Source organism: bacterium (Candidatus Blackallbacteria) CG13_big_fil_rev_8_21_14_2_50_49_14, assembly GCA_002783405.1.
In the GTDB taxonomy this organism is placed as follows: domain Bacteria; phylum Cyanobacteriota; class Sericytochromatia; order UBA7694; family UBA7694.
In genome coordinates, this window is sequence record PFGG01000014.1 from 1 (window position 1) to 44,256 (window position 44,256).

At 50.5% G+C, this 44,256-nt stretch carries 37 protein-coding genes; 17 read left to right on the forward strand and 20 right to left on the reverse strand.

What is annotated here, in order from left to right:
• Both COW20_03440 and COW20_03445 read left to right on the forward strand, forming a co-directional pair.
• Positions 1 to 656: hypothetical protein (locus COW20_03440; protein ID PIW50137.1), on the forward strand; the 656-nt coding region annotated here is incomplete at its 5' end.
• A 93-nt stretch (positions 657 to 749) separates the two neighbouring features.
• Entirely contained in the window at positions 750 to 1,994 is a 1,245-nt protein-coding gene (locus tag COW20_03445; GenBank protein PIW50138.1) for a hypothetical protein, read from the forward strand.
• Positions 1,995 to 2,114: 120 nt separating this feature from the next.
• Here the strand turns inward: COW20_03445 and COW20_03450 are convergent, their stop codons facing one another.
• The gene (locus tag COW20_03450; protein ID PIW50139.1) at positions 2,115 to 2,609 is read right to left on the reverse strand and encodes an HIT family hydrolase; all 495 of its coding nucleotides are present in this window, start codon (positions 2,607 to 2,609) and stop codon (positions 2,115 to 2,117) included.
• 262 nt (positions 2,610 to 2,871) lie between these two features.
• On the opposite strand from COW20_03450, the gene COW20_03455 reads away from it, so the two are divergent.
• The 7 genes from COW20_03455 (at position 2,872) to COW20_03485 (ending at position 20,336) form a co-directional block, all read left to right on the forward strand.
• Complete coding sequence (locus tag COW20_03455) at positions 2,872 to 4,059, forward strand: hypothetical protein (GenBank protein ID PIW50140.1); 1,188 nt, start codon at positions 2,872 to 2,874, stop codon at positions 4,057 to 4,059.
• 48 nt (positions 4,060 to 4,107) lie between these two features.
• Entirely contained in the window at positions 4,108 to 12,204 is an 8,097-nt protein-coding gene (locus COW20_03460) for a hypothetical protein (protein ID PIW50141.1), read from the forward strand.
• Positions 12,205 to 12,289: 85 nt separating this feature from the next.
• The gene (locus tag COW20_03465; GenBank protein PIW50142.1) at positions 12,290 to 17,134 is read left to right on the forward strand and encodes a hypothetical protein; all 4,845 of its coding nucleotides are present in this window, start codon (positions 12,290 to 12,292) and stop codon (positions 17,132 to 17,134) included.
• 3 nt (positions 17,135 to 17,137) lie between these two features.
• Positions 17,138 to 17,533 carry a hypothetical protein gene (locus tag COW20_03470; protein ID PIW50143.1) on the forward strand — a complete coding sequence of 132 codons (396 nt, stop codon included), beginning with the start codon at positions 17,138 to 17,140 and terminating at the stop codon, positions 17,531 to 17,533.
• A gap of 106 nt (positions 17,534 to 17,639) precedes the next feature.
• Positions 17,640 to 18,875 carry a hypothetical protein gene (locus tag COW20_03475; GenBank protein PIW50144.1) on the forward strand — a complete coding sequence of 412 codons (1,236 nt, stop codon included), beginning with the start codon at positions 17,640 to 17,642 and terminating at the stop codon, positions 18,873 to 18,875.
• A 5-nt stretch (positions 18,876 to 18,880) separates the two neighbouring features.
• Positions 18,881 to 19,507, forward strand: a complete 627-nt coding sequence (locus COW20_03480; protein PIW50145.1) for a biotin--[acetyl-CoA-carboxylase] ligase — start codon at positions 18,881 to 18,883, stop codon at positions 19,505 to 19,507.
• The gene (locus COW20_03485; GenBank protein PIW50146.1) at positions 19,500 to 20,336 is read left to right on the forward strand and encodes a hypothetical protein; all 837 of its coding nucleotides are present in this window, start codon (positions 19,500 to 19,502) and stop codon (positions 20,334 to 20,336) included. Before COW20_03480 ends, COW20_03485 begins: the two co-directional genes overlap by 8 nt.
• Here the strand turns inward: COW20_03485 and truB are convergent.
• From truB to COW20_03505, 4 genes are all read right to left on the reverse strand, one after another.
• On the reverse strand, positions 20,300 to 21,214 hold the full coding sequence (gene truB, locus COW20_03490) for a tRNA pseudouridine(55) synthase TruB (protein ID PIW50147.1): 915 nt from the start codon (positions 21,212 to 21,214) through the stop codon (positions 20,300 to 20,302). The two genes, COW20_03485 and truB, sit on opposite strands and share 37 nt — an antisense overlap.
• Positions 21,211 to 21,573 carry a ribosome-binding factor A gene (locus COW20_03495; GenBank protein ID PIW50148.1) on the reverse strand — a complete coding sequence of 121 codons (363 nt, stop codon included), beginning with the start codon at positions 21,571 to 21,573 and terminating at the stop codon, positions 21,211 to 21,213. Before COW20_03495 ends, truB begins: the two co-directional genes overlap by 4 nt.
• Positions 21,574 to 21,765: 192 nt before the next feature.
• Entirely contained in the window at positions 21,766 to 22,470 is a 705-nt protein-coding gene (locus COW20_03500) for a dipeptidase PepE (GenBank protein ID PIW50149.1), read from the reverse strand.
• 9 nt (positions 22,471 to 22,479) lie between these two features.
• The gene (locus tag COW20_03505; GenBank protein PIW50150.1) at positions 22,480 to 23,835 is read right to left on the reverse strand and encodes a hypothetical protein; all 1,356 of its coding nucleotides are present in this window, start codon (positions 23,833 to 23,835) and stop codon (positions 22,480 to 22,482) included.
• Positions 23,836 to 23,925: 90 nt separating this feature from the next.
• On the opposite strand from COW20_03505, the gene COW20_03510 reads away from it, so the two are divergent.
• From COW20_03510 to COW20_03525, 4 genes are all read left to right on the forward strand, one after another.
• Positions 23,926 to 24,831, forward strand: coding sequence for a short-chain dehydrogenase (locus tag COW20_03510; protein ID PIW50151.1), 906 nt, complete (start codon positions 23,926 to 23,928; stop codon positions 24,829 to 24,831).
• Complete coding sequence (locus tag COW20_03515; protein ID PIW50152.1) at positions 24,828 to 27,248, forward strand: hypothetical protein; 2,421 nt, start codon at positions 24,828 to 24,830, stop codon at positions 27,246 to 27,248. Before COW20_03510 ends, COW20_03515 begins: the two co-directional genes overlap by 4 nt.
• A gap of 377 nt (positions 27,249 to 27,625) precedes the next feature.
• The gene (locus tag COW20_03520) at positions 27,626 to 28,450 is read left to right on the forward strand and encodes an SAM-dependent methyltransferase (protein PIW50153.1); all 825 of its coding nucleotides are present in this window, start codon (positions 27,626 to 27,628) and stop codon (positions 28,448 to 28,450) included.
• Between the two features lie 47 nt (positions 28,451 to 28,497).
• On the forward strand, positions 28,498 to 28,641 hold the full coding sequence (locus tag COW20_03525) for a hypothetical protein (protein PIW50154.1): 144 nt from the start codon (positions 28,498 to 28,500) through the stop codon (positions 28,639 to 28,641).
• On the opposite strand, the gene COW20_03530 is transcribed toward COW20_03525, so the two are convergent.
• The 12 genes from COW20_03530 to COW20_03585 form a co-directional block, all read right to left on the reverse strand.
• Positions 28,638 to 29,132, reverse strand: a complete 495-nt coding sequence (locus COW20_03530) for a hypothetical protein (protein ID PIW50173.1) — start codon at positions 29,130 to 29,132, stop codon at positions 28,638 to 28,640. The genes COW20_03525 and COW20_03530 overlap by 4 nt on opposite strands.
• Before the next feature lie 87 nt (positions 29,133 to 29,219).
• Complete coding sequence (locus COW20_03535) at positions 29,220 to 29,549, reverse strand: RNA methyltransferase (GenBank protein ID PIW50155.1); 330 nt, start codon at positions 29,547 to 29,549, stop codon at positions 29,220 to 29,222.
• 49 nt (positions 29,550 to 29,598) lie between these two features.
• Positions 29,599 to 30,150: a hypothetical protein gene (locus COW20_03540; GenBank protein ID PIW50156.1), complete on the reverse strand. Its 552-nt coding sequence runs from the start codon at positions 30,148 to 30,150 to the stop codon at positions 29,599 to 29,601.
• Positions 30,140 to 31,072, reverse strand: coding sequence for a F0F1 ATP synthase subunit gamma (locus COW20_03545; GenBank protein ID PIW50157.1), 933 nt, complete (start codon positions 31,070 to 31,072; stop codon positions 30,140 to 30,142). The genes COW20_03540 and COW20_03545 overlap by 11 nt, the downstream gene beginning before the upstream one ends.
• On the reverse strand, positions 31,069 to 32,607 hold the full coding sequence (locus tag COW20_03550; GenBank protein ID PIW50158.1) for a F0F1 ATP synthase subunit alpha: 1,539 nt from the start codon (positions 32,605 to 32,607) through the stop codon (positions 31,069 to 31,071). Before COW20_03550 ends, COW20_03545 begins: the two co-directional genes overlap by 4 nt.
• Complete coding sequence (locus COW20_03555) at positions 32,604 to 33,395, reverse strand: F0F1 ATP synthase subunit B (GenBank protein PIW50159.1); 792 nt, start codon at positions 33,393 to 33,395, stop codon at positions 32,604 to 32,606. The genes COW20_03550 and COW20_03555 overlap by 4 nt, the downstream gene beginning before the upstream one ends.
• Positions 33,396 to 33,398: 3 nt before the next feature.
• Positions 33,399 to 33,680 carry an ATP synthase F0 subunit C gene (gene atpE / locus COW20_03560; protein PIW50160.1) on the reverse strand — a complete coding sequence of 94 codons (282 nt, stop codon included), beginning with the start codon at positions 33,678 to 33,680 and terminating at the stop codon, positions 33,399 to 33,401.
• An 11-nt stretch (positions 33,681 to 33,691) separates the two neighbouring features.
• Positions 33,692 to 34,408, reverse strand: a complete 717-nt coding sequence (locus COW20_03565) for a F0F1 ATP synthase subunit A (protein ID PIW50161.1) — start codon at positions 34,406 to 34,408, stop codon at positions 33,692 to 33,694.
• Positions 34,392 to 34,703: a hypothetical protein gene (locus tag COW20_03570; GenBank protein ID PIW50162.1), complete on the reverse strand. Its 312-nt coding sequence runs from the start codon at positions 34,701 to 34,703 to the stop codon at positions 34,392 to 34,394. Before COW20_03570 ends, COW20_03565 begins: the two co-directional genes overlap by 17 nt.
• Positions 34,696 to 35,016: a F0F1 ATP synthase subunit gene (locus COW20_03575; GenBank protein PIW50163.1), complete on the reverse strand. Its 321-nt coding sequence runs from the start codon at positions 35,014 to 35,016 to the stop codon at positions 34,696 to 34,698. The genes COW20_03570 and COW20_03575 overlap by 8 nt, the downstream gene beginning before the upstream one ends.
• The gene (locus tag COW20_03580) at positions 35,009 to 35,398 is read right to left on the reverse strand and encodes a F0F1 ATP synthase subunit epsilon (GenBank protein ID PIW50164.1); all 390 of its coding nucleotides are present in this window, start codon (positions 35,396 to 35,398) and stop codon (positions 35,009 to 35,011) included. The genes COW20_03575 and COW20_03580 overlap by 8 nt, the downstream gene beginning before the upstream one ends.
• On the reverse strand, positions 35,395 to 36,795 hold the full coding sequence (locus COW20_03585; GenBank protein PIW50165.1) for a F0F1 ATP synthase subunit beta: 1,401 nt from the start codon (positions 36,793 to 36,795) through the stop codon (positions 35,395 to 35,397). Before COW20_03585 ends, COW20_03580 begins: the two co-directional genes overlap by 4 nt.
• Positions 36,796 to 36,898: 103 nt before the next feature.
• Here COW20_03585 and COW20_03590 point away from each other — a divergent pair, with 103 nt between their 5' ends.
• The 3 genes from COW20_03590 (at position 36,899) to pcm (ending at position 39,372) form a co-directional block, all read left to right on the forward strand.
• The gene (locus COW20_03590) at positions 36,899 to 37,639 is read left to right on the forward strand and encodes a hypothetical protein (GenBank protein ID PIW50166.1); all 741 of its coding nucleotides are present in this window, start codon (positions 36,899 to 36,901) and stop codon (positions 37,637 to 37,639) included.
• Positions 37,640 to 37,793: 154 nt separating this feature from the next.
• Entirely contained in the window at positions 37,794 to 38,684 is an 891-nt protein-coding gene (locus tag COW20_03595) for a hypothetical protein (GenBank protein ID PIW50167.1), read from the forward strand.
• Positions 38,685 to 38,742: 58 nt separating this feature from the next.
• Positions 38,743 to 39,372, forward strand: a complete 630-nt coding sequence (pcm, locus tag COW20_03600) for a protein-L-isoaspartate O-methyltransferase (GenBank protein ID PIW50168.1) — start codon at positions 38,743 to 38,745, stop codon at positions 39,370 to 39,372.
• Between the two features lie 2 nt (positions 39,373 to 39,374).
• Here pcm and COW20_03605 read toward each other — a convergent pair whose 3' ends face one another.
• Positions 39,375 to 41,036, reverse strand: coding sequence for a hypothetical protein (locus tag COW20_03605; protein ID PIW50169.1), 1,662 nt, complete (start codon positions 41,034 to 41,036; stop codon positions 39,375 to 39,377).
• Positions 41,037 to 41,100: 64 nt separating this feature from the next.
• Positions 41,101 to 42,351: a hypothetical protein gene (locus tag COW20_03610; protein PIW50170.1), complete on the reverse strand. Its 1,251-nt coding sequence runs from the start codon at positions 42,349 to 42,351 to the stop codon at positions 41,101 to 41,103.
• A gap of 109 nt (positions 42,352 to 42,460) precedes the next feature.
• On the opposite strand from COW20_03610, the gene COW20_03615 reads away from it, so the two are divergent.
• The gene (locus COW20_03615; GenBank protein ID PIW50171.1) at positions 42,461 to 42,667 is read left to right on the forward strand and encodes a hypothetical protein; all 207 of its coding nucleotides are present in this window, start codon (positions 42,461 to 42,463) and stop codon (positions 42,665 to 42,667) included.
• 49 nt (positions 42,668 to 42,716) lie between these two features.
• Here COW20_03615 and icd read toward each other — a convergent pair whose 3' ends face one another.
• On the reverse strand, positions 42,717 to 44,147 hold the full coding sequence (gene icd / locus COW20_03620) for an isocitrate dehydrogenase (GenBank protein ID PIW50172.1): 1,431 nt from the start codon (positions 44,145 to 44,147) through the stop codon (positions 42,717 to 42,719).
• Positions 44,148 to 44,256 lie beyond the last annotated feature (109 nt).

The window sequence follows — 44,256 nt, forward strand, 5'->3', positions numbered from 1 at the left end:
AAATGGCAAATACCAATTTTCAGGCAGCCTTTGAAACCCTGAATACCACCCTGCGTTCAATTGCCGAACAGACCAAAGATTTGCCCGATGTGCAAAGCGCTTTAAAAGCCACTGATGGTTCGATTTCCCGTGCTTTTTCAAATATTGAGTCGGTTCAGAATTTTTCAGTATCGGCCCAGGATATCGGCAGCAAGCTCAACCGCATTGCCGATAATAAACAGGCCCAGGCCACAGGGCGGGCCATGCCCTATGGCGGCATTGGCAGTGGCATTGGCGCCGTAGCTGGTGCCGCAATTGGTTTCTTTGCCGGAGGTAAAAATATCAAATCCGCAGCCATTGGTGCGGGTGTGGGCATGGCCGCCTCTTTTGGCGTGGGAGCCTTGATTGGCCACAGCATTGATAAAAAATACCTGGGTGAAGCAGAAGGCTTGCGTCAGCTTTCCAATGAGGTCAAGAGCTATAACCCCGAAGCTGAAAAAGGCAAATTGATGAGTGAAACGCAAAAAACCTATGGGGTTTTACTTGAGGCCCGTGAACACCATGACCTGGACAATGCACGGGTCAGTACCAATGAGTTGAATGCTGTTCAGGGCCGGGTCAAACCGGTTGAAGCACAATCGGCTCGCATTCTCAATGCCTATCAGATGAAAGAATAAGATTTGATTGAATTCCAGAAAGCCGGATAAATTCCGGCTTTGCTGGTTTTTTGTGAGCCAGCACTCTGGCCCGTTCGCTAAAACTTTGCTTTAATGAATGCACGGCCTATCTACCCAAACGATGAACGAGGAGAGCCTCTCATGGCGCCAACCCCTAATCTCAAGCCTATTGCAGCACTGACTCTGACCTTGCTGGCAACTGCCTGTACCCCTTTTAAGCCTTCTGGAGATTTCAGCGATATCCGTGGACGGATTGTGTCTCAATACTACAATGCCCCTTTGGCCAATGCGACAGTTTCGATTCCCGGCTTATCGACTTCAGTAAAAACCAATGACAAGGGTGAGTTTTATCTCAATGGTTTGCCCACCACCTGGATGGATGCCGAAATTACCCATCCTTCACATTTGCCTTTGAAGCGTCAGATCCATGTGGAGCCCTATGGTACAAAATATCTTGAGATCTGGATGGATACGGTCGGTTCCAAACCCCAAGAAGTGCTTTTTGAACGTGAGTTTGACATCTGGAAAACCGATCTCTATGGTCAGAATCAAGTCAATCTGACCGGTTCACAAAACCGCAGACTTTACCGTACTTACCCGGTTTGGGCGCCTAAAAAAGATAAAATTGGCTATATCGCCTTTGATTCTTCAACCCGTCTGACGGTTCAGGACGGCGTATGGACCATGCGCGCGGATGGTGCCATGCCCCGTCAAATGACTTCAGTCAATGAATCGGGTCGTGTGTATAATCTGGATTGGACGGCAGACGGCAATCAATTCGCCTTTATGCTCCAGGATCGCATTTATGTTTACAATCAACAGTTGGGAACCCTGCGGGGATTGAATAATTTAATGGCAAGGGCTGCTACGTTTGGCACCTTTAACATGACGCCTTCCTGGACGCCAGATGGCAAACAGTTGGTTTTTTCAAACCATACTTCCAGTATTTCGGCTAATTTTCGTTTTGATCCCAATCAGCGTCAGGTCTTTATTATGGACAGCCAGGGCGGAAATCAGCGTCCTTTAACCCGTGATGGGGACAATTATGGGGCTGTGGTTTCTCACGATGGTCGCAAAATTGCATATATCTCTACCGTGAGTGGTCAACCTGAAATTTGGATCATGGACATCGACGGAACCAATCCCCGTCAGATATCGTATCTGCGTTCGCAACGCCTTGAGGCCTTGCATTGGAGCCAGGATGATCAACGGATTCTTTTCAATTCAGATTATATGCAGCACTATAAATCCCGTCAGCCCCAAGAGCTTTGGGTGATTGAAACGGATGGGCGGAATTTGCATATGATCAGCAATGATGCCTTGCATGGGGACAACTGACCCCAGTCTCTTGCATAAAATATTGTAAAAGCCCCAAACTGAACGTATTGGGGCTTTTACAATAGGCAGTATTTGGAGCAAAGTCTTCCTCCTAAGTCTTTGCTGTTTGCGCAAGAATGCTTAGGGCGTATTTTCAAATGCTTTTTGAAATTTTTCCTGCATCAGATGGGGGTCTTCTACCACGATATGGGTATGGGCCAAGGTGGCCATGAAGCCGTGTTCATTGCGGTAGCGGGGAACAATATGCATATGCAGGTGGGCAATGCTGCCGCCACCAATTTCACCCAGATTATAGCCCAGGTTAAAACCGCCGGCAGGATAAATCTGGCGAATAATTTTCAGACATTTTTTTTGCAGATGATGCAAATGCAAAGCTTCTTGATCGGTCAGCTCATCAGGCCATTCTACATGGCGTAAAGGCACAATCATCAGGTGACCGGGGTTATAGGGGTAGAGATTGAGTGAGATTAAAAAATCTTGGTCACGGTAAACTTCGAGATTTGCAACCTCTGGGTTGCGATCTCTGACCGCACAAAGGATACAAGGCACATCTGGGCGTTTGCCGCGCACATAATCCAGTTTATTCGAGGCGAAAAGATGGTTGCGTTCGATCATGGGCTCATTTTAGCACAGCCTTGTTTTTCAAAAAAGCAGACCCTGAGATTGCATAAAAAGAGATCGCTTTTGGGTATATACAAAACAGTGCGTGTTTTTCTCATGGTTTTTTGACTCAAATTTTTGATTTTGTACTAAAGAACTGTTAAGTGTTTGTTTAGTCTGGTACAAAACAAGCTGTTTGAACCGATATACGACGTGGGAAAAACTATATTGATGCCACTTTCTGATGGAAAGAACTGAACGGAGGATTTTCTAGAAAATGAGTTTTATGTCCTTTGATTATGCAATGCGTGCCTCGGATGCTGCCCTTCAGATGCAGCAAGGAATGTCCCAGAATATCCGTGACTCAAATTCAAAGGTGGCGGATGTAGGCAAACGCAATGCCACCAGTAAAGATCAGCTCGTTCGTCAGAAGATTCAGGCTGAATATGATATGAGCAGTGCCAATATCAAAGCCTGGAAAGCCGGTAAGCTGCACCAACTGGCTGAGGAACGCCAGAAATTTGCCTCAGCGGCAGCCGCTTTGGTGGGCATTGGCCATTTGGCCGGTGGCATGATTGATGGCATCAAAGATTTGAGCGAGCATTTCAAGAATGATGGCGCCAAGGTGCCCCAGGCTCCTGAGTCTGAACAGATGACTGTGGGCGCAGATGCCGTTGCCAATGGGCAGGTGAGCGCCTTTAAAATTGCCTCTGGAGATGGCCCCAGCGAACAGGGAGCTGTGGTTGCTTTCGATGCGAAAAAAGGCAATTTCAGTGCCTTCAGAATGAATACCACCACAGGCGCTGTAGACAAGTTTCAGAATATGAACATGTCTGAAATGGCGACTTTGATTCGCGACCGCACCAAGGATTCTGCAGACCCCAAGGATAAGGCTTTGGCTGGCATGATTCAGGATGGCCCCCCTGTCATGTTTAAACCCGAGTTTCTCGAGAAGAAAGAAGACGGGCACTATGAATTGGGTGGAGAATTGCAGGCTGCTTTGTTTGGTGCAACCGAAAAGACGGGGCATCCAGAATATGGTCAGGGCTTCTTTGCCAAAGACAATGGCGAAGCTGCGATTGGGGGAGTCTTAGAGCGGGGAGCCGCTATTTCACCTGGTTATCAGGCTACTTCCCGTTCTGTTATGGAAGTTTTGGGCACGGAAAAAGTTCAAGGTGCTTTGGGCATTAATTCTGAAACCGTTGGAAAAACCCAGGCAGGCATGGAAAAGTCTGGCTTGTTGACCGGTGGTTTTATGAGTGGTGCCGGAGCCGTGTTTTCAAAAGCGATTTTCAAACCACTCAGCACCTCTTTGGGGCCCTTCATGGCCATGGCCAAGGTCGCCAAAGAGTATGAAGAAGAAGCCAAGGCCAAAAAAGTAGAATATGAATCGGCCAAACAACAGGCCGCCGCAGCGATGAAGCGTCTCAAGCAGATCGAAGCAGAACTTGCTGCCGGCTATTAAGTTTTTAGAGTCATTGGATTACCAATCAGAGGGAAGGATTGAGACCTTATGAATATCCGTATGTATACCGCTGCCCGGGAGGCTACGACCAAAGCCCGGAACGTGGCCAGCGCAATTCAGCAGGCCCAGCGTCAGGTCAATGACGACAACAAAGATATTTCTGCCAAGATTGATAAAAATCAGCAGTCTCGTGATAAGAAAAAAGCTGAGCAGGAATTGAAGTCTGCTGCCATTCAAAAATCTTTGGCTCAAAAACAGCTGAACCTGACACAATTACAAGCCGCTGTTTCTACAATCGTGGCTGTGGCCAATATTGTAGGCGCGGCCGTGAATATGGTGCAAAAAATCAACGGAACCCAAAAGCCAGAACCTAAAGATGGCGAAGGCGGCAAGCCTGAAAAGGGTGGCAAACCTGAAAAGGGTGGCAAACCTGAAAAGGGTGGCAAACCTGAAAAGGGTGGCAAACCTGAAAAGGGTGGCAAGCCTGAAAAGGGTGGCAAGCCTGAAAAGGGCGGCAAGCCTGAAAAGGGCGGCAAGCCTGAAAAAACGGGTACCAACGCGGGCAATGATAAAAATGTTGGTAATTCCGATAATACCAACAAAGGCAATACAAAGGTTGAAGACCCCAAAACGGATCCCAAAACGGACCCCAAAACTACGACAAATGTGGGCAATGTAGGCTCTACGACTCCTGGAACAGAAGGCAAGCCTGCTGACCTGAAAGATCTAAAAGGCCTTGAAAAAGGGGCTGGTTTCAAGAATGAGTTTGGCGGTGGCCAAGAAGGAAAATCAGCAAACGTTGAAAAATTACAAGGCACCCTGAATCAAGTTGGCGCCAAAGATGGCGATGGCAAAGCTTTGGCTGTCGATGGCAAATTCGGAGATAAAACTGAAGCGGCTGTTAAAGATTTCCAACAAAAAAATGGTTTGATTGATGACAAAGGCAAAGCCTTGGTTGAAGGTGTTCAAGCTGGGAAACTCGATGATGTAACTCTGGGTAAGCTGGAAGAAGCTGCCGGAACCAAGAGTACCAAAGGTAGCGAAGAAACCGGTAAAAAGGGTGGTACCGAAGAAACCGGTAAAAAGGGCAGTACCGAAGAAACGGGTAAAAAAGACGGTACTGAAGAAACCGGTAAAAAGGGCGGTACCGAAGAAACGGGTAAAAAAGACGGTACTGAAGAAACCGGTAAAAAGGGTGGTACCGAAGAAACAGGCAAAAAAGAGGGCAATCCTGAAGTTGCTAAGCCTGAGGGTGAGAAAAAAGGTGGCATTCTTGGCAAGCTGAAAGAATATTTTGGTGTGGGCTTGAATGACGATCAAAAATCCGCTCGTGCAGATAAAAAGGCGCAGATGGCCGAATTGCGCAAAATGATAGAAGCACTGATGGAAGCTTTGGGCTTCCAAAAAGCGACAGGTGGCATGTTGGCCAAGATTGGTGGACAGCTCAAATCTTTGGGCGAGCTGGTGACCACAGGTGAATACAATATGCGCGATGAAAATGGCAAAGTCATGAAAGACGAGAATGGCAAAGTCATGCGCGGAGAAGCCAATGGGATTGGTAAAGCCATTCAGAAGAGTGTTGGTGAACCCTTGGCTAAGGCCGGTAAATTAGCCACCCAGGCTGTTGCTGGGGCGGTTGGAACGGTGGTAACAGGGGCTGCCCTTGTGGCAACTAGCGCGGTGGCTGCTGCTGGCACTGCTATTGGTGGTGGGATTTTGGCTGCTTCAGAAAAAGGAGCTAATGCCTTGGGGGCTGATGGTAAAGAGACCGCCGGAGACGCTACAAGCTCTTCCTTTAATCAAATTGGGAGTGCTTTTAAAGGTTTTGTCGGGGGAGGAGATAAGACCTCTGGGGATTCTTCTCAAGGAACTCCATCAGGCGGAAACCCTGAGGCTTTGAACAAAGCCGTGGCAGATTTGCCCCAAGGAGGGAATTTTACTGAGGCCGATGCTCAAAAATTCCAGCAGGCAGCTCAGAAATCGTTTGAAGGCGCGACGATTACCGGCCAAAATGGAGAAACACGTCAACTGAGTAGTCAAGAGATTGGACAGCGAGCCAATTCGATTTTAGCGGGTTCAGCTCTTAAAAGCCTTGATGGAGCACAGGTCTCGGCGAATGAAGATGGCTCTTTGAAAGTTACAGTTGGCGATAAGTCTTTGAATCTCAGCCAGGATTTGGTCAATGAACTGGCAAAAGGTGGAGCCGCCACGCAAAATGCCTTGGCTACGGTTCAAAATGCTTTGGGCAATGTTGCCTCCACTACAGGTACAACACCTGCTCCTACCGCCAGTTTGGGCTTAGAGGGCGGGCAAGCTGTTTTGAGCCAGGGAGACAAGAAGCAGAATGTTTCTTTGGGCAGTGGCGGATTGATTCCTGTTTCTGATCCGAAAACTGTGACAGGTGGTCAAGCAGTTGAATCCGGAAATGATACGGGCAAACAGATTGCTGCTCTTAAAGCGGCTGGCCTGGATGTCAAACAAGAAGGTGGAAAAATTACCCTCGGTGGCAAGGAGATTTCTTCTGCCCAGGTGGGTGCTCTTGCCGGCTTGGCGGCTCAAGGGGTTGACCTGAGCAAAGCAAACCTGTCGGTAGGTGACAATGGCTCACTTTCAGCTGATCTGAAAGCTTTGACGCTGAATGTGGGCGCTGATGGCGGATTGACGGCGAAAATAGGCGACAAATCAGGAGCTGTTACAGCCAATCAAATTGGTGCGCTTGCCAAGCTTCAAGGGGAAGGGGCCAGCCTGAATGGTCTTTCTATTGGTGAAAATGGCGCACTGAATTTGAATCTGGGCCAAGGCAAAACGGCTTCATTGGATAAAGATGGCAATGCGACCATTGGCGGTGAGAAAGTTAATGGCGCGCAGATTGGCGCAGTTCAAAAACTTGCGGCTTCAGGTGTTGATATCTCCAGCGTGAAGGGCGCCACATTGAGTGTGGGGGGAATAAGCGCTTCGATTGATGAAAAGGGCAAGGTTTCTGTTGGCGGCGCTGAGGCTCAGAGTGTTGAAAAAGCTGCAGGTCAATTGAGTGCTTTGGGTTCTGTCAAATCGACAGACGGTGCGAAAGCAAATGATGCCCAACTGAAGGTCTTGGGCGCCTTGGGCGATGCCGGTAAAGAGGCGACCATTGGCAAAGATGGTTCGATTACCCTCAAAAATGGTGCCAAATTAGGCGCTGAGGCTGTCAATGCTTTGGCGGGTGGTATTGATGCCAATGGCAAGGGCTTGGGAACTGCCAAGGCTGTCTTGGGACTGGTGGCCAATCAAGGCGTCAGTATCGACAAGCTTGACCTGGGTACGCTTAAAAATGCAGGTGAATCTGGCAGCAATATCAGCCTGGTCACCAATAACCCGGATGGAACCAGCAATTCAATCAATCTGGACGCTGCATCTGTTAAGGCCTTGGGTGAAGGCGGCGCGCGTGGTGGGTCTGTTGCTGAGGCTGTTAAAGCAGCTTCTGTTCTTTCCTCTGCTTTCAAAGGCGCAACAGGAACCGATACCGGCAACCGTTCAGCCAATATTTCCTTTGATGCTTCTCAGGCTTCTGCAGGCAATAATGGTATCAACCTCTCCTTTGCCGGGCAAAATGTTGATAACGCAGCCGTCAAAGGGCTGGCCAATGGCGGCCAGGGAGCTTTTGCCGCTGTGGCAGGTTTGGCCAGTGCGCTCAGTTCTGGCGAAAACCCCGTACTCAAGGGAGATCAGGCGAAAAACTTTACTGCACTTGCGCTGGTAACGGCAGCGGGTCTTGAAAATGCCAAGGTGAACAGCGATGGGGGTATTTCAGGAACCGTTGGCGGACAAGATGTAACGCTTGATGCTGATGCGGTCAAGAATCTTACCAATACGGCTGCCCTGGGCTTTCTCAAAGGCGTTGGCGCGGCTGGACAAGTGGGTGCCAGTACGCTGGGTACGCTGGGCAATATTGCCGCAAATATTTTGACTTTGGGGCAGGCCGATCTCACGTCAGGGGGCGCTCAAGGTTCTGTTGATGACCGTTCTGTTTTCAATACGGTCAGAGACAATGCCAATACCCCTGCCAATCAGATTTTGGCAAATCTTAGCAATGTTAAAGGTCAACAGGAATCAGGCCGGAATGTTGCGGGTACCCATGTCGGCGTGAATGGCATCAGCAATCAAGGGGGCAATGGTACGCCTGCGCCCACGGTTGCAAACAGTCTTGCCAGTTTGGGCACCGGTGGTGTGAATTTTGCTGCGACCTCAGATAATGGCAAACCCAAGAGTGTTTTGGGTGGATTGTTCGGGGGAGTTAGCGGTACGGCCAAAGATCTGGCTGGTAGCGTCTCCGGTGGTGTCAACCCCTTGGTTGGGCTCTTTACTGGGGATAACCGCAATGCTTCAGATGCCAAAAATGTCCCCAATTCTTTGGCTGAACGTGCGACGGACGCGATCGTCAAAGATATTAAGGGCAATAAAGGCTTGCAAGAAGCCTTGGCCAGTGGTGATAAAACCAAAGCGGTTTCTGCTTTGGTGGGATTAGGGATCAGCACTGAAGACGCGAATAAAATCGTAACTTCCTCACAAAGTGGAGATGGCGATACGCCTACTTTGTCTCTGAATAGCCGTGCTTTAAACAAAGCGGTTTCTGCTCAGGTTTCAGTGACTTCCAGCGTCGGGCCTCAAGGCACGACATTTGCTGCACAGCGGACCGATGCCAAAGGCGTTACCAGTAGCAATCTGTCTAATGGAAATGCCATAGGCAATGTAACCGTGGGGGGTAACAATGGCTCTGGCAATCTGCAAGCTTCGGGTGCTGGTCAAGGCATTGCCAGTGGCGGTGATAATAATCGCCGCGAAGCCGTGGCTGATGCTCTGAACAGTGTCTTACGTAACTCCGAAACCAGTCGTGGTTCCTCGAAAATTGGACCCCGTGTCAGCTCTGGCGATATTCAGTTAGATGGCAGTGGCAATATTGCCAGTATTAAGGTCGGGGGAAAATCGTTGACCCTGGATCAATTCGCACAGCAATATGGTCAGGGTCGTAGTTTATCGCAGGCTCAGGTCACCGATCTTGCCAAGAGTTTGAAAGGTGCAGGTAACCAGGCGATTCAGCAGGCCAACGCCGAGTTTGCTGGTGGTGGTAAAGACAATAAAATTGGCAAAGCTGCCCAGCAGGCGCTTGCAAGTTTTGCTGCTGCTGGAGTAGATACCAAGAACGCCCAGGTCTCTTATGGGGCTGATGGCAATGCGACGATTACTTTGGCTGACGGCAAGTCCATTGGCGTGAACCAAAACGGTGAGCTCTTTGGGGTCAATACCGGCTCAAATGGTCAAGCCACGGGCATCAATCCCAATCAACAACTGACCAATACCTCCGGAGGAAAATCAGGAATTGTCACTGGAAAACAGAGTGATTTACTGTCCTTCTTTGGCGGTGATCAGGCCAAATTGGATAAATTCTCTGCCAATCAGGACAAAGCCAATGAATTGAAAGGTCAGTTAGACAGTGCCTTTAACCAGAGCCTTTTCAGTGGCAGAAAAGGTGGCGATGCCTTTGGTGCCGCACTGTTTGGAATTCTCACGCTGGGCTTGGGCGAAGCGGCTTTGCGTTTAGGAGCCAATCAAAAAGCTTCGAATGTCAGTTTCAGTTACGATGAGCAGGGCAATATCAGTGGCGCTCAGGTTGATTTTGATAAAGGCAGCAAGCTGAGTTTGGGCTATAACGCCCAAACGGGTCAATACAATGTACAGAGTTACCAGGCTGGCGGTGCAGATAACAGTCGCGGCTTGGTTAATTTCCTGAACAACCAGCGCGATGCGAAAATTCAATCTACCTTGGGCAATCTGCCGGGTGTCACCATTCGCAGTATTGAAAACAAGGACAATCCCAATTTGCCCCTGTCGGATCCCCGCCAGGGCAGTCCCCGACCTGATAAAAATGCCTATAACGATGGCTTTGCTCAAGAGTCGAATGTCAATCTGACGGTGGATGGCCAAGACTTCAGAATTCAGGTGGATTACGATCGCAATGGCGGTACGTTTGTCAATCTGGATGGTTTGAATGATAGCCAGAAGGCAGCATTAACAGGCGCGGTTCTTAAGGGCGCTTCTCAAACCTTGAATGGAGATGCTGAATTCAACGCCGCTCTGGCCAAGGGCGATACCAATGCAGCAGCAGCACGGATAAACCAGGTGCTTCAGGCTCAAGGTTTACAGAGTGCTGATGGCAAAGGAGTGGCGGTCAAGCCTGAAGATTTTGCCGATCAAGGGGGTCAACTCAAGGTTGCCTTGGAATTAGCGGATCCCAGAATTGCCAGTGTAACCAAAGCGCTGACTTCAGACAATGACCTGCAAGCCATGGTCAAAAATGGAGATGCCAAAGGAGCCCAGGCAAAGGTCAATCAAATTTTGCAGGCCCAGGGTTTGCAGAATGACAAAGGTGAGGGTTTCCAACTGGATGCCAATAAACTGATTGCGGGGGCAGATACTGCCGCCAATAGCCCTTTGAGTGATACACAAGTCTCTGCTCTGTTGAAGACTGAGCGTCAAACAGCTATAAACGAAGCTGTTTATGCGAACGTTGACACAGAAACTGCACTCAACACGGTGCGTGAGAGTCTGGGTGGCAAGCAGGCACAGATCACTGAAGGCCAGCAGCTTCAGGCCGAACAGGACGTGATTAACTCTTTCAAAGACAGTGGTTATGAAAATGTTCGTTTTGCCACGGATAAGATTCAGAAACTGGCTGACAGCGATCAATTTAAGGCGCTCAACGAGGGAACCCTTAAAGTAGACGATGCCGTTAAACTCCGCCAAGAGCTGAATCTGGGCAGTGACGCGTCGCAAAAAGATATTGCCAGAGCACTCTTGCGCCGGGCGGAGCAGCAAAGTGGTTTGAATCAAGGGGTGTTCCGACTGGAAGATGTGGCTGGAAAAACAGGAGATCAGCTGAAAGAACAGTTTGGCTCTGTTTCGGTCACTGCAGGCTATGATGGCCGTTCAGCCCGAATTGAAGCCAATAATATTACAGCCCTGGGTACTAACGGCAACTTCCAAGAAAACCGTGTCAAAGAAGATAAAATTGCACAAAACTTGGATACGCTGCTTGCAGATCAGGATTTCCAGACCTTGGCAAATGCCAAGGAAGGGGACTCCATTGACCAGGCTGTGATGGAGCGTGCCAAGAAAAAGCTGAGTGATGCAGGTGTCACTGTCGCGCCCAATGCTTCTGCGGGAACGATTGCACAGGCCTTGCTTGATCATTCGATTAAGTCTGCTGGTGGCAGCCCGATCAACAGTGAAGGCAAGTCGGTACTTGATGTTGCTTCACTGTTGAATACAGCTTCTGGTCAACAGGGGCTGAAAGGCTCTGCGGGTGTCAAGGCGCTGGTTGAGAGATCAGGTTTGATTGGTGGCAATGGCACGACTGTCAAAAATATCACCATCAGCCAAGACTCCAATGGCCGCCGTTCGATCAGTACCGATGCAAGTGGCAATTTGCGTAAAAATATTGACAAGCGTTTCCCTGCAAACGAAGGGCCTTCTACGCTGAAAAATATCTTGAGTGGTGCGACCAAAGGTTTGGGTGAATCTTTGCCTGAACTGATGAAAGCACTTCAGGCGCTGAAAAAAGCCATGGAAGATCTTCAGGAAGCACAGTTGAAACTGGCGGCAGCCAAAAAGCAGCTCGCAGCTGCGATGAAATATGCCGCTGAAATGGGCGTTACAGCCAATACTGGCAGTGCCGGCGGTGCTGGAGACGGTGGTGAGGGTGCTGGTGGCGCGGGTGGTGTGGGCCAAATGGGAATGGCAGAAGGGGTGAAAGCCGCTGCTCCTCAGCAAAATGCCCAGAATCAGGCCGACGCCAAAGAGAAATCTTCTGGCAAAGATGCCAATGGCAATCCCACAACCCCCGGAAAAGTTGCTTCAGAGCTTCTTTCTCAGGTTGCGAGCGATGCCAATTTCGCCAATATCTCTGTTTTACTGGGCTTGCAGCCAGGTTTGCTGATAGCCCAGGCCCAACAGGCGGATATGATCGATAAATTGGGAGACGTCATTACACAGCTGCAAAGCCCCTTTGGCGACCCCATTCAGCAAATGCAGCAATTTCTGGATGAACTCAAACAGCGTTCAGGAATTGAAGCCACGCCTCCCAGCGATATGATTCCCTTGGGTGGTTAGAAACCTGTTTCAGGTGGGTATATAGATCAAAGTAGAGAAATATTGAGAAGCGAGGATAACCCCTATGGGTAACATAGGCTCAACAATGCAACCCAGCATGCTGGATCGTTACAATTCTGTAGCCGGTTTGAATACCACGCAGGGCGCGCAATATCGCGTTACGCCTGAAAATTATCGTCAGGTATTGGGTGATAATGCCGATGTGGTACTCAGTCCCAAAGACATGAAGGACATGTATGAGAAGGGGTATCTGGATGTTCAGCGGCAGTTTACGCAGCAGGAATCAAATGAAGGGATCTTGACGATTGCAACCAAGGCTGTAGCGGCTTTGATTGGCCCCTCCAAGAGTATTGGTGCGATTCAGATTGATCCCAAGTTTCTCGATATGATCAAAGATCCCAATGCCGATGTCGGTTTTGGGTATACCCGCCTGAAACAGGAAAGCCTCAAGGCTTTGCCCTATCCCAATGACCCGCCGAAGCCTGAGCGGCCGGCACGTCCCACTGAACCTTCTTTGCAGCAAACACATTTTGAGGTAAAAACCCCCACCCAGGTCACTGAACAGCACCGTGATCAGTTGGTCAAGTTCCGCAAGGAGCAGGAACAACGTCTTCAAACACCTGACAGTCGCTATATGGTGGAAATTAATTCCAGTCAAAATAATAAGAATGTAAAATGGGATCCCAGTTCGGTGCGTAGCACCGAAGAGTATTCACATACGATCAAAAAGTATGAAAATGAGGGGGCGCCTTCTCTTTGGAACGGTGAGTATGTCGCCGATGCGACCTGGCACGTTGCCTATTCAGAAGCTTTGCTTCAGGATCGTGATATGGCGGTTCGGCATCAGTTTGCCGAACGTGGTTCGATTGATATGAACACAGCCATCAAAGATTTAAAAGATGGCAAAACCGGTACGACAGCGGTTCAGCGTACCCAACAGATGTTGGATTTTATTAATAAGAAAAATGGCTCACACTTGACCCTGGAGGATGTAAAAAAACATCCTGCTCAAGTCAAAGATGGCATTGCAAAAGCCTTCGGCTTTGAAAATTTTGCATCAGTTCAAGCCATTACCAAGCATTCAGTTGATTTCCGTGCAATTGGCTATATCAGCACCGAAAATCCCAAGGTTGCCACAGAGTCTGTGGGGCAGATTCCAAAAGATCGCGCCAATAAAATTCTCAATACTCAACTCTTAGGGCACAGCACCAAAACGGATGGTACAGAAAATTACTACGACACTACCCAATTGCTGGAGTCACGTAGCATAGATCCAACGACAAATAAAAATGGCAAGGTTGATCCTGGCTACCCTGAGCTCAAAGCTGCATACCCTGAAGCGAAAACGCTCGCCGATGTCTACCGTGTTCAGACTGAGACTTTGCCCATCCCTGAAAATGCGATGAATGAATACGCAGCGATCTACAGCCGTGTAAGTGGCACACCCATGACGGAAGATCAAATGAAAGCGTTGAATCCTGCACCAACACTGAAAGATATGTATGCTCTTCGTGCGGCTGAGTATTATGGCAAAGGCCAAATCCCGGTTAAAACAGAAGGGGGTCGGGTGACCGTTCCCAATAATAAGGCGGTTACTGACAAAATTCTGAATGTGCGATTGGTACTTGAGGCCAATAATCCCGCGGGCAATCAGGTGCATTGGTTTGACCAGAATGCAATTAATGCCGTGAATGGTCGCGCTGAGCATAATTTTAAAGGCGTCTCCCTGACCTTGCATGACAATGCCGGGCAGGTTGTGTCCAGTGACAATTCCAGCACGATTGAGCGGGTCAAAATCAATTCCCATGATGACGTTGAATCGAAAGATACGGTGATGTGGGAATTGAAACAGCGTGGCAACGTCAAAGACGCCAGTGGGGCTGTGTTGGCAACCTTGTCTAAAGATGGGAAAACGATCTCCGATGGAGGTGGGAAGGTCATCGCTACTTTATCACCCGAGACGGGCAAGTTTGAAGGTGTGAATGGCGGTAATTTTGATAGCTTTATTGAAGGTATTGCGGGTAAATTTAAGCCTGGTTTGCTTGAAGGTGGCGTAGGATATGGTTTTGTTCCCACAGGAGGAACGACCTCAACCTCTGTTGCTCCTGTTCTTACCCAAGAAGCAGAAGTTTCTGGAACTGAGATGATTGCTTTGGCTCAAGGTAAAGCAGAGCCTGGTACCGTCAATGAAATCAAAACGGCCTTGGCGATTTCCGATAATGAGATTAAAACCGCTTTGGGGGATTCTCCTTCGCCAGAAGCGCTGCAAGGTTATCTCTTCCAACGTGTGATGACCGATGTCATGGGGCAGTCCTCTGAACAGGCGACTACTGCTTTGACGGCTACGAAAACGAATAAGACCTTTACCTTTCCTGAAGCACTTGGCACCCCCGGTCAAGGGGTGAAAATCACCGAACCTGTGAAGACCGTTGATGTGGGAGAACCTCAACAGGTTCTTGATTTAAACTCTGTTTCAGCCTCATTGCAGGGCAATTTGGCGACGATGGGTGATTTGGTGAATAATCCCGTGGTGGTTCTCAATGATCAGGACAAAGCGGGTCTTGAAACCTTGAAGAATCAAATTCGCTCAGACATTGCAGCCTTAAAGGCCAATGGTGTTGAAACCGTGATGATCGGTCAGACCAAAGTTAAAATCTCTGATTTGGAAGCACAATTGCCTGAAAAATTTGCAGCCATTGATGCCAATGTGGCCAAAGGTGATGAAACCGTGCGAGCCAAAATGTTGGCGCAAGGCTTGTCAAATCGTGAAGAATTTGTCGGTGGTTTAAACAGCGTCAGTTCGACAGATGCCCGTTTTGCAGACATGCCACCGATTCCGCCCGTTCCAGCCCCTGGTTCTGAAGCTGCCACCAAATACCCTGAAGCCATTCATGACTCCGCTTCTAAGTTTGTTGACAAATTACAGGAAGCGCTGGGAGATGGCAAAATAACCAAGGAAGAACATGCCAATATGAAGGCTTGGGTCGATACCAGCCGTCAAAACCTGGCAAATTCTTTGGGGATTGATGTCAACACGCTTTCTGGTGTGGGTTTGTCTACCAAATTGAAAGACAAAGGCTACAGTGACGCGCAAATCTCTGATATTACGCGTACGGTCAATGTTTTGAATGAGGCTCAGGCCAATATCAATGTGGTGCCAGAAGCGGTAGCCTTTGATGATGCCCGGAAAATGGTTTCCGATCTGCGTACCAAAATTCAAGAGTTTGATACTGTGGGCGTGGTGAGAAATGCCTTTGTCGGTGAGATGAAGGATTTGGCAGTGAAAACGCCTGAGAAGTTTGATGCCACGATTCGGGGTGCTTATCAACTGCCTCCCAAAGGAGAGTCTTCTGAAGCCGATAAACTGGTGGCGGATCTGACCACCATGGCCAAAGAGGGCAAAACCCCAGTGCCTCCCAATATCTCTTTTGTGGATCCCAATGTCATCAAGGGGGCAAATGCGGCATTTATTCGCAATGGCGAAAACAATGAACCCACGATTTTGCTCTCCCGTGATCTCTTGAGCAAACCTGCAGATTTGCGCAATGCACTGGCTGAAGAAATGTTTCACCATATCGAAGGTCAAACGCAGGAGTACCGGGCTCAGGAAGCCTTTAACAAGCTGCCAGAGGATTTTCAGGCCAAGTTAAAGTCTGATCCCCCTCTTTCTACAGAGGCGCTTGGGACTGAAGTTGCAAAGCTCAACCCCCAGCAGCAACAGGCTTACAGTGATTATAACAGTGCCAAAGCAGGAACCTTTGATGTCAAAGGGGATGAGGGCCGTGCCGGTCTGCGGGCTTTACGGGCTGCCCAACAGGGTCAGAGTGTCTCCATGATCCAAAATGTGGCAGACAAAGCCCGCATGGAAACCTCTGATGGGGTTGCCAATCTGAATGCCGATGCCAAGGTCGATGGAAAATGGGTGGGAGGATATGATCACGGTACTGTCACCATCAATGGGAAGAGCTATCAAGCTGAGTTTCAGACCGCCGCGGTTGAATCGGGGAGTGAGCCTGCCCGCAGCACCTATGCGGATACAGGCTTGAATGTCACCCCAAACAATCCCCATGCGACGGATCGGACCTATACTGAGCCGGTTTCAGACGATAATCCTTGGGGCAATAATACGGCTTCAAGTCCTGCAGAAGCTTCTCGGCGCAGTTATCTCAGCAATCTGGATAATCAGATTCAGAACTTTGATTTAATGCCCCAGGTGGATGATAAGGGCAAGGCCTTGAGTCCCGAGGCGCGTGCGCAAAAGAAACAGGGCTTGGTCAATGAACGCAACGCCGTACAAAATATGACAGCTCAGGACTTTGCTGCTACCAATGCCAGAAATAATAAGATAGGTCAATTGCGTACCGCGCTGGCCAATCTTGAAAAGTCTCCTCCGATTGGGTCTGAAGGCAAACCCATTTCACCAGCCCAGGCTGCGCAAGAAAAGATCAAGTTGGAAAATGAACTGAGCACGGTTCAAAACCAGTCTGCTCAGGAATTTGCTCAACAAAATGGCATGCTCAGCCAGCATCAAATGGAAGCCAAAGATGACAGTTTCTGGGGCAAAGCCCGTGAAATGGGCGGGCAGGCCGTCAGTGCCATGCTGCAGATGTTGGGTTCTGGGGCTGTGGGTGAGGTCTTTGACCGGATTGCCCAGGGCATTGAAAATGCCTGGAAAGGTTTCTATGCAAGAAATACAGGCAATTCTTCTGCTGCAGATCGTACCCAGGCTGAAGACGTGGTCCAACATGGCTTTGATGTGGGCCGTGATGGCAATTACGATGCCAGCCGTACAAATCTGATCAATCCAGGTGGTAAAAATGCAGTTGGACAGGCGACTCAGCAGTACCAACAACAAAACCCTGGGCTGACAGGAGATCGCAAGGGCTTTATGCAGCAGTGGTGGGAAAGCCGTGAAAAAGGGAGCGTTTAAACCTTGTTTAACTCGACCCGCCTAAAATATGCGATTGAAACCCTGCGGGATTTAAACCAGGAGCGCGGGCAGCTCAGCAAACAACTGGCTGCCCTGCGGGCTCGCTGCCAAATTCGTGAAAATATCGTGGACAATCTCTATGATTACTATGATATTGTTTCTGGGGATTATTACGCTGTGCTCGATGGGTTGGTGCGCTACCCAGAATCTTTAGAAGTTCTGCGTGATTATATGCAGGAGCACTATGAAGTGCTTGAAGAGCAGCTTCAAAAAACCCGTGAGTATTTGGATCAGCCGGTAAAACCCGTGCAGGCCCTGGAAAAGCTGGAAAAAATTACCAGCTATGTTTTCTATATGAAAAATCCGCCACGGGCTCCCTCAGATCCAGTCAACCGCTGATCGTTTTCCTCACAATGGGCACAGCTCTGGAGATTTCGGTTCTGACTTGAATCTCCAGACTGAGTTGATTAAACTGATAAAAAGAGAATTCTGAAAGGCCCCTCAGATGAGTCCTGAAAACCCTGTCTCAGGTAGTGCGAAGCCCGCGCCGCGCAAGTCCCCAGCCTCTTCTGCTCCGGTGCCTGCTAAAAAACAGGCCGAAGCGCCTGTTGAACTCACCGATCAAGAACTGCTGGATTATAAAACACAAAATCTGCTCAACGACGATGACTATGCGCTCGAATTGCGCCTACAGGTCGGTTATTATGGTGAGCAACTCTTAAACCGGGTCAAATATGAAGTGGATGTCATGGAGCGTGAATTGGTTGCGCTGGCCAGTGTTTTTAATGAGTTTTTGACTGAAGTCAAAGGCATGGATGCCAAGATCAATGAATTGACCACTACCATCAATGCTGGCAAGCTCCAAGCCGCGAAAGAACTGGATGAAACCATCAAGCAGGAAGTTCAGGTCGTGGTGGATCAGCTGCGCATGGTGCCCAATTCTGATCTCGACAGTGTTGAAGTGCTCTACCAGAATTTAGACGCCCTGCAAGACAATTACGATATTCTGCAGAAACAGATTCAAACCCTTGAAGAAATCGGTGTGAAAACCGATGGACTTCAGAAGAACCTGCCTGCCCTTGAAAAGGGCATCAGCCGTTTTGGCAAATCGATTGAAGAGCGCCAATTATCACTGCTGGTGGGTGAAGAGGCCCAAAACGAAGAAAAAATAGATTACGATGCGATTCGGGCCGAGCTGAAAGACATGCTTCAGGGGCAGAATCGGGCCATGATTAACCATTTGCGCCAAACCCAGGTCATGGCCAATCCCCGTGAAGTAGAAATGCTGCGCCGCAACCAGGCAGGCTTTGAGGCCTCGCTTGATGAAATTAAAAACCAGATGCAATTGCTGGAGCAGGCTGGAATCGCAATAGCCGATTTACAGGATTTGGTGCGTCCGGTGGAATCGGGGCTGAAACAGTTTGAACGGGCCCTGTCTTCTAACCAGTTTCTTAAAATTACCGAGCGGATTTTTGCCGAAGTGGAAGTCGTGATTCAGCAGATTCGTGAGGCGCAGCATCTTTCCAATGCGGAAGACCTTGAAATTCTCAGTGAAAATGTAGAGGTTCTCTATGAAAACTGCGATGTCTTTGCCGATGAATTGGATGATTTGGCCGAGCAGGGCTTGGACATCGCACCTGTTTTGGAACACTATGATGTTTTACGTGTAAATCTTGAGCAATTTGAGCGTACCTTGCAGGATGCAGCCAATCGTATTGGTTTAACCTCTGGTCAGATTTAAACGTCTTGCGCTGGCAGATTCAATCCTTTGAAGTTCTGGATTCCACTCAAAATCACTTGCGTGCCCATGCGCTGACTTTGCCTGAAGGTTTTGTGGTTTGTGCGGCTCAGCAGACGCAGGGGCATGGCCGTGAAGGGCGGGCCTGGTTTTCCCAGCCTGGGGGCTTGTATTTTTCCTGTCTGTTAAAACCTGCTCAGATTCTGCCGCTCTTGCCCTGGGTTTTGTTGCTGGCTGTCTGCCAAAGCCTGGAAGAACTCAGCGGGCTGACGCTGACCCTGAAATGGCCCAATGATCTCTTACTGGGGGGGCAAAAATTGGCTGGCATGCTGATTGATGCACAAATCCAAGGAAATCTGCCCCGCTATTATGTCTGTGGCGTGGGGGTCAATCTTAACCAGACAGCCTTTCCAGCGGATTTGGCTGCGACTTCCCTGCATGTACAGACAGGCTTGTTCTTTTCTCCAGAAGTGATTTGTGAGAAGATCCTGGATCGCTTGGCTTGGGAGTATGAACTGCTTTGCCTGGGCCCTGAAAAATGGCTGGAAACAAAGCAATCAGAACAAAATCGCGCGATTCAAATCGGGTATAATACCCAAGAGATTAAAACACTGGGAGATTTCTTAAATGACTGAAAATCCTCCGCTCAACTGGATGGAAATACTGACCAACCCCAATTTGTCGGAAGCCGAAATGGAACACTACCGGACTGTTTTTGACAATGACGAGGTTTTTCAGGCCTTTGTCAAATCAATGCATTTGCAGGGAGCGCTTGACGCTTTCAGAAAAGTATATCTTGCCTTTTTTCAGCAGGGCTTTGAAGCTGAAGTGGGAATGATTGCCAGTGCCTATCTTTGGTTGCAGACCACCTCCCGCCTCTATCCCGCTTTTGATCAGGAAGTGATTTCCAATTGGATGGAGAAATCTGTACTTTTGGGGCAGGTGCTTTTTCAGTTTGGGGTCGAAGCTTTTCAGGCTGCCCTGGAAGAAGAACCTGCTTTGGCGGAAAGAGGCTATCCTGTGGAGTGGGAAGAAATGTACGCACTTTGGCGGGAGCATCTTTATTCGCTGACCCGCCACCAGGAGAGTGTGAACGGTGAGGACCTGCTGCAAAAATCTGAGCTGATGATTCAAACCCTGATGCAGTTGCAGGAAGAACTTGAAACAGAGTCTGGCCTGAAGCTGGATTTGCGTGATTACCACCAAATCCTGAGCCATGTCTTTTTACAGACCTTTATCTTTGCCTATCTCGACAATCCGTCTTTTTACTATGAAATGGCGGCTTGTTTTGATGAAGTCTATCTCTCGCTGGGTTTTGATGTGCCTGAAATTCTAATCTTTTTAAAGGGCAAAGAGCATCTGCTGCAGCCAGAAAATCAAGAACAGCTGCTCATGGCTTTGGCTGAGCAAACCCTGCAGATTCAGTCTCAGGTCAGTTCACTTGAAAGCTCGAGCAATAACTGAGGCTCTTGAAAAACACACAGGGATTTTAATTCCTGGGCCTGAATCTGACCCATGCCCAGGAAGTGGTTCTGGGCATAAATTCGCAGGGGCTGATCTGGGCTGGCCGGCGTTTCTGGGCTGAAGCGTTGACCGCGTAAAAAACGCAGCCCTTCCGCTTGGCTTAAATACAAGGCCTCAAGATGCGCCAAAGGGGCGTCCATTGCCAGTTTGACGGCTTTTTCCGGGCTGGTTTTCAGCTCTGCCAGCGGCAGACATTGCTGAAGCGAGACCCCATTGGCCTCGATCCGTGTCAGTTCATGCAAATGTGCGCCACAGCCCAGCTTTTGACCTAAATCATGGGCCAGGGTGCGGATATACGTGCCCGCTGAACAGGCCACTTCAATTTCAAGCAGGGGTGAGAGCCACGACAAGAGTTCCAAACGGTGAATTTCAATGCTGCGGGCTGGGCGATCGGCAATTTCAATGCCTTTGCGCGCCAGTTGATACAGCCGTTTGCCCTGATAAGAGACGGCTGAAACCATGGGCGGAATTTGGGCCTGTTTCCCAAGAAAAGCACTGAGCGCAGAGCGAAGTTCTGCTTCACTGAGGTTGGGTACAGGCTGTTCACTCAGAATTTTTCCTGAGGCGTCCTGGCTGTCGGTGGTGATCCCCAATTTGAATTTTCCCCGGTAGACCTTGCCACCCGGCAAATACTGAATCAGGCGCGTGGCTTTACCCACCGCCAGAACCAATACACCGGTCACATCGGGGTCCAGGGTGCCACTGTGTCCGATGCGGCGGATCTGCAAGGTCTTGCGGGCAATCGCCACCACATCATGCGAGGTATGCCCTGTGGGTTTGTCGATGGCCAGCCAATAGCCTTCAGAGATTTCGCTCAAAGTTGACCTTGGGAACGCAGGTTTTCAATCAGAGAAATGACTTGGGCCCCTTTTTCAAGTGAGAGGTCCAGCTTAAAATGCAAATCAGGGATATGGCGCAGACGCACCCGCCGGCCCAATTCACTGCGAATAAAGCCTCTGGCAGAGGCCAGCCCATCCATAAAGGCTTTTTGACTTTCTTGATCACCAAAAACACTGATATACACGGTGGCATGGCGCAAATCACGGGTTAAATCGACCCGTGTGATCGAGCCAAAATGTTCTGCCACGCGCAGGTCGTGTACTTCCGTGCGCAGAATTTCACTCAAGGCACGCAGAATTTCAGCTGTAATTTTTTCAACACGAAGGGTATTTGCCACGGGAAAATACCTGACTTTCTATACAAAATAGCGGAAGCCACTGGGCTTCGGCTTAGATGGGAGCAAACAGAGACAAAAACCTGTATTTGATCTTTCGCATTTATCGTAACACAGGTTGCGGGGGGGCTTCAGCAGGATAGCGGGAGATCTTGCTGTTTCCGTTTCTTTTGCAAGCGTGAGGGCTTGTTTTAACTATGCCAGCAGGAAACTCAGGTCTGCTCCTGGGGAGAACTCCTGAGAGGCTTGTCCGGCTTGAAAGAGGCGGGCGCCGGCCACGCCCAAAAGTGAAAGTTGTGTCCCTTCTCTGCGCAGCAGGGCTCCTTCACGCAGCCCAAGGACAGGAGATGTGTTCAGTTGATGAAATTCACGTATCCGGTCTTCGCGCGATTCACCCATATGGGTGGAGTCGGGCTGAGGATCGAGATAGTGAGGGTTGATTTGCAAGGGCAGCAGATTCAGGGTCTCAAAGGAGGGCGGCTGAATAATCGGCATATCGTTGGTGGTTTTGAGGGTCGGGCAGGCAATATTTGAACCGGCACTGCTGCCCATATAGGGCATACCGGCCAGAACTTTTTCACGCAGGGGGGCCATCAGTTCGCGGGTTTGCAGGCTATGTACCAAAAGGAAGGTATTGCCGCCGCCCGTAAAGACGCCTTCGGCCGCTAAGAGGGCCTGGTGGGGGTCTGAGACTTCGTTTAAACCCTGAATCTCAAAGCCAAAGGGCTCAAGAAAGGTGCGTACTTTGTCGGTATAGCTTGCATGATCGACCGAGGCGTAGGGGATAAACAGCAGTTTGCGGGTGCTTCCCCAGAAATCCTGTACTTCGTGTTTGCAGTAGGCCATATACGCCTGGCCATGAATCCGGCTGCTGCTGATCAGTAATAAACGGGGTGACATGACTTTCTCCTATTGACCGTGTCCATGTTTTTTGAGCCAGTCGCAGCTTTCCTGGTTTTTTAAGCTGCAAGCGGTTTGTAAAATGGCAATGCCTTCGGCGGCTCTTTCTTGGCCCTGCAAGAGCAAACCCAGACCGTAATAGGCTTTGCCCAATTCTTTCTGAAGGGCATTGTTAAAAATACTCATCTGATCGAAAATGGTCTGTACTTTTTCATAGGCTGCAATGGCCTCCCGAAAGCGTTTTTCAGCTTCGGCTTTTTGGCTTGGGGTTGCTGCCAGTTCGGCGGCCTGAACCCTGGCCAGCAGACCTTGATTATAAAAGAGCTGAACTCTTTGGTTGGGGGCCAATTCCTGCAGTTGTCCTTCCTGTTCCAGTTTCAGGTACCAGCTCTCTGCTTCGGCTGCCTGGGGGCTGAACTTGCCTTGATCCAGGGCCTGGCTGGCTTCAATTAGCAGAATATCTCCCAACATCAGACGGGCCTGAGGATCGCGGGGGCTGAAACTGAGCAATTGCCGCAGGGATTGTTCGGCCTCCGCAAATTGCCCCAATTCTTGCTGAGCCCGTGCTTGCTCAATCCAGGCGGTTTGGTTTTGTGGATCGCTTTGGGTCACGTTTTCAAAGAGTTTGAGGGCGATCGCCAGCCCGAGTTTGTCAATTTTCAATTCATCACGGGTGGCTTGGCGCCCCCAGACACGCCCCAGCATCAGGCGCAGATTATGGGCTTGCGGGGATTTCTCAAGGGCCTGATTGAGCAGGGTTTTGGCCTCTTCATAATCTTTGTTGGGATCCAGCGGAGGGGTGCTGAGCAGATCACTCAAGGTGATCAGCAGATCGGCCTGAGAAGGTTGTTTTGAAAGGGCTTTGCGCAATAAGTCAAGGGCATCAGCCCGCTTGCCTTTGTGGTAATAGGTAAAATCAGCAAGGGCCATGACGACTTTGGGGTTGTCGGGGGCCAAGGTTGCGGCCTGGTTGAGGGTTTTTTCTGATTCCTGGGCTTGCCCCAGAAAGAGATACTGAACTTCAGCCAATTGAAGCAGCACCTCGATTTGATTGGGTTTAAGTTCTTGCACTTTGTTGTAGAGAAAGAGCAATTCTTTGGCCCGACGTGCGAAACTTTCGGTTTGGGCCTGAAAGGAGGCACCGCTCAGACTGGGATCCTGTTTGGCCCAGTCACTGCGCAGATTTTCAAGCAGCAGTTCTGCTAAAAGTTGGTAATTATCCGCTTCTTTGGGGAAACGCACGATTCTCTCACGCAGTTCTGTTTCGTTGAGTGGGGCCGTCAGCGCAGGCAGGGGGGCCAGCAAGAGGCTTCCCAGCAAGAGGCCTTTGACGAAACGCTTGAAAAAATGAAATCGTGAGGACATGCGCGACTCCTTGAAATTCAGGCTGCTTACTATCTTACCATTGGCAGCCTGTTCAGCGGGGAATACCGCCCTCCTCTGCAATACGTTACAATGCAGGGAGTCAAGACAGGCATGCCTGCCGACGTTGTTTTTGCTTATTTCAGGAGGTTGAGGGCATTGAAAGTCGATTATAAAAATCAACGGGTGCTGGTAACCGGCGCCTCTTCCGGGATTGGGCGTGAAATGGCCCTGCAGTTGGCGCAAGCAGGAGTCAAATCGTTGATCCTGGTTGCCCGGCGTGCAGCATTGCTGGAAGAGCTTCAGCGTGAACTGCTGCTGAAACAACCGGCTCTTAAGGTCATGATTTACCCCTGTGATTTGTCTGAACAAACGGCAATCGACTCCCTCCTGTATTTTATTTCACGCGAAGTGGGAGCCGTGGATATTTTGATCAACAATGCGGGTTTTGGCGATTATGCCTTGTTTGAAAATACCTCCTGGGCCAAAACTGAAAAAATGCTGCGTCTGAATATTGAAGGCCTGACGTATTTAAGCCACAAACTGGTGGGGCCCATGATTGCCTTGGGCCGGGGCGCGATTCTGAATGTGAGTTCAGGTTTGGGCTTCTTTTTTATGCCCGGTATGAGTGTCTATGCTGCCACCAAACATTATGTCACGGCGTTCAGCGAAGCCCTGAGAATTGAACTCAAAGGCACGGGCGTTGTGGTTTCTCAACTCTGCCCTGGCCCTGTCGCGACGGAGTTTGCAGAGGTGGCTGGCACATATGAGCTTCAGGCCCAGGCCCCCAGTGGCGTAATCATTGGGGCTGAACAATGTGCCCGTGAGGCGTTGGCGGGTTTTGCACGTGGGCAGGCTTTGATTGTACCGGGCGAAGCCATGCGGGTGCTTACCTTTTTAGGACGGCTTGTACCCCGGCCGCTCTTGCGTCTGGCGCTGTCCAATACCCGTAGACGTCTGGCGCGTATTCACACTGAAAAGGCAGGTGCTCACGCATGATTCAGGAACGGCATCGCATTCCGCTCAATGATCAGATCGTACTTTTGTATAACCGCACGGAACCGGGAGCCGGTCTTGAGGCCTGCTATGCTTTCCCTGTGGGTTATGCCCAGGGAGAACCGGGGGTCTGGCATGCGCTTTTTCGGGTCTTGCAACAGCAATTGCCTGAGGGCTGGTATTCAGGATTGGAATCGACCCCTGATTGGACCTTTTTCAAGCTTCGGGCCATGCCGGAGGCGCGTGATGTGTTTTATAACCTGCTTCAGCTGATCAGCATGGCGGAAGTAAACCCCGAAGACTGGCAGAATGTCCGGCCTCTGCTTTTACAAGAAGCCCGTTTTGAACAGGCCAATGCCGAAAATCATTTTGAAAATATCTTTTTTCAATTGGCCTGGCCGCAAACAGGCTATGCCCGTCCTGAGATTGCTTCCGCTGAGGTCTTTGAGGGGCTGGCTGCTGAAGATTTACAGGCGGCAGCCGAGCAGCTTTTTACCTCAGGCAAAGTCTACCTGCGCTTGAGCGACAGTTTGCCCTTGCCACGTGTTTTGCAAGCCTTGGACGCACTTCTGGAACTGCCTGAATCTGCCGTGGAACCCCTAGAACCCTGGGCGCTTAACAGTACCGAAGCGGTTCAGGAACTCCTTGAGTATGCAGTGCCGGGGGGATGGGTCTGGCAGGGGTTTCGGGTGCCGGGGCTTTTAAGCGAGGGCTGGATGCACGGTTTGGTGCTGAAGCATTGGTTTGAACAGGTCAAATTGCTGGAGGGTCTGCCCGAGGGCGTTGATTTTCTGGAGTGTCGCTGGCAGCCCTGGATGCAGGGCAGTCTGCTCTACCTTGTTTACCATATTCCCCAGGCCGCAGAGCTTGAACAGGCCAAATTTCATGTCATGGAATGGCTTTTACAGGCCCGAGAAGGCTATCTGACCCCCCGCCGTCTGCGCAAGGCCATTCAGGCCTGTCACAGCGACTGGTTGCAATCGCTTCAGAGCGATTTCCAAGGCTCTTTGGCCCTGCGAATTGAAGAATTTCTGCATGGCAGCGCGCGTTTCAAAACCCGTTTACAGGCCGTGAGCCTCGAATCACTTCAGGGTTTCTGGCGCCAGTATTTGCAGGCCGACAATCTGATCACGCTTGAAATTATGCATGAATCAACACGCAAACAGCGCTCGCGCAGTTACCGTGAGCATTTCCCAAGTTTGGGCTATCGCCCTTCCCTGCCCAGCAAGAGTGCCAAACCTCTGGCCAAGCTGGCTACTGCACAAAAGGTCGATTTGGGCCAAGGCTGTTTTGCCCGGTTGGTGCCTTTGCCGCAAACCTCTTCCCTTTGTTTGGGGGCCTGGTTTGACAGGGGCAGTCGCCATGAGCGCATGTCGGGCGCGATTTCACTGCTCTTTTCGCTGCTGGCCCAGCGTTTTGAGCGCCTGCTTCAGCAGCAGGATTCCAGTGGAGCCTATCTTTCCGGTCATACCCTGCACTGGCATGTGGATCGGGATTTTTCAGGTTTTTACTGGTTGGCCCCGGCACATGAATACCGCCAGGCCCTCTTGCTGTTTCGACAGCTTTTAGAGCCTTTTACACCCGAACGGTCTGTTTTTGATCGGGCCAAACATCAGCTTCTGGCGACTACCCTGCACGATCAGTTTTCTTTGGCCCATGCTGCCAAAGAACGCTTTTTTCAGTCGGGCTTTGGCAATCACCCCTATGCCCGCTCGCCGCAGGGCGATTATTATGCGCTGCAGGCCTTGTCGCCTGAAGATATTCAGCAGGCCTGGCAGGATTTATTTGCAAGCTCAAGTTTTCAACCGCTTTTGGCGGGAGCGCTGCCCCAGGAACTGGCCGAAGGGCTTTTGCCTGAGCTTTTCTGTCGCTCGTTGAATCCTGAATTGGCAGAATTGCCTCCTGAGCGTTCGCTGCTTTTGCGTCGGGGTGAGATTCAGATGCAAACGTCAACGCCTTTGCCCCTGCGTTTAGAGGGCCGGATCTTTGCCGAACCCCTGCCCTTGGGAGAACAGGCACCGCTGGTGCTGCTGGCGAGTTGGCTGAATCAGAGCCTTGAGCGGCAGTATCCCGGCTTGGGGCGTTTTCAGATGGAGTGGCTGCAAAAGGCCTGGCTCTTTTATCTGCTCGTTCCCGATACCCCAGAAAGCTATCTCTGGCGGACCCAACTGAGTGAAACCCATTTGGAAGCCTTTGAAATTCTGCGTCAGAGTGCGGTTTTTGAGGTGCGCCGTCGCAAACAGGATCTGCATCAACTCTGGCCAGCTCTGGCCCGTTGGGAAGCTTTGGGCCTGGGGGCCACGAGTTTCTTGGATCTCGACCGTGAGCTTTTGATTCTCAGGCCCCATCAAGTTGAAGACAGTCTGCAACGTTGGTTTGGAGAACGCAATGAGTGGCTCCAAATTCGGGTCAAGGCTTAAGGAGTTGAAGATGCCTTTTTTGAAAATTTATCTTTCGGCCAGTATCAGCAACAGTTTAAACAATGCCCATCTGGCAGGGATTTTTGCGCCCTCTGAGTTTCATTTTCATTTGCCCCAGTTGATTGTGCCCGACCAGCTCAACCATACGGAGTTTCCGCTGCATGTCTACCAGCAATGCCTGGACATGATGGAAGACTCTCAGATTGGCCTGGTTTTACTCGATGCCTTTGGCCGTGATTGTGCTTGGGAAACGGGGTGGTATTCAGCCCGTGCAGATAAATGCCTGATTGGTTTTGTGCAATCGAGCAGTATTTTTCTGCGCGACTGGATGGTCAAAGGGGGCTTGGATGCGTTGGTGACCACCAATCCCCGTTTATATGAAGCGGCGCAAGAGAATCCAATTCTGGCGACCAAGCCGCTCAGGCTTTTGCAGCATGAATCCGAATTGCCCGCTGCGCTGCAAGCGCTTTACACTGACTGGCAACAGAAGCAGGCCTGAAATGTTTGAACACAGTGCAGCCTGGTATGATGCGCTTTATAGTTTTAAGGATTATCGGCGCGAAGCTGAGATCTTGCGTGCTGGGATTCAGCAGCGTCTGCCGCAGGCCCAAACCCTTCTGGACGTGGCCTGCGGTACGGCGGCACACCACCCTGCTCTGCTGGAAAGCTTTCAGGTCGATGGCCTGGATTTAAACCCTGTACTTTTAGAATTGGCAGCGCCCAAGAATCCTGAGGGGCATTTTTTTCAGGCCGACATGACCCGGTTTGAACTCAAGCAACGCTATGATGTGATCACCTGTCTGTTCAGCTCCATCGGCTACTTAGACAGCGTGCATGCTTTGGAGCAGGCTTGTTCGCACTTTGCCCAGCATTTGAAACGGCCTGGCCTGCTCGCGATTGAACCCTGGTTTACCCCTGAAACCTGGAAACCAGGAAAGGTGCATATGCTGACCCATGAGGGGCCAGATCTGAAAATCTGTCGCATGAACCGCTCCGAAACCCTGAACCATCAGTCGGTTTTGCATTTTCATTATCTGGTGGGAACCGAGCTGGAGGGGGTACGTTCTTTTGAGGAGATTCATACCCTCAGCCTTTTCAGCCGCCAAGAGTTCCAAACTGCGCTTGAAAAAGCGGGGTTTCAAGTAGACTATGACCCCGAAGGCCTGACCGGGCGGGGGCTTTACTGGGGTTTTTTGGCGTAAGGGAGTGTTGACCTGAATTTGCCCGTGACAAGGGCTGTGATTTGATTATGATGTCCACCCGTGGGGCGGGGGCCCAGAGTCTGAATGGCAGCATGAACCATTTCGGCAGTACCTGTTCCCATGTGGTGCATCACACCCCAGGAATACCTGTGATGGTGGTGGATTTAAACTCCCGAGCTGCAGTGGATTAAAGCGGGTTGATGTTTGAAGTGCTTTTCAGCCCCCATTCCGTTCTGACGGTGGCGAGTAATTCGTCTAGGCTTTCATAGAGGGGAATCTGAAACTGGGCGCAAACTACTTCAATATTGCCTTTGCGCCAGAAGGGATCGGGGCAGGCCACCCGCAGTTTGCCACTGCGGGCAAACAGGCCAAACTCCAGCAGGGTGATCGGGGCCTGGCTTTGGGGGGCAAAATACATTAAAATCAGATCCGCCTGTTCCAGGCCCTGCAATTCCCATTCGACTTGCCCGCGAAAAAGAGGGTGGCTCAGACGTTGCTCCCAAGAGGCATCCCAATTGTCACGGCGGGGATTGAGCAAAATGATCGGAGCCTGTGCAAAGCTTTTTTCCACTTGGCTTTGCCAGTCTTCAGCCAAGCCCATATCAATGCTTCCTGCCAGAAACAGTGTGGGTGTTTTGCTGGGAGCGGGAAGCGGGTGAGGAGGTTTAATGAGCGTTGCCATGCTCTGATTATACGCAAAATCAATTAAATGTACAATAGACATTTAATTGATTTCATTCAAAGATTTTGAGCGGGTTTAAAAGCTGACTTATTTAGGTGGCAAGGAATGCACAAATTGCAGACAGATTTCCACCCACTCGCTTAAAGTCTGATCCTCAGCAAACCCTTCAGGCAAAATATAAACCATCCCTTTCATTGGTTTGCCCGTAAAATCCATGGGCAGAACATGTGCTTTTTTCAGGCAGGCTTCGTATTGCTCGGGGCCAACCCGTGCCATCAGTTTCTCGCCGACAATTCCACAGCACATATGCTTGGAGACTAAGAAACAGAGGCCCCCAAACATCTTTTTTTCTTGGGTTTCGGGCAAATCTTGAAAAAGCGTGCGCAGTCTTTCTGCCAAGCCGGGATCAAAAGCCATAATTTTCTCCTTTGTGGCTATTGGGTGAAAACAATCAGAATACTGAAACTCATGTTTGGCCGGCTTTTAACCACAGATCGGGCGTTATTTCCAGGCTTTCTTCACCGCGTGTCAGCCAGATCTGCGCGTCTTGAAGCATGCACTGCAATTGCATGCTGCGCTCGGCCCATTTTGCCAGGGCCTGGCTGCTGGTAAAGGGAATATTCAGCACACTCAGATTTTTGAAGCGTTTCAGATCGGGGGCAATTTTTTTCCACCACAGATCGGCATTGCGCCCCCCATAGCTCACAACCTGAACCTGTTGCGCCCTGCCACAGGCTTTGCCCAAGCGTTTGGCATCGGGCAGACCCAAATCAATCCAGAGCTCAATTTCATCGCTTAGACTTTTGCGCCACAGTTCGGGTTCTTCAACCGTACTCAGCCCTCGGGTAAAACTCAGGCCTGGGGCAGCAAACAGCGCAAAGGCCAGCAAACGGACCATCATGCGTTCATCGGTCTCAGAGGGATGTCGGGCCAGGGTGAGGCTGTGGCTTTCGTAATAGTGGCGGTTGAGGTCGCTGATCTGTAGTTCGGCTTTGAAAATCGTTGCTTTAAGTGCCATGTGGGCCTGCTTTCTGAAAAGAAGAGTGTGTTTTTTCGTTTTGTTTAAGGGCCTCAAAGCCAGAGGTCAGATCAAAGAGTTCTTCATCAATACCTCGCTGACGCAAACGGTAAAAGTGGCCATTGAGGTCTTCGAGCAGTTCTTCAATATTTTTATCGGCCCGCTGCATGGCGGCCAGACGGCTGGCATTTTCACTGGCCAATGATTCTGCGCAGGCACGAAAAAGCGAAACAAAGAGATATTCCCGAATCAAGACCTGCAGGGTTGGCCTGTTGTGACCCAGCACTGTGGGTAAGTTTTTTGAGGGCCAGTGAATTTGGCTCAGATGGTGCATCCAGTTTTGATCGAGGGGGAGCAAGGCCTGACTGACGGGCTCATAAATTGAACCCGAGAGGGGGCGGTTATAAAACAGGTGAAATTCGCTGACTTCTCCCTGGCTTTGCCGGGATTCACTTTCGATTAAGATTTGTGTGATCAAGGGGGTGATTGCTTTGACGGAGTTGGGTACGGCAAAGCAGCCCATCAAAGCCTGTTTCGAATCCTGTAAACGGGTTTGGACCCGTTCGCCCACCGCCCAGATTTCTGCTTGGTCAGCATGCCCCCCCAAGGTCTTGAGAGCAAAGTCGACAATGATTTCATTAAAGGGGCCGACCAAACCTTGGTCAGATCCGAAAATCACAGCTCCGATTCGGATGTCTGAACGGGTACTGGGAGTGCTTTTGCCTTGGTAAAAGGCTTTGTCATTGCGAAAGCAAACGCTTAAACCCAGCTCAATATTCCGAACATAGTCGGCGAGAGCTTCCACCGCCTGTTCATATTGGCGGATACTGGAGGCGGCCAAAACCTTCATGGTGCGTACCACCGACTGAAGTTCCTGGGCACTGGCAATTTTATGGCGCAGGCTGACCGTGGTATTGCTCATGGGGTGTTGGGCTTTTCAGGTTGCCGTTGAAAGGCTTGCAGGGTTTGACGGGCGATTTCAAGCAGAAAGTCTTCTTCTGGCTTTCCCATTTTTTCGGGAGGTGGGAGTTGGGAGCAAATTTTGGGGGTGAAAGCCTGGTTGAGTGCTTCAAGGGCAGCAGCGATCTGATCCAGGGGAATGCGATCGAATTCTTTCTGGCTCAAGGCCAGAAGTACGGCAATTTGCACGGGTAGATTGACTGGGGCCAGTTCAGGCTGCTTCAGACAGGCCCGAATTCGACGTCCGTGCGCAATAATTTTTTGCGTTTCTTCGTCGAGACGGGCCCCAAAGCGGGCAAAACTTTCAAGTTCTTCAAACTGGGCATAGGCCAGTTTGAGATCACCCGCTGCAGCCCGATAGATTGGATATTGGGCTTTGCCCCCCACACGGGAGACTGATTTCCCGGCATCAATGGCGGGTAAAATGCCCAATTCAAATAGGGTTGGCGAGAGATAGATCTGGCCATCGGTAATCGAGATCAGATTGGTGGGGATATAGGCTGAAATATCCTGGGCTTCGGTTTCAATGATGGGCAGGGCGGTCAGTGAACCCCCACCCAATTCGGGTCTGAGACGGGTGGCGCGTTCGAGCAGACGGGAATGGAGATAGAAGATATCACCGGGAAAGGCTTCACGGCCAGGCGGACGGCGCATCAGCAGCGAAAGTTCGCGATAGGCGCGGGCATGGTGGGTTAGATCATCGTAGACAATCAGGGTGTCGTGGCCTGCTTCCATGAAGTATTCAGCAATGCTGGTCGCTGCATAGGGGGCGATATAGGCCAGACCTGGCGGGTCATTGCCTTCGGTAACGACTACCACGGTATAGTCTAGAGCGCCCTGCTCCTTTAAAGTGGCGATGACTTTGGCAACTGCTGAGGCCCGCTGACCGATCACGCAATAGATACAAATCACATCTTGATCGCGTTGATTGAGAATGGTATCGATCGCCAATGACGTTTTTCCGGTTTGTCGATCTCCCAGAATCAGCTCCCGCTGACCGCGTCCGATCGGGATCATGGCATCGATGACCTTGATACCTGTTTGCAGTGGTACCGTTACTGGAGCGCGATCCATGATATGTGGAGCGGGCCGTTCGATTGGCAGACGATGCTGAGGTCTGACAGGGCCTTTTTGATCGAGGGCTTGACCCAGGGGATTGATCACACGTCCCAGCAGTGCTTCGCCTACGCCAATATCCATGACCCGGCCCGTGCGTCTGACCTCGTCGCCAGCTTGGAGTTTCCAATATTCGCCCAGCAGCACCACCCCAACTTCCTCGGCGTCGATATTGAAAGCAATACCCAGCACATTGTCTGGAAAAACAACCAATTCATCGAAGCCCACACCCGGCAGGCCAGATACCTTTACAAAACCTGTGGCTACGCTGGTAATCGTGCCGGTTTCACGCAGGCTGAGTGAAGGGGTGAAGTTTTCCCTTGCTGCGCTGAGTTCCGTGAAGAGCGCCTCTACCTTTGCTTTCAGCTCTTCAGTGCTCATGGGGGACTCACATGGTTTTCTGATACATGCTCTGCTTGCTTGGCCTGAATACGTTCATGGGCACTGTTTTCGAGTTCTGTCAGATAATCTTCGATGCTCCAGGCAAGTTTATGCCCCTGGCGACTGAGTTCAAGGCCTCCGATCAGCGTCGGTGTGGGTTCGAAGACCAGAATGCTTTGGGCTCCTAATATATTTTTCAGGTGGTTTTCACATGCTTGACGCTGCTCTGCAGAGAGTGCTTGGGCCGTACGCAGGATCAAGGGGCTGGAAGATGAACTTTCACGCAAAACCTGGAGGGTATCAGCGGGTAAGTTCTCTAAACGTTGTAAGAAAACCGAGAGCATTTGCGCTTCAAAAGGGATATTCGCCAGATCTGCCAGAACCTGACGGCTGATTGCCAAAACTTCAGCTTGGGTGCGCTGGCGCAGGGCGTGGTTAAAGGCCTCCTGATCTTTGAGCAGGGCTTGCTGATGCTTCGCCTTGAGTTCATCGGCAGTTTGATGTGCTTCTGCGAGCAATTTTTCACGCAGGTTTTGCGCTTCTTTGCGGGCATCCTCCAAAAGTTTTTCACGTTGCTTGGCAAAGGCTGTATTTTGGTTCTGAAACAGGGATTTCTCCTGTTCTGCGGCGCTTTCTTTGGCTTGAGCTTCTGCCAGAATGCCTGCCACACGCGATTCTCGGGCTTCAATGGCATTGAGTACGGGCTGGTAAAGGAAACGTTTCATGAGCCAGACCAGGATCAGAAAATTGAGTCCTTGGGCGGCAACGGTAAACCAATCAAAAAGCACGGCTTATTTTCCTGCTCCGTGGGCGATGACATGGTTCCAAAAGGGGTTGGCGAAGATCAGAATCATCGAAACCACGAAGCAATAAATGGCTGTAGATTCAATCATGGCCAAACCTACAAACAGGGTGCGCGTAATCGTGGGCGAGGCATCGGGTTGCTGGGCCAGAGAGTTGAGAGCAGAGGAAATAGCCCAGCCCTCTGCCAAAGCGGGGCCAAAACAGCCCAGGCTGATCGTAATGCCAGAAATCACGATTGAGGCCATTGCAATAAGCGTTTGTTGATCCATAAAGAAGCTCCTTAGTGTTGGGTTTGAAAATCGCTTGGATTTGGTTCGGGCGGCAGATGGGGTTGACGGACTTTGACAGCTGCTGCGATATAAACACCTGCCAGAATGCTGAAAATATAGGCCTGTACCAGGCCTGTTAACAGACCCAAGGCGGTAATCAGAATCGGAAAAATAAAGGGGGTGATGGTGAGTAAAATGGCGATAATCATGCCGCCACTCATCATATTGCCAAATAAACGGATCGCCAGCGCCAAGGTGCGTGACAGCTCGCTGATAATATTAAAGGGCAACATGATAAAAGTGGGTTCTAAATAGGTTTTGAGATAGCCTTTCAAGCCTTGATCCAAAATCCCGAAAAATGGAACCGCCACAAAAACGCAGAGTGCGAGTGCTGCAGTGGTGGAGAGTGAACCTGTGGGGGGCTCAAAACCAGGAATCACTGTGCTCAGACTGGCGGCTGCAATCAGCAGAAAGAGCGTTCCCAAAAAACTGAGGTATTTTTGCGGAGAGCTGAGTCCGACTTCTTCGATTTGGCCCAGTATACCGGTGACGATGATTTCGAGCAGGTTTTGCCAACGGGAGCGCTCAAGACCTGTTGAGAGTTTGCGTGTAATCAGTATCGAGCCCAGGGTCAGGACTGCCATCAGCACCCAGGTGGAGACCAAGGTCGCATTGAGTTTAAAAAAACCAGACTGCCAGAAAATGATTTCATCAGGACTCAGGCGCATGCTGAACCTCCGCGCAATGTTTGGATTTGTCTGTGGCTTTGCTGAATTTCAGCACGAGCTGGCGGCCCAGAACAAAGCCCAGCAGACAGGCTAAAAAGCGTTCCCAGTGGTGATTCGCGATGGTGTAAAAACCCAACAGAACCAGACCTGTGCGTAGAAGCGAACTGCTTAGAAATAAACGGGCAGGTTGCTGGGTTTTGAGTCCTTTCTGAACGGTCCACCACAGGCCGCCAAAAAAAATCAGGCTGAGCAGTATGCCTGTTAAAAAAGCGGTCAGCAGCCAAAGCTCAAACATCGCGATGCTCCTCCTGAATGGCTTTGTCTTCTTGGGCGACCCAATGCCAGGCGTTCAGACACCCCAAGACCAGCCCCACGGCTAAAAGTGCCAAGGTCCAGGAATGGTGACCAGGATCCTGTTGATCAAGCCAAAGCCCCAGGGCTGCGCCCAGCAAAGTTGGCACCACAACCGACCAGCCAATCATCCCAATCATGCCCAAACCCAACCAGACTTCGGAATTGCTTTTTCGGCGTGCCTTGAGTTTGCGTTCGGCTTTGGCGCTGATCTGACGGCTGAGGCTGGACTGAGAAGGTTGTTTTTTTTCAGTCATGGTGAAACTTTGCCAGGTGACGGATTAAATTGCTTTCGATTTTCGCCATCACAGAGCGAATACTCTGCTCACGTGCATTCAGGTTGAGAAATTCGGTCTCGACAATTTGATACAATTCTTCGAGATTTCTGCCACCTGCAGCATTGCGCACAGAAATGACAACCTCAGGGCCTGTTTTTACGAGAATCCCCTCATCAATGGCCACGAAAACCTCACCTTCTGCTTGATTTTCATAGCTCAGAATGCCAGGCACAAGCGCGGCCACACAATCCAGGCGTTGGGGCAAAATACCAAAGGAGCCAGCCTGGGTTTCGGCCACGATGCGTGAGAGCTGTTGTTTTTCGGCAAAAACTTGAAAGGGCAGCAGAATTTTGAGATTCATAGGCGTTGACGCTTCTCTTTGGCTTCGTCAATTTTGCCGATCATATACAGGGTGCTTTCAGGGTATTCCTGGAATTCATCCTGCAGAATCCGTTCACAACCATCCAAGGCATCCTGGCGGCTGACCAGTCGGCCTTGCAGGCCGCTGAACTGCTCGGTGCTGAAAAAAGGTTGGGTCAAAAAACGCTCCAAACGTCGTGCACGGGCCACAATATTGCGATCTTCTGCTGAAAGCTGTTCAAGCCCCAGCATGGCAATAATATCTTTCAGTTCGGCATATTGTTCAAGCGTGCGCCGAATCTCCTGCGCCAGACGGTAATGGCGCTCTCCCACGATGGCGGGAGTCACCATTTTGGAGTTGGATTGCAGCGGATCAATGGCGGGATAGAGCCCTTCTCCAGCCTGTTTGCGTGAGAGCACGATCGAGGAAGAGAGGTGAGAGAAGGTGTGTACGGCAGCAGGATCCGTGAAATCGTCAGCCGGTACATAAACCGCTTGAATCGACGTGATGGCTCCCGTATGGGTATTGGCAATCCGTTCCTCTAAACGCGAAAGTTCTGTGCCCATGGTGGGTTGATAGCCCATGCGCGAAGGCATTTGTCCCATGAGGCCTGAAACTTCCATTCCAGCTTGAATAAAGCGAAAAATATTGTCAATCAGCAATAAAACATCACGGTGCTCATCATCACGAAAATACTCTGCCATGGTCAGGGCTGCATGGCCGATTCGAAAACGGCTGCCGGGAGGTTCGTTCATCTGGCCAAAGACCATCACCATATTCGAAAGTACCCCAGCGGCTTTCATTTCCCGGTAAAGTTCTTCGCCTTCACGGCAGCGTTCGCCAATGCCGCAGAAAATGCTGACTCCCTGATGGTTGCCGATCATATTGTGAATCATCTCTGTCAGCAAAACGGTTTTACCTACACCTGCCCCCCCAAAAAGACCGGTTTTTCCTCCGCGTTCCAAGGGAACAAGCACATCAATTACCTTGATACCGGTCTCAAAAATTTCAGAGTGGGTTGAGTAATTCGACAGCGGCGGTGGAGCCTGGTGTACCGAACGCCATTGAGGATTTAACAAAGGGGCTTCGCGATCAATGGTATTGCCAAAAACATCAAACATTCGCGAAAGTATTTCGGGTCCAATCGGAGCCTGGAGGGGCCTTCCGGTGTTCAATACCGGCATTCCGCGTGCAAGCCCTTGTGTCGGGGTGAGTGCGATTCCGCGAACATGCGAAGCATCGCTTTGGGCCTGTACTTCAATTTGAATCTGCCCGGCGTGGCCGGCCTGGAGTATGGAATATATTGCAGGCAAAGGACCCTCAAAGTGAATATCGACAACGCTACCTCGCACAGCAACAATATTGCCGGTTGAACGGAATGGTACGGGTTTGTCCATTTTTACTTTCTGAGAATCTCCTCTAAAGAGGGTATCTACAGTTTCTAGTGTATCAGGTATGCTAAAAAAGCGCGTATCGACAGATAGAAAGGGATTTCTTCAGGTGGCTGAAAACGGGCTTTTGGAACTGACGGCTTTAGAGGCTTTGAATCTTATCAGCACTTCTGACTGTATTGGCTGGGGGGTGGCCATGCTGAGTGCAGGCTATGATTCCCCTGCACTGCGTCGTTTGGCGGGCTGCTATAGCCATGAACACCTGGCTGATGTCTTGCCCTGGCTGGAAAAATCAAGGCAGGAGTTGAAGCTTGAACGGCCTGAACTGGGAGCCCTGTTTCGCCCCTATTCGATCTGGCTGGCCCAGCAGATTTTGGGGGGGCAACTTGCGCCTGTGCTGGGTTTGAAGCGTTTGGCGCAACTCAATTACCAGCTCAGAGACTGGGATCCGCTGCTGCGTTTTTTCTGTGAATTGGACGATGCTGCTGATTTTTTACCCCAGGCGCCTGAAGAAGCGGGGTATCTATTCAAGGAATTGGAGTCTCTTTCGCTGATCGAATGCATACTGGAAGAATGCCGGCTGTTTTTGGCTTATTCTGAATTTGAGGCTTTGCCTGAAAGCCTGTTCCGTGAGGTTTTTTGCCCCACCTGTCAAACCCAGGCCTTGCCTGTTTATCGCCCGATGCCTGAACCCCTGTCTGAAAAGCTGAAACGGCTCTGGCAGGGGGTGGGCCGCCCCCGAGAAGCGGTTTGTACACAATGTGGTGCACGTGAGCTCTTGCGTTTGGATAGCCAGGCTGGGCGGCGCTGGTGGCTTGAAAACAGCGGTTCTTTGTCTGAGACAGAGTGAAGGTCTTAAAAAGATGTTTTTCTATTCTCGCGATACAAATTGAAATTTTTATAAAAATTAGCCAGACTTTAAACCAAGCTTTAATTTAAACAGGCCAGATCCTGGCACTTTGCGGCGATATGAAAACTATCATTACCGCGTAGAGGAACCTTGTATGAAAAAGATTTTTGCTTTGGCTTTCACCGCTCTGAGTTTGACAGCCTGCTCTGCCACCCCCTCCCTTTTGCCTGTAGCCTCAGGTTTTCAACCCCCTGCCCTGCGTGCAGCAGCGGCCGCACCCCGTCAGAACCTGAATGAACTCTTGCCCCTGCTCAAACAGATTTTTAAGAATGAATTGGCCGATGGCCTGCAAGCGGGGCAACCCAGCCCCGATATCAACCAAATTCTTGAACAGAAAGGGCCTGAGGCCTTTAAACTGCTCGCTGTGGATGCCTCGGCCCGCAAAGCGCTCTATCCCTATGCCGATCAAATGGTGATCAATGAATTCAATAAGCCCTCTCCCAGTGACAATGTCCCCCCGCTGAGTGCCCAAGAATTGCAGGCGCTTTTGCCGCGTCTGCAATCGGGAGATGTGATCCTCTGTGGCAATGATCAGTCTTTTGTGCATGGCATTCTCTATCTCGGTCGCGGAGAAATCGTGCATTCCCTGGCGACTCAGCCTGATATGCATGACCGTTTCCGCGGTGTGGTCAAAGAGAGCCTGGCGACCTATATTGCCCGCAGCCCCCGCGATACCTTTGTGATTTTGCGTGCCAAGGGCCAAAGTGCCGCCAATTTTACACCCGCCCTGAATTTTGCCATCAAACAGGTGGGCAAACAGTATGACAGCCTCTTTCTCTACCAGACCGATGAGCGCTTTTACTGTACAGAACTGGTCTGGTCAGCGCTGCGCCAGATCGCCCGTCCCCCGCGTGTCATGCCCCATCTTGTGAAATATGGCTGGGAAATGGTGACGGTAGAAGATTTTATGGATTCACCTGACCTTGAAACGGTTTGGACCCGCAATTATACCCGTCCCCCTGTGGGCAGAATGCACCGCTATTAAACCCAGAAATTTGCGTCAAAGCCCTCTGCCTGTAAACTGAAAGCAGAGGGTTTTTTCAATGCAAAATTGGCAGACATACAGGGCTGAACTTTGTTCGCAACTGAAGCGGCAGGGGATTTCTGAGCCTGTTCTCAGGGTGTGTAGTCACTTACCCCGCCATCTCTTTGCTCCCGAATTAAACCTGGAACAGGCCTATGCTGATCGTGCCATGCCATTGGGGCATGGACAGACCATTTCTCAACCTTCCTTGGTGGCCCGCATGACAGAGTTGCTTGAATTGAGTGGGCAGGAAAGGGTTTTAGAAATAGGCACGGGTTCAGGATATCAAACGGCTTTTCTTGCGTATTTGGCCCGTGAGGTCTTTACCCTGGAACGTATTTCTGAGCTTTCCTATCAGGCGGCGAAACTTCTCCTGGAACAGGGCCTGCGCAATATTCATTTCAAAATCGGCGATGGTTATCTAGGCTGGGCAGAACAGGCCCCTTTTGACCGGATTTTACTGACGGCTGCTCCCCCCCAACTTCCTGAAGCCTTGCTCGGGCAACTGGCAGAGGGCGGTTTGCTTGTAGGGCCTGTTGGACCTCAGTATGAGGTTCAAAAGCTGCTGCGTGTGCGCCGCAGGGCTCAGAAATTGGAATATGAAAGCTGCGGCGATGTGGTTTTCGTGCCGATGCTCAAGGGGCTTTGAACCTAAGCGCTAAAATCATCCAAGGCGGCAGCCCGCAAATGGGCATGGTTTTTCTTTTCCTGAGCAGCGGCAAGGGCCATTTGCGTGAGCGGGTGGTCAAAACGTTTTAAGACCTGAGCGGCCTGGGTGCTGACATGTTCATCCGGATCATTCAGGCATTCGATCAAGGCCGGAACAGCTTCGTTGTCGCCAAGTTTGCCCAAGGCTTTGACGGCCAGATAACGAATATCTGCTTCTGTGTCGCGCAGGGCCTGGATTAAAGCCGACTTTGCTTCTGGGGCCCCAATTTCGCCCAAGGCCCGGGTCGCCAGAAAGCGCAGTTCTGCATCCGTTTCCTGTAAGGTTTGAATCAGAGAGGGGACGGCCTGGCGATCGCGCATTTCACCCAAGGCATTGATAATTTGGGCCCGGTGTACGAAATCGGGCTCCTGCAGTTTATTCAGCATGGCTGAAACAGCAGGGCCGTTGATCATGCCCAGGGCTTTGGCCACGTGGCTGCGCACTTCCTGTTCAGGAGCACTCAGGGTTTGCAGCAGTTCAGGAATGGCCTCTTGGGCACCCAATCTTCCCAAAGCCAAGGCCGCAGCAGAGCGCAATTCAGAAACAGGAGCCTGTAGTGCCTGTTTCAAAGCCGGAATGGCCTGAGGGCTGGCCAATTGGCCCAGGGCCTGTGCGGCTTCTGTGCTCAATTCAGGGAGGGGGGATTGAAGTTCAGCAAGCAGGCCATCCAAGGCCAGGGGATCTTTGAGAATACCCAGGGCATGAATGATTTGTTTTTTGACTTCAAGTACGCTTGAGGGCAGTTTTTCAATCAGGAGCGGCACGATCGGTGTATAACGGAGTTTCTCAAAGATCTCGATAATCCGTACGCAGACTTCAGCCGGTTGGTTTTCTAAGGCTTTTTCGAGTTCAGGCAAGGCTTTTTCGCCAATTTTAAGCAGGGCCTCCATGGCGGCCGCATGAATCCAGAAATGTGGGCTTTGCAGCGCTTTGAACAGAGTGGGAATGGCTTCCTGATCGAGTTTGACCAAGGCTTGAGCTGCGGCTGTGCGCACATGGGGTTCAGGATCTCCCAGGGCTTCACCCAAGAGGTGAAGGCTTTCGGTTGCCTTGAGTTCACCCAGGGCCGTAACGGCTTGGGCTCTTACCCATTCACTGTCACTTAAGGTTTCAACCAGGGCTGAGACCACGCTGGGTTGTCCTGAACGCCCCAATCCCTGAACAGCCCAGGAGCGCACCTCGGTATCGTCATCCTGGAGGGCTTCAATCAAGGCTGAAACTGCGACAGGAAAGTGGGATATTCTGCCCAGCGCCTTTACTGCTTCGCGGCGAACGGTGGTTTCTGGATCGTGAAGGGCCTCACACAGGGCAGGCAGAGCGGGTTCTCTTGCGATTTTTCCCAAAGCTTGTGCGGCTTTCAGGCGAACACCGGCTTCGGGTGAACTCAGGGCATTTTTTAAAGCGGGGATACTTTGTTCTTCTCCCATTTCGCCCAGTGCTTCAGCTGCTTTTTCACGAATTTCGGCATTGCGATCCATCAGGGCGCTGTGTAGGAAGGGAAGGGCAGCACTGCCCATTTTTGCCAAGAGATCGACAGCGTATTTGCGTTCGCCTGCAGAACCCTCCCTGAGTTGTTGTGCCAGGTACTCAAGATCTTCTACCATCTGCTATTCCCCCACGGATACACAATCATTTCGTAGTATTATCGCACAGGGACTTTCTAAAAAACTATTTTTGACTGGGATGATTTTTCAATTCGGTGCTGTAAAGGGTTTCAAACTGCAGGCGGGCAGAAACTCCGAAATGATCAGAGAGAAAATAGCCTTCAATCGGCTTGTTGTGCGTGACCTGGGCTTCAATCAAGCTGGTTTTATAGGTGTTCTGTTTGAGCACATGAATATAATCCAAACGGGTACCTTGCGTTTTGCCCTTTTTATAGAGATTGGAAGGGTCTGAGGTATAGCCGGGATCCTGTGGGTGAAGGGTGCGCCAGACATCGATCAAAGGCAAGCGGCGATTCAGATCCAGATATTCGGGATAATCGGGAATCATATTGAAATCACCGGTAATCACAGTGGGATAGGGAGAATTGTTTTGAGCAATAAATTCTTGAAGGACTTTATTGTCTTCATTGATACGAATTTTTTCAGCCACTGGCTTGTTTTCTGCCTGGTAGTGGGTGGTGTAAACGTCAATCGCGCCCAGACTGGGGTGGTCGATACGGGTAAAAAGCACGCCTTTGCGAGCCAAACAATCGGCGACGGTGCAGTTGCCAAATTGGCGGAAATCGTTGCGGATGATCGGATATTTAGACAGCACGTAGAGCCCGCTGCCCAATTTCAGCCCACTGTTGTTCCAGCGCAGATGATAGGGAAAACGTGTACTTTTGCGAAGTACTTCGATATCGTTTGAGAAGGTTTCCTGAAGCGTGACCACGTCATAGTCGTTCAGGGTCTGGCCCAAACGTTCAAAACGAGCTTTGCGGTCTTTGACCAGAATGCTGGGCAGGCCCCAAACATTGAGAGTTAAAATTTTGAGCTCGCCTTTGCTGTCTTTGAGCTGGGCGGGCACAGGTGTCATGGGGGTCGCTGCGCTGGGGGTTGGAGAAGGTTGGGCCAGAGCAGGATCTGCAGGAAGATTATAGGCGCTGTTGCCCGAGGCTACATCGGGAGGCAGACTGGCGTCATAATTATTGCTGGTATAGGTATTTTGGGGGGTTGTGTTATAAGCATTGGGATCGGTATAGCTGTTGGTGGCATAGGCATTGGGGTCGGTATAGCTTCCTGTGCTGGCAAAACCATAGCTGCTATCGGTGGGATAGGCACCACTGGTTTGAGCTGAACCATAGGGGTTGATTTGGGAGTTTAGGCCCTGTTGACCGTAAAAAGCACCAGCCACCATCGGGGACTGACCACAGGCGGTCAGTAAGCCCAGCAGGCCCAGCGCTAATAATTTTTTTATAATCACAGTTTTACCCAAATATAACCTTCTTTACGGATTATATGGGTTTTCGATCTAAAACTTGCCTCTTGAGGTCTAAAAAATTTAGAATATTTGGACAATAGACTATTTCTGGAAAAGTTTCTCCATGCTATTTGAACAACCCTTTGTGATCCCTGCTATCGCAATCTTTGTCTTGTCTCTTCCTTTGATCTTTGGGCTTGTTCAGCCCAATCGATACTTTGGCTTTCGCAATGCAAACACCCTGTCGAATCCTGAAATATGGTTTAAAGTCAACCGTATGACAGGTTTTGGTTTGAGCTTTGCGAGCTATTCCAGCCGAAACGTTTCCTGAAAAGGGAGTGTCTGCTGTTTCAGTGGATTAAGCTCCGAGTGTCAAAAAGTTAGAGTTGATAACCCGGTTTGCCCTCAAATTCGTAGAGATGTTCGGTTTTGATCCAATTCAGCCCAGAATTTAAAATTTTATCAAGCAAATGGATCACTTCTTGATGTTGGATCGGCCTGCGATTTTTGCTGAGAAAACGGCAACGCCAAAGATCCGTGTATTCAATTTCTGATTGTGGCTTGGGCCAGATTTGGGTTTCACGGTTGCTGAGCAAAACCAATTCAGAATGGGGTCTGGCCAGCGCTTCCAGTTTTTTGCGCAGCGTATCGGGCTCTTGTGAGGGCCCATTCAGAAAGATATCCACACCCACCAAATCCTTATGTAGCACAGGGCGTTGCATGGGCGGAGAGAGCGTGATCGGGCTGTGGTTTTGATAGCGAACAGCTTTGAGATGCATGGGTTCCTGGCCGAGTCGGTCGATAACTGCTTGTGCGAAACTGGCGGTTCCCACGCGGGATTTGCTGCCCGCATGCCAGATATCGTAAGTATGAATGCCTTCTTCAATGGTTTTGAGCCAGGCATTGTGCACCCATTCGGCGACATCTGCCTGTTCCAGATGGCGCAGCATCATCACTGCAGCCAGGATCATGCCCGAAGGATTGGCCTGATCGCGCCCTGCTTTTCCCGGTACTGAACCGTGAAAGGTTTCAAACATCGCACAGTCTTCACCCAAATTGGCAGAGCCTGCCAAACCAATTGAACCCGCCAATTGGGCAGTCATATCGGTGAGCAGATCGCCATAAAGATTGGGGGCCACAATGATATCAAACTGTTCAGGATTTTCTGCCAGACGGGCCACACCAATGTCTACGACCCAATGTTCATTTTCAAGATCGGGGTATTCGCGCGCGATTTTACGGAAAATCTGGTGAAACAGGCCATCGGTCATTTTCATAATATGGTCGCGGGTAAAACAGCTAACTTTTTGGCGAAAATGCGTGCGTGCGTATTCAAAGGCATAGCGGATAATTTTCTCACTGCCGGTATGGCTGATCAGGCGCGTACATTGGGTCACATCGGGGCTCAGCCGATGTTCCAGTCCGGCATAGAGATCTTCTTCATTTTCGCGGATAATCACGACATTCATAGCCGGGTGGCGGGTTTGAACATAGGGAAAATAAGATACGCAGGGGCGGATATTGGCGTATAGACCCAATTTCTTGCGAATAATCACGTTGGGGCTGCGAAAGCGACAATCCGGGGGGGTACTGACAGGTGCTTTCAAGAGCACGCGTGTGCGTCGGATCGAATCCCAGGCCTTGGGGGTGATACCTGATTTATAACCCGCAGCATAGGCTTGAGAGCCCATAATCACTGGCTGCACTTCAATCCGTGCGCCTGCTGCCTTGAGAATTTTCAGTGTGGCTTTGGTGATCTCAGGGCCGACGCCGTCCCCGTGGGCAACACTGATCAAACGCTTGGTCTCCATCGTTTTTCTTTCTTGCTTTGCTGCTTTCAGTATAGCGTATCGTTTGACACTCCCTTCCCTCAAGGAAAGGGATTCTCAAGCTACGCTTGTGGCAACCCACTACGTTAAC

What these genes read in the sequence shown, in the direction of transcription:
- COW20_03445 (PIW50138.1), top strand. Translation starts at nt 750, where the DNA reads ATGAATGCACGGCCTATCTACCCAAACGATGAACGAGGAGAGCCTCTC.
- COW20_03535 (PIW50155.1), bottom strand. Translation starts at nt 29,549, where the DNA reads ATGGCTTTTGATCCCGGCTTGGCAGAAAGACTGCGCACGCTTTTTCAA.
- COW20_03530 (PIW50173.1), bottom strand. Translation starts at nt 29,132, where the DNA reads ATGGCAACGCTCATTAAACCTCCTCACCCGCTTCCCGCTCCCAGCAAA.
- COW20_03500 (PIW50149.1), bottom strand. Translation starts at nt 22,470, where the DNA reads ATGTCACCCCGTTTATTACTGATCAGCAGCAGCCGGATTCATGGCCAG.
- COW20_03450 (PIW50139.1), bottom strand. Translation starts at nt 2,609, where the DNA reads ATGATCGAACGCAACCATCTTTTCGCCTCGAATAAACTGGATTATGTG.
- COW20_03460 (PIW50141.1), top strand. Translation starts at nt 4,108, where the DNA reads ATGAATATCCGTATGTATACCGCTGCCCGGGAGGCTACGACCAAAGCC.
- COW20_03565 (PIW50161.1), bottom strand. Translation starts at nt 34,408, where the DNA reads ATGCGCCTGAGTCCTGATGAAATCATTTTCTGGCAGTCTGGTTTTTTT.
- COW20_03455 (PIW50140.1), top strand. Translation starts at nt 2,872, where the DNA reads ATGAGTTTTATGTCCTTTGATTATGCAATGCGTGCCTCGGATGCTGCC.
- COW20_03605 (PIW50169.1), bottom strand. Translation starts at nt 41,036, where the DNA reads ATGGTAGAAGATCTTGAGTACCTGGCACAACAACTCAGGGAGGGTTCT.
- COW20_03580 (PIW50164.1), bottom strand. Translation starts at nt 35,398, where the DNA reads ATGAATCTCAAAATTCTGCTGCCCTTTCAAGTTTTTGCCGAAAAACAA.
- icd (PIW50172.1), bottom strand. Translation starts at nt 44,147, where the DNA reads ATGGAGACCAAGCGTTTGATCAGTGTTGCCCACGGGGACGGCGTCGGC.
- COW20_03525 (PIW50154.1), top strand. Translation starts at nt 28,498, where the DNA reads ATGATGTCCACCCGTGGGGCGGGGGCCCAGAGTCTGAATGGCAGCATG.
- COW20_03550 (PIW50158.1), bottom strand. Translation starts at nt 32,607, where the DNA reads ATGAGCACTGAAGAGCTGAAAGCAAAGGTAGAGGCGCTCTTCACGGAA.
- COW20_03575 (PIW50163.1), bottom strand. Translation starts at nt 35,016, where the DNA reads ATGACTGAAAAAAAACAACCTTCTCAGTCCAGCCTCAGCCGTCAGATC.
- COW20_03510 (PIW50151.1), top strand. Translation starts at nt 23,926, where the DNA reads ATGCAGGGAGTCAAGACAGGCATGCCTGCCGACGTTGTTTTTGCTTAT.
- pcm (PIW50168.1), top strand. Translation starts at nt 38,743, where the DNA reads ATGCAAAATTGGCAGACATACAGGGCTGAACTTTGTTCGCAACTGAAG.
- COW20_03615 (PIW50171.1), top strand. Translation starts at nt 42,461, where the DNA reads ATGCTATTTGAACAACCCTTTGTGATCCCTGCTATCGCAATCTTTGTC.
- COW20_03570 (PIW50162.1), bottom strand. Translation starts at nt 34,703, where the DNA reads ATGTTTGAGCTTTGGCTGCTGACCGCTTTTTTAACAGGCATACTGCTC.
- COW20_03465 (PIW50142.1), top strand. Translation starts at nt 12,290, where the DNA reads ATGCAACCCAGCATGCTGGATCGTTACAATTCTGTAGCCGGTTTGAAT.
- COW20_03540 (PIW50156.1), bottom strand. Translation starts at nt 30,150, where the DNA reads ATGGCACTTAAAGCAACGATTTTCAAAGCCGAACTACAGATCAGCGAC.
- COW20_03520 (PIW50153.1), top strand. Translation starts at nt 27,626, where the DNA reads ATGAAGCGGCGCAAGAGAATCCAATTCTGGCGACCAAGCCGCTCAGGC.
- COW20_03505 (PIW50150.1), bottom strand. Translation starts at nt 23,835, where the DNA reads ATGTCCTCACGATTTCATTTTTTCAAGCGTTTCGTCAAAGGCCTCTTG.
- COW20_03595 (PIW50167.1), top strand. Translation starts at nt 37,794, where the DNA reads ATGAAAAAGATTTTTGCTTTGGCTTTCACCGCTCTGAGTTTGACAGCC.
- COW20_03475 (PIW50144.1), top strand. Translation starts at nt 17,640, where the DNA reads ATGAGTCCTGAAAACCCTGTCTCAGGTAGTGCGAAGCCCGCGCCGCGC.
- COW20_03545 (PIW50157.1), bottom strand. Translation starts at nt 31,072, where the DNA reads ATGAGCAATACCACGGTCAGCCTGCGCCATAAAATTGCCAGTGCCCAG.
- COW20_03515 (PIW50152.1), top strand. Translation starts at nt 24,828, where the DNA reads ATGATTCAGGAACGGCATCGCATTCCGCTCAATGATCAGATCGTACTT.
- COW20_03585 (PIW50165.1), bottom strand. Translation starts at nt 36,795, where the DNA reads ATGGACAAACCCGTACCATTCCGTTCAACCGGCAATATTGTTGCTGTG.
- atpE (PIW50160.1), bottom strand. Translation starts at nt 33,680, where the DNA reads ATGGATCAACAAACGCTTATTGCAATGGCCTCAATCGTGATTTCTGGC.
- COW20_03485 (PIW50146.1), top strand. Translation starts at nt 19,500, where the DNA reads ATGACTGAAAATCCTCCGCTCAACTGGATGGAAATACTGACCAACCCC.